This is a genomic window from Variovorax sp. GW821-FHT09B01 (assembly GCF_059418345.1).
Genome location: NZ_JBWKPQ010000038.1, coordinates 1 through 55806, shown reverse-complemented (window position 1 = coordinate 55806; position 55806 = coordinate 1). Strand labels below are relative to the sequence as shown.

At 71.1% G+C, this 55806-nt stretch carries 55 protein-coding genes and 1 tRNA gene (1 of these 56 only partly in view); 39 read left to right on the top strand and 17 right to left on the bottom strand.

All coding sequences use genetic code 11. From position 1 onward, the window contains the following. Positions 1-85, top strand: the final stretch of a protein-coding gene (locus tag AC07RV_RS44155) for a YqaA family protein (RefSeq protein WP_093347931.1). The gene continues 386 nt to the left of window position 1, outside the view; only the last 85 of its 471 coding nucleotides appear in the window; the start codon falls outside the window, past its left edge; its stop codon occupies positions 83-85. Between the two features lie 9 nt (positions 86-94). On the opposite strand, the gene AC07RV_RS44150 is transcribed toward AC07RV_RS44155, so the two are convergent. After that, the gene (locus AC07RV_RS44150; protein WP_296782915.1) at positions 95-769 is read right to left on the bottom strand and encodes a glutathione S-transferase family protein; all 675 of its coding nucleotides are present in this window, start codon (positions 767-769) and stop codon (positions 95-97) included. Between the two features lie 123 nt (positions 770-892). Here AC07RV_RS44150 and AC07RV_RS44145 point away from each other — a divergent pair, with 123 nt between their 5' ends. Then, positions 893-1915: a trypsin-like peptidase domain-containing protein gene (locus AC07RV_RS44145; protein ID WP_296782917.1), complete on the top strand. Its 1023-nt coding sequence runs from the start codon at positions 893-895 to the stop codon at positions 1913-1915. Between the two features lie 21 nt (positions 1916-1936). On the opposite strand, the gene AC07RV_RS44140 is transcribed toward AC07RV_RS44145, so the two are convergent. The 3 genes from AC07RV_RS44140 to ychF form a co-directional block, all read right to left on the bottom strand. Continuing rightward, positions 1937-2356, bottom strand: coding sequence for a hypothetical protein (locus AC07RV_RS44140; RefSeq protein WP_296782919.1), 420 nt, complete (start codon positions 2354-2356; stop codon positions 1937-1939). 26 nt (positions 2357-2382) lie between these two features. Beyond that, positions 2383-3291, bottom strand: coding sequence for a DUF4019 domain-containing protein (locus tag AC07RV_RS44135; protein WP_296782921.1), 909 nt, complete (start codon positions 3289-3291; stop codon positions 2383-2385). A 397-nt stretch (positions 3292-3688) separates the two neighbouring features. Continuing rightward, on the bottom strand, positions 3689-4780 hold the full coding sequence (gene ychF / locus AC07RV_RS44130) for a redox-regulated ATPase YchF (RefSeq protein WP_296782923.1): 1092 nt from the start codon (positions 4778-4780) through the stop codon (positions 3689-3691). 209 nt (positions 4781-4989) lie between these two features. Here ychF and AC07RV_RS44125 point away from each other — a divergent pair, with 209 nt between their 5' ends. Genes AC07RV_RS44125 through rbsD form a run of 6 tightly spaced genes read left to right on the top strand, consistent with a single transcriptional unit; the run spans position 4990 to position 11065 of the window. Continuing rightward, positions 4990-5946 (top strand): sugar ABC transporter substrate-binding protein, encoded by a 957-nt coding sequence (locus tag AC07RV_RS44125; RefSeq protein WP_208513906.1) that lies wholly within the window; start codon positions 4990-4992, stop codon positions 5944-5946. 50 nt (positions 5947-5996) lie between these two features. Further along, the gene (locus AC07RV_RS44120; protein WP_296782925.1) at positions 5997-7565 is read left to right on the top strand and encodes a sugar ABC transporter ATP-binding protein; all 1569 of its coding nucleotides are present in this window, start codon (positions 5997-5999) and stop codon (positions 7563-7565) included. A gap of 20 nt (positions 7566-7585) precedes the next feature. Next, positions 7586-8578: an ABC transporter permease gene (locus tag AC07RV_RS44115; RefSeq protein ID WP_093347945.1), complete on the top strand. Its 993-nt coding sequence runs from the start codon at positions 7586-7588 to the stop codon at positions 8576-8578. 50 nt (positions 8579-8628) lie between these two features. Beyond that, positions 8629-9714 (top strand): LacI family DNA-binding transcriptional regulator, encoded by a 1086-nt coding sequence (locus AC07RV_RS44110; protein WP_093347947.1) that lies wholly within the window; start codon positions 8629-8631, stop codon positions 9712-9714. Continuing rightward, positions 9711-10670: a ribokinase gene (gene rbsK / locus AC07RV_RS44105; protein ID WP_296782928.1), complete on the top strand. Its 960-nt coding sequence runs from the start codon at positions 9711-9713 to the stop codon at positions 10668-10670. The genes AC07RV_RS44110 and rbsK overlap by 4 nt, the downstream gene beginning before the upstream one ends. Continuing rightward, entirely contained in the window at positions 10667-11065 is a 399-nt protein-coding gene (rbsD, locus tag AC07RV_RS44100) for a D-ribose pyranase (protein ID WP_209543692.1), read from the top strand. Before rbsK ends, rbsD begins: the two co-directional genes overlap by 4 nt. 27 nt (positions 11066-11092) lie before the next feature. Here the strand turns inward: rbsD and AC07RV_RS44095 are convergent, their stop codons facing one another. Beyond that, positions 11093-11980 (bottom strand): MOSC domain-containing protein, encoded by an 888-nt coding sequence (locus AC07RV_RS44095; protein WP_296782931.1) that lies wholly within the window; start codon positions 11978-11980, stop codon positions 11093-11095. Positions 11981-12085: 105 nt separating this feature from the next. Here AC07RV_RS44095 and AC07RV_RS44090 point away from each other — a divergent pair, with 105 nt between their 5' ends. Genes AC07RV_RS44090 through AC07RV_RS44080 form a run of 3 tightly spaced genes read left to right on the top strand, consistent with a single transcriptional unit; the run spans position 12086 to position 15875 of the window. Next, positions 12086-13231, top strand: a complete 1146-nt coding sequence (locus AC07RV_RS44090) for an FAD-dependent monooxygenase (protein WP_296782933.1) — start codon at positions 12086-12088, stop codon at positions 13229-13231. A gap of 35 nt (positions 13232-13266) precedes the next feature. Further along, positions 13267-14001, top strand: a complete 735-nt coding sequence (locus tag AC07RV_RS44085) for a DsbC family protein (RefSeq protein WP_093347960.1) — start codon at positions 13267-13269, stop codon at positions 13999-14001. After that, positions 14001-15875, top strand: coding sequence for a M61 family metallopeptidase (locus AC07RV_RS44080; RefSeq protein ID WP_296782936.1), 1875 nt, complete (start codon positions 14001-14003; stop codon positions 15873-15875). Before AC07RV_RS44085 ends, AC07RV_RS44080 begins: the two co-directional genes overlap by 1 nt. Positions 15876-15933: 58 nt before the next feature. Here the strand turns inward: AC07RV_RS44080 and AC07RV_RS44075 are convergent, their stop codons facing one another. Next, positions 15934-16545, bottom strand: coding sequence for a DUF2325 domain-containing protein (locus tag AC07RV_RS44075; protein WP_296782938.1), 612 nt, complete (start codon positions 16543-16545; stop codon positions 15934-15936). Positions 16546-16702: 157 nt separating this feature from the next. Between AC07RV_RS44075 and AC07RV_RS44070 the strand changes: the two genes are divergently transcribed. After that, entirely contained in the window at positions 16703-17482 is a 780-nt protein-coding gene (locus AC07RV_RS44070; RefSeq protein WP_203202937.1) for an enoyl-CoA hydratase, read from the top strand. Positions 17483-17533: 51 nt separating this feature from the next. Here AC07RV_RS44070 and AC07RV_RS44065 read toward each other — a convergent pair whose 3' ends face one another. Together AC07RV_RS44065 and AC07RV_RS44060 are read right to left on the bottom strand one after the other, a co-directional pair. Beyond that, a complete protein-coding gene (locus AC07RV_RS44065; protein ID WP_296782940.1) occupies positions 17534-18946 on the bottom strand; it encodes a hypothetical protein in 1413 nt (470 codons plus the stop codon). After that, complete coding sequence (locus AC07RV_RS44060; protein ID WP_296782942.1) at positions 18943-19629, bottom strand: sigma-70 family RNA polymerase sigma factor; 687 nt, start codon at positions 19627-19629, stop codon at positions 18943-18945. The genes AC07RV_RS44065 and AC07RV_RS44060 overlap by 4 nt, the downstream gene beginning before the upstream one ends. A gap of 141 nt (positions 19630-19770) precedes the next feature. Between AC07RV_RS44060 and AC07RV_RS44055 the strand changes: the two genes are divergently transcribed. Together AC07RV_RS44055 and AC07RV_RS44050 are read left to right on the top strand one after the other, a co-directional pair. Beyond that, a complete protein-coding gene (locus tag AC07RV_RS44055) occupies positions 19771-21390 on the top strand; it encodes a vWA domain-containing protein (protein ID WP_296782944.1) in 1620 nt (539 codons plus the stop codon). 35 nt (positions 21391-21425) lie between these two features. Further along, a tRNA-Met gene (locus tag AC07RV_RS44050) sits at positions 21426-21502 on the top strand. Between the two features lie 85 nt (positions 21503-21587). Here the strand turns inward: AC07RV_RS44050 and AC07RV_RS44045 are convergent. Further along, positions 21588-21818, bottom strand: a complete 231-nt coding sequence (locus AC07RV_RS44045) for a hypothetical protein (protein WP_296782946.1) — start codon at positions 21816-21818, stop codon at positions 21588-21590. Between the two features lie 199 nt (positions 21819-22017). On the opposite strand from AC07RV_RS44045, the gene AC07RV_RS44040 reads away from it, so the two are divergent. Continuing rightward, the gene (locus AC07RV_RS44040; RefSeq protein ID WP_296798419.1) at positions 22018-22233 is read left to right on the top strand and encodes a hypothetical protein; all 216 of its coding nucleotides are present in this window, start codon (positions 22018-22020) and stop codon (positions 22231-22233) included. 16 nt (positions 22234-22249) lie between these two features. Here AC07RV_RS44040 and AC07RV_RS44035 read toward each other — a convergent pair whose 3' ends face one another. After that, positions 22250-22951 carry an SDR family NAD(P)-dependent oxidoreductase gene (locus tag AC07RV_RS44035; protein ID WP_296782950.1) on the bottom strand — a complete coding sequence of 234 codons (702 nt, stop codon included), beginning with the start codon at positions 22949-22951 and terminating at the stop codon, positions 22250-22252. A 136-nt stretch (positions 22952-23087) separates the two neighbouring features. Here AC07RV_RS44035 and AC07RV_RS44030 point away from each other — a divergent pair, with 136 nt between their 5' ends. Beyond that, complete coding sequence (locus tag AC07RV_RS44030) at positions 23088-24011, top strand: LysR family transcriptional regulator (RefSeq protein ID WP_296782951.1); 924 nt, start codon at positions 23088-23090, stop codon at positions 24009-24011. Positions 24012-24023: 12 nt separating this feature from the next. Here AC07RV_RS44030 and AC07RV_RS44025 read toward each other — a convergent pair whose 3' ends face one another. Further along, complete coding sequence (locus AC07RV_RS44025; RefSeq protein WP_093347983.1) at positions 24024-24893, bottom strand: UDP-2,3-diacylglucosamine diphosphatase; 870 nt, start codon at positions 24891-24893, stop codon at positions 24024-24026. Between the two features lie 94 nt (positions 24894-24987). Between AC07RV_RS44025 and AC07RV_RS44020 the strand changes: the two genes are divergently transcribed. Further along, on the top strand, positions 24988-26730 hold the full coding sequence (locus AC07RV_RS44020) for a lysoplasmalogenase family protein (RefSeq protein ID WP_296782953.1): 1743 nt from the start codon (positions 24988-24990) through the stop codon (positions 26728-26730). Positions 26731-26751: 21 nt separating this feature from the next. Here AC07RV_RS44020 and dmeF read toward each other — a convergent pair whose 3' ends face one another. After that, positions 26752-27720, bottom strand: coding sequence for a CDF family Co(II)/Ni(II) efflux transporter DmeF (gene dmeF / locus AC07RV_RS44015; RefSeq protein WP_296782955.1), 969 nt, complete (start codon positions 27718-27720; stop codon positions 26752-26754). 13 nt (positions 27721-27733) lie between these two features. Next, a complete protein-coding gene (ruvB, locus tag AC07RV_RS44010) occupies positions 27734-28798 on the bottom strand; it encodes a Holliday junction branch migration DNA helicase RuvB (RefSeq protein ID WP_093347991.1) in 1065 nt (354 codons plus the stop codon). Between the two features lie 180 nt (positions 28799-28978). On the opposite strand from ruvB, the gene AC07RV_RS44005 reads away from it, so the two are divergent. The 7 genes from AC07RV_RS44005 to AC07RV_RS43975 are packed head-to-tail and all read left to right on the top strand — an operon-like array spanning position 28979 to position 35531. Next, on the top strand, positions 28979-29623 hold the full coding sequence (locus tag AC07RV_RS44005) for a CDP-alcohol phosphatidyltransferase family protein (RefSeq protein WP_296782958.1): 645 nt from the start codon (positions 28979-28981) through the stop codon (positions 29621-29623). After that, positions 29620-31419, top strand: coding sequence for a bifunctional alpha/beta hydrolase/class I SAM-dependent methyltransferase (locus AC07RV_RS44000; RefSeq protein ID WP_296782960.1), 1800 nt, complete (start codon positions 29620-29622; stop codon positions 31417-31419). Before AC07RV_RS44005 ends, AC07RV_RS44000 begins: the two co-directional genes overlap by 4 nt. A 16-nt stretch (positions 31420-31435) precedes the next feature. Continuing rightward, a complete protein-coding gene (locus tag AC07RV_RS43995; RefSeq protein WP_296782962.1) occupies positions 31436-32800 on the top strand; it encodes a phosphatase PAP2/dual specificity phosphatase family protein in 1365 nt (454 codons plus the stop codon). Then, positions 32793-33233, top strand: a complete 441-nt coding sequence (locus AC07RV_RS43990; protein WP_296782964.1) for a hypothetical protein — start codon at positions 32793-32795, stop codon at positions 33231-33233. Before AC07RV_RS43995 ends, AC07RV_RS43990 begins: the two co-directional genes overlap by 8 nt. A 44-nt stretch (positions 33234-33277) precedes the next feature. Next, a complete protein-coding gene (locus AC07RV_RS43985; protein ID WP_296782987.1) occupies positions 33278-33955 on the top strand; it encodes a lysophospholipid acyltransferase family protein in 678 nt (225 codons plus the stop codon). Further along, positions 33952-34908: a phosphatidate cytidylyltransferase gene (locus tag AC07RV_RS43980; RefSeq protein WP_093348006.1), complete on the top strand. Its 957-nt coding sequence runs from the start codon at positions 33952-33954 to the stop codon at positions 34906-34908. Before AC07RV_RS43985 ends, AC07RV_RS43980 begins: the two co-directional genes overlap by 4 nt. After that, complete coding sequence (locus AC07RV_RS43975; protein ID WP_296782966.1) at positions 34905-35531, top strand: YdeI/OmpD-associated family protein; 627 nt, start codon at positions 34905-34907, stop codon at positions 35529-35531. The genes AC07RV_RS43980 and AC07RV_RS43975 overlap by 4 nt, the downstream gene beginning before the upstream one ends. 1 nt (position 35532) lies before the next feature. Here AC07RV_RS43975 and AC07RV_RS43970 read toward each other — a convergent pair whose 3' ends face one another. Further along, a complete protein-coding gene (locus AC07RV_RS43970; RefSeq protein WP_296782968.1) occupies positions 35533-36147 on the bottom strand; it encodes a Crp/Fnr family transcriptional regulator in 615 nt (204 codons plus the stop codon). A 270-nt stretch (positions 36148-36417) separates the two neighbouring features. Between AC07RV_RS43970 and AC07RV_RS43965 the strand changes: the two genes are divergently transcribed. The 10 genes from AC07RV_RS43965 (at position 36418) to AC07RV_RS43920 (ending at position 50288) form a co-directional block, all read left to right on the top strand. Further along, entirely contained in the window at positions 36418-37482 is a 1065-nt protein-coding gene (locus AC07RV_RS43965) for a porin (protein ID WP_296782969.1), read from the top strand. Positions 37483-37502: 20 nt separating this feature from the next. Further along, positions 37503-39638, top strand: coding sequence for an acetate--CoA ligase family protein (locus tag AC07RV_RS43960; protein WP_296782970.1), 2136 nt, complete (start codon positions 37503-37505; stop codon positions 39636-39638). Beyond that, the gene (locus AC07RV_RS43955; RefSeq protein ID WP_296782971.1) at positions 39635-40609 is read left to right on the top strand and encodes a Bug family tripartite tricarboxylate transporter substrate binding protein; all 975 of its coding nucleotides are present in this window, start codon (positions 39635-39637) and stop codon (positions 40607-40609) included. The genes AC07RV_RS43960 and AC07RV_RS43955 overlap by 4 nt, the downstream gene beginning before the upstream one ends. Positions 40610-40656: 47 nt before the next feature. Continuing rightward, a complete protein-coding gene (locus AC07RV_RS43950; protein WP_296782972.1) occupies positions 40657-42045 on the top strand; it encodes a DUF1254 domain-containing protein in 1389 nt (462 codons plus the stop codon). A gap of 4 nt (positions 42046-42049) precedes the next feature. Next, positions 42050-43387 carry a DUF1254 domain-containing protein gene (locus AC07RV_RS43945; RefSeq protein ID WP_296782974.1) on the top strand — a complete coding sequence of 446 codons (1338 nt, stop codon included), beginning with the start codon at positions 42050-42052 and terminating at the stop codon, positions 43385-43387. Continuing rightward, positions 43384-44640 (top strand): alkyl sulfatase dimerization domain-containing protein, encoded by a 1257-nt coding sequence (locus tag AC07RV_RS43940; RefSeq protein WP_296782975.1) that lies wholly within the window; start codon positions 43384-43386, stop codon positions 44638-44640. Before AC07RV_RS43945 ends, AC07RV_RS43940 begins: the two co-directional genes overlap by 4 nt. Positions 44641-44660: 20 nt before the next feature. Further along, positions 44661-45644, top strand: a complete 984-nt coding sequence (locus AC07RV_RS43935; RefSeq protein WP_296782976.1) for a Bug family tripartite tricarboxylate transporter substrate binding protein — start codon at positions 44661-44663, stop codon at positions 45642-45644. Between the two features lie 127 nt (positions 45645-45771). Then, the gene (locus AC07RV_RS43930; RefSeq protein WP_057590771.1) at positions 45772-46734 is read left to right on the top strand and encodes a helix-turn-helix domain-containing protein; all 963 of its coding nucleotides are present in this window, start codon (positions 45772-45774) and stop codon (positions 46732-46734) included. A gap of 72 nt (positions 46735-46806) precedes the next feature. Next, positions 46807-49110: a primary-amine oxidase gene (tynA, locus tag AC07RV_RS43925; protein ID WP_296782977.1), complete on the top strand. Its 2304-nt coding sequence runs from the start codon at positions 46807-46809 to the stop codon at positions 49108-49110. Positions 49111-49121: 11 nt separating this feature from the next. Further along, a complete protein-coding gene (locus tag AC07RV_RS43920; protein WP_296782978.1) occupies positions 49122-50288 on the top strand; it encodes a serine hydrolase domain-containing protein in 1167 nt (388 codons plus the stop codon). A 2-nt stretch (positions 50289-50290) separates the two neighbouring features. Here AC07RV_RS43920 and ruvA read toward each other — a convergent pair whose 3' ends face one another. Further along, a complete protein-coding gene (gene ruvA, locus AC07RV_RS43915) occupies positions 50291-50863 on the bottom strand; it encodes a Holliday junction branch migration protein RuvA (RefSeq protein ID WP_093348037.1) in 573 nt (190 codons plus the stop codon). Positions 50864-50966: 103 nt separating this feature from the next. Between ruvA and AC07RV_RS43910 the strand changes: the two genes are divergently transcribed. From AC07RV_RS43910 to AC07RV_RS43900, 3 genes are read left to right on the top strand one after another with little or no spacing between them, the layout of a single operon-like run. Beyond that, entirely contained in the window at positions 50967-51920 is a 954-nt protein-coding gene (locus tag AC07RV_RS43910) for a PhoH family protein (RefSeq protein ID WP_296782979.1), read from the top strand. Position 51921: 1 nt separating this feature from the next. Further along, positions 51922-52380 carry an rRNA maturation RNase YbeY gene (gene ybeY / locus AC07RV_RS43905; RefSeq protein WP_093348042.1) on the top strand — a complete coding sequence of 153 codons (459 nt, stop codon included), beginning with the start codon at positions 51922-51924 and terminating at the stop codon, positions 52378-52380. Positions 52381-52399: 19 nt separating this feature from the next. Then, positions 52400-52987, top strand: a complete 588-nt coding sequence (locus AC07RV_RS43900) for a class I SAM-dependent methyltransferase (RefSeq protein ID WP_296782981.1) — start codon at positions 52400-52402, stop codon at positions 52985-52987. Between the two features lie 17 nt (positions 52988-53004). On the opposite strand, the gene dtd is transcribed toward AC07RV_RS43900, so the two are convergent. Continuing rightward, positions 53005-53445, bottom strand: a complete 441-nt coding sequence (gene dtd, locus AC07RV_RS43895) for a D-aminoacyl-tRNA deacylase (protein ID WP_296782983.1) — start codon at positions 53443-53445, stop codon at positions 53005-53007. Then, the gene (locus AC07RV_RS43890) at positions 53442-54371 is read right to left on the bottom strand and encodes a cation diffusion facilitator family transporter (protein ID WP_296782985.1); all 930 of its coding nucleotides are present in this window, start codon (positions 54369-54371) and stop codon (positions 53442-53444) included. Before AC07RV_RS43890 ends, dtd begins: the two co-directional genes overlap by 4 nt. A 150-nt stretch (positions 54372-54521) precedes the next feature. On the opposite strand from AC07RV_RS43890, the gene AC07RV_RS43885 reads away from it, so the two are divergent. Together AC07RV_RS43885 and AC07RV_RS43880 are read left to right on the top strand one after the other, a co-directional pair. After that, positions 54522-55046 (top strand): FecR family protein, encoded by a 525-nt coding sequence (locus tag AC07RV_RS43885; protein ID WP_444814426.1) that lies wholly within the window; start codon positions 54522-54524, stop codon positions 55044-55046. Beyond that, a complete protein-coding gene (locus AC07RV_RS43880; protein ID WP_256222743.1) occupies positions 55043-55675 on the top strand; it encodes an OmpA family protein in 633 nt (210 codons plus the stop codon). The genes AC07RV_RS43885 and AC07RV_RS43880 overlap by 4 nt, the downstream gene beginning before the upstream one ends. The last annotated feature ends 131 nt before the right edge of the window (positions 55676-55806 follow it).

The following is a 55806-nucleotide window of genomic DNA, read 5'->3' as shown; positions in this document are numbered from 1 at the left end:
GCCCTGCCTGGCCTACATGGCGATCGGCAAGTTCCTGCGCTACGTCACGATGACGGTGGCGCTGCTCTACATCTTTCCGTCCTGAGCGAGGGACTCAGTTCAGCAGTTCGTACGGGCCACCGCGCTCGAGGGCCTGCTGGTAGGCGGGGCGCGCGTGGATGCGCGCGAGCCAGTCCATGAGCTTCGGGCGTTTCGCATCGAGCCCGCCGCGCGCATGCGCGGCCTCGACCACGAAGCTCATCTGGATGTCGGCGCCGCTGAACGCATCGCCCGCGAACCATTCGCTCTTGCCGAGTTCGGTTTCCATGTAGTTGAGGTGGCTCGCGATGTTCGGCAGGATGAACGCCGACTTGGCCTTGGCGGCGATGGCCTTGGCCACCGGCTTGGCGAAGAAGGGCATCTTGCTGCTCTCGATGCGGTCGAACACCAGCTTGAGCAACAGCGGCGACATCGCCGTGCCCTCGGCGAAGTGCAGCCAGTAGCGATAGCGCAGCGCCTCGGGCGTGAGCGGCGCGGGCGCGAGGCGGCCCTGGCCGTAGCGCTCGATCACGGTCTCGATGATCGCGCCCGATTCCGCGAGCACCAGTCCATCGTCGGTGGTCACCACCGGCGACTTGCCCAGCGGATGCACCGCGCGCAGCGAAGCGGGCGCCAACATGGTGTTCGGATCGCGCTGGTAGTGGACGATCTCGTAGGGCAGGCCCAGTTCTTCGAGCAGCCAGAGCACGCGCTGCGAGCGCGAGTTGTTGAGATGGTGGACGGTGAGCATGGCGGGGTTGGAATGAAGCGAGGGCGACGGGGCGCGGCAGCCTAGCGTGACGCGCGGCAAAGCGCAGCCCTGTCAGCGCGGTCGCCTACAGGCGCGGGCGAAGCCGTTTCCTACACTGGCCGCATGACACCGACCACCACGCCGACCCCGCCGCGCCGCATGCACGGGGGCTGGCGCGGCGCGATGTTCGCGCTGTTCTTCACGGCGGCCGCCGTGGCCCACCGTCCCGCGCAGGCCGCGCTCGATCCCGAGGCGCTCTACCAGCATGCCTCGCCCGCGGTCTGGACCGTCAAGGGCGATCGCGGCGACAACCAGGTGACCGTGGGCAGCGCCGTGGCGGTCACGCCCACCGCGCTGGCCACCGCCTGCCACGTGGTCGACGGTGCCGCGGCCGTGACCGTGATGCAGGGACAGACCACGATCAAGATCGGCAGCATCCTGCGCGACCCCGATGCGACGCGCGACCTCTGCGTGCTGATGACCGAGACACCGTTGCAATTGCACGCCGTCGAGATCGCGCCGGCCGACAGCCTGCGCGTGGGCCAGCGCGTGTTCGCCATCGGCAGCCCGCACGGCCTCGAGCGCACGCTCAGCGAGGGCCTGATCTCGGCGCTGCGGCCACGCGCGCCGGGGCAGTTGCCGATCGTCCAGACCTCGGCGCCCGTGTCCTCGGGCTCGAGCGGCGGCGGCCTCTTCGACACCGACGGCCGGCTGATCGGCGTCACCGACCGCATCTCGCCCGGCGGCTCGAACCTGGGCTTCGCCTATCCGGCGCAATGGGTGATGGAACTGCCGCAGCGCGTGATGGCCGAGCGCGAGACCTGGCGCGAGCTGCTCAAGACCATGGGCGTGGTGCTGCAGTCGAACGGCGAGCCCACGCCCTCGGGCCATGCCGACATCGCCGACGAATCCGCGCTGCCGGTGGTCGGCGCCGATCCGCAGCAGATCCGCGTCGCCTACCGCCAGTTCCTGCTGCAGGCGCGGCCGCGCGCCTTCCTGATCACCAGCGACAGCCGCTTCGGCACCGCCACCAGCTCGGCCGCGCTGACCGAGCATCTCAAGGGCTGCACGCAACGCAAGGTGGTGTGCGCGGCCTACGCGGTGGACAACACGGTGGTGTGGGGCAAGCAGCAGGCGGCGCGCTGAACCGCCCGCCCTCGACTCAGCTCAGCGCGCGAAGAGGGGGGCCGCGATCAGGCGGTGGAACGACTCCCAGCTGTCCGAGACGGTCCGCACGCCATTGACCCGCGCCACGGCAAAGACCAGCGGCTGCATCACCGCTTCGGGCAGTTCGACCTGGACATAGATCCGTCCTCGTCCCCGCTGGTACAGGACGGTCGACACGGCGACCACATCGTCGCGCTGCCCGACGATGGCGCGAAGACGCTCGTGCACCCGCTCCTGGAGCCGCTCGCCATCGAGGTTCTTCGCCCGGTCTTCTTCCTGCGGATTGACCAGCAGGAAATCGGCGCCCTCGCGCAGGAACGCGAGACCCAGTGGAGGAAGCGCCCCGTCCCTGCGCATGAGCTTCTCGCCCGCCTGGGTCGAGGCGAACACGGCCTGGGCGAAAAGTTCGTCGTTCGACATCGAGGCCATGGCCGTTCGCGACGAGCTCAGCCGCCGCTGCTTTCCCTGCGGATCAGCCACTGGCCGCCCGAGCGCTGCAACTCCAGCGTCTTGCGGCTCACCTCCCTCAAGGTGTCCGCGCGGTAGTTCTGCCGGAACCGGGCGCTCGCGTTCTCGCCATCGACGCTGATCACCAGGTCCTCGAGGGTGACGCCGATGCTCGACTTGCTCGTGATGCGGGCCCGGCGCTCTTCTTCCCACCTGAAGCGGCTCTGGCCGCGGGCGGGCGTGAAGTCCGGCGCGTAGGCCGCCAGGTAGCGATCCACGTCCCGCGCCGACCAGGCCTGGGCCCAGGCGCGCACCGCGGCCTCGACCTCGGCGGCGCCGGCTTGGCGCACCGCAGGCGCCGCCGGTTGGGTTGCGGGCTGGGTTGCCGGCTGAGTTGCGGGCTGGGTTGCGGGCTTGGCGGGCGCCGCCGACGTGTCCTGCGTCGCGGAGGTATCCGGTGCCTCCCGCGCTATCGCATAGCCCGTGAAGATCCAGCGGTTGTTCTCCCGCGCGAAGCTGATTCTTTCGGAGGCTTTCCTGCCGCTGTCCAGTTGGGTGGAGAACACGACATTGGCGTAAAGGCCCGCGGGAAAACCGGACTCGTTGTCGGCCTGGTATTTGAGGCGCGTCACGCTCGACCACTCGCGATCCGTGACGGGCCCCATCGACAGCCGCGCCTTTCGCGTGGCCCGCACGAAGGCGGTCTTGCCCATGCGGCTCTTCAGCACGCTCGAGCCCGAATCCCAAAGCTCGCTCACCTGGTCGGCGTCGGCCTTGCGAAGGATGTCGGTCGCGGCGCGCAGCAATTCGTCGGACGCCGCATCCGACACCGGTGGCGCCGCGGCGGCGATCTGCAGGCCCGCGGCCATGAGACAGGCGGCAAGCAGGCGCGTGAATATCCGGTTCATTGAATTCCCTCCCCTTTTTTATTCCTGGATGTTTGAGCATCCCTCGAGAATTCCGAATCGAGCCCGACTCAAATCAATGGAATGATTTGGCTTGGATTTCAATCAGGATTCGTCGGATTCCAAAGAGAATTCACCCCGCAGGAACCCAAAAACGCCCGGGATAATACACACGCAGGATTTCATCAATTGCCACTCAATTCGGAGACATCCGAATTTCCGAGAAGCAAATCACGCTCTCCAGTCGAACCGGCTTTGAAATGAACAGGAATGGGCCAGATGCGCCGGCGCGAGCAGAAGGCTGCGCCGCTGGCAAGCGTGAAGCGGGAGGGGGTGGAGACGGCGCCGGACCCGTGACGCTGCGGATCACGGCGCTTTCATCGCGCAGGGCGCGAAAGGTTCAGGAGCTGAACAGGAAGTTCATCACGTCGCCATCCTTGACGACGTATTCCTTGCCTTCCGAGCGCATCTTCCCCGCGTCCTTCGCGCCCTGTTCGCCCTTCAGGGCAATGTAGTCGTCGAAGCCGATGGTCTGGGCGCGGATGTAGCCCTTCTCGAAATCGGTGTGGATCACGCCGGCCGCCTGCGGGCCGGTGTCGCCGACGTGGATGGTCCAGGCGCGCACTTCCTTCACGCCGGCGGTGAAGTAGGTCTGCAGGCCCAGCAGCTTGAAGGCGGCGCGGATCAGGCGGTTGAGGCCCGGCTCGTCCTGGCCGATCTCGGCCAGGAACATCTTCTTGTCCTCGTCGTCCATCTCGGACAGGTCGGCCTCGATCTTGGCGCAGATCGCCACCACGGGCGCGTTCTGCTTGGCGGCGTACTCGCGCAGGCGGTCGAGGTAGGGGTTGTTCTCGAAGCCGTCCTCCGCCACGTTGCCCACGAACATCGCGGGCTTGGCGGTGATCAGCGTGAAGCTCTTGACCAGCGGCAGCTCTTCCTTGGTGAACTCGAGCGCGCGCACGGGCTTGTTCTCGTTGAGCGCGGCCTGGCAGCGCTCGAGCAGGCCGACCAGCTTCTGCGCGTCCTTGTCGCCCGAGCGGGCCACCTTGGTGTGGCGCTGCAGTGCCTTCTCGACCGTCGACAGGTCGGCCAGGCACAGCTCGGTCTGGATCACCTCGATGTCGGAGATCGGGTCGACCTTGCCCGCCACGTGGATCACGTTGTCGTCGTCGAAGCAGCGCACCACGTTCACCGTGGCGTCGGTTTCGCGGATGTGGGCCAGGAACTTGTTGCCCAGGCCTTCGCCGGTGCTGGCGCCGGCCACCAGGCCCGCGATGTCCACGAACTCGACGATGGCGGGCACCACGCGCTCCGGCTTGACGATGTCGGCGAGCTGGGCGAGCCGCGGATCGGGCACCTCGACGATGCCCACGTTGGGCTCGATGGTGCAGAAGGGATAGTTTTCCGCTGCGATGCCGGCCTTGGTCAGCGCATTGAAAAGGGTGGATTTACCGACGTTGGGCAGGCCGACGATGCCGCACTTCAAGCTCATGGGGGGTCCTCAGGTGAACCGGCGATTTTAGGCGAGGCGCCCCGCCCGGCGGTTCGGGCAGGCCGCTAAACAGGGCCGGCGGGTCAGGGTAAAACCCGATGAAAACCCGATAAGCAAACGTTTGCGCAAACGTTTTCGTCCATTACCATCGGCGCCGGGCCGCCAGATCGGTCATCGTTCGTTCCAACACACCTCAGGAGACACGCACCATGAAGTTCACCCGCCGCACCGTGCAGACCGCCGCCGCTCTCGCCCTGCTGGGCACCTTCGCCGCCACGCCGGCGCTCGCGCAGGACAAGCCCAAGGTCGCGCTGGTGATGAAGTCGCTGGCCAACGAGTTCTTCCGCACCATGGAAGACGGGGCCAAGGCGCACCAGAAGGCGAATTCGGGCAAGTACACGCTGGTGACCAACGGCATCAAGGACGAGACCGACACCGCCGCGCAGATCAAGATGGTCGAGCAGATGGTGGCGCAGAAGGTCAATGCGCTGGTGATCGCGCCGGCCGATTCGAAGGCGCTGGTGCCGGTGGTCAAGGCCGCCATCGACAAGGGCATCCTGGTGGTCAACATCGACAACCGCCTCGACGCGGCCGCGCTGAAGGAGAAGAACATCCAGGTGCCCTTCGTCGGCCCCGACAACCGCGCCGGCGCCAAGCTGGTGGGCGACTACCTGGCCAAGAGCCTGAAGTCGGGCGACAAGGTCGGGATCATCGAAGGCGTGTCGACCACCTTCAATGCACAGCAGCGCACCCTCGGCTACCAGGACGCGATGAAGGCCGCCGGCATCAACGTCGCGGGCGTGCAGTCGGGCCAGTGGGAAATCGACAAGGGCAACACGGTGGCCGCCGGCATGATGCGCGAGAACCCCGACCTCAAGGCGCTGCTGGCCGGCAACGACAGCATGGCGCTGGGCGCGGTGGCGGCGGTGAAGGCCGCGGGCAAGGCCGGCAAGGTGCAGGTGGTGGGCTACGACAACATCGGTGCCATCAAGCCGATGCTGGCCGACGGCCGCGTGCTCGCCACGGCCGACCAGTTCGCCGACAAGCAGGCCGTGTTCGGCATCGAGACCGCGCTGAAGGCGATCGCCGACAAGAAGAGCCAGGCCGACATGCCGGCCGAGATCAAGACCGACGTTGTGCTGGTGACCAAGGATTCGAAGAAGTAAGCACCGCGCCTCCTTCACCGCTGTCACACACCTCGAGAAATTCGGCGCCCATGTCCGCAACTTCCGCCACGCCGCTCTTCGCGCTCCACGACATCGGCAAGGACTACGCCGCGCCGGTGCTCGACGGCGTGAACCTCACGCTGGAGGCCGGCGAGGTGCTCGCGCTGACCGGAGAGAACGGTGCCGGCAAGAGCACCCTCTCCAAGATCGTCTGCGGCCTGGTCACGCCGACGCGCGGCACGATGCTGCTGGGCGGCGCGCCGTTCCAGCCGGGCTCGCGCCGCGACGCCGAAGCGCACGGCGTGCGCATGGTGATGCAGGAGCTGGGGCTGGTGCCCACGCTCACGGTGGCCGAGAACCTGCTGCTCGACCGGCTGCCGCAGCGCATGGGCTGGCTGCAGCGCGGCGAGCTGCACGCGGCCGCGCGGCTGCAGCTCGCGAAGATCGGCCTCTCGCACATCGACCCGGCCGTGCCGGTTTCGCGCCTGGGCATCGGCCAGCAGCAGATGGTGGAGATCGCGCGCAACCTGCTCGACGACACCCGCGTGCTGATCCTCGACGAGCCGACCGCGATGCTGACGCCGCGCGAGACCGAGCACCTGTTCGAGCAGATCGCGCTGCTGAAGGCGCGCGGCGTGGGCATCGTCTACGTCTCGCACCGGCTCGAGGAACTGCAGCGCATCGCCGACCGCGTGGCGGTGCTGCGCGACGGCCGGCTGGTCGACGTGCGGCCGATGGCCGGCGTGCGCGAATCCGAACTGGTGGAGCGCATGGTCGGCCGCGCGGTGCACGAGCACGACGGCCGCCCGCGCCGCGTGGCCGGCGCGCCGATGCTGAGCGCGCACGGCATCGGCCGCAGCAGCGCGGTGCGCGACGTCGACCTGCAATTGCGCGCGGGCGAGGTGATGGGCATCGCCGGGCTCGTGGGCTCGGGCCGCACCGAGCTCGTGCGGCTGCTGTTCGGCGCCGACAAGGCCGAGCGCGGCACGATCGAACTCCACTGGCCCGGCGCGCAGCAACCGGCCGCGGGCCGCTGGCGCTCGCCGATGCAGGCGATCCGCGCCGGCATCGGCCTGGTCACCGAGGACCGCAAGTCGCAGGGCCTGCTGATGACGCAATCGATCCGCGTCAACGCCACGCTCAGCGACCTCGGCGCGGTCTCGCGCCTGGGCTGGCTGCGCGCGGCCGCCGAACGCGGCATCGCGCGCCGGCTGGTGCAGACGCTGCGCATCCGCTCGCGCAGCGAGGAGCAGAGCGTGGCCACGCTCAGCGGCGGCAACCAGCAGAAGGTGGTGTTCGCGCGCTGGCTGCACCGCGAATGCAAGGTGCTGCTGCTCGACGAGCCGACGCGCGGCGTCGACGTGGGCGCGCGCGCCGACCTCTATGCCGAGCTCGACCGCATGGCCGAAGCCGGCAAGGCGCTGCTGATGGTGTCGAGCGACCTGCGCGAACTCATGGCCATGTGCGACCGCATCGGCGTGATGCACGCCGGCCGCCTGGTGGCGGTGTTCGAGCGCGGCGCCTGGGACCAGCAGTCGATCCTGGCCGCGGCCTTCGGCGACACCGGCCGCGCCACCTCCGCAGCCCCCACCGCTCACGCTCTCGCGGCCGCCGCCTGAGCCTCATCCTCCTTCGCCCCATGACGACCACCACCGCTTCCGCTCCCCCCGCCTCCGGCGCCGGCTCCCTCAAGGGCCAGCTCGGCACCTACATCGGCCTGGCCGTGGTGCTGCTCGGCATGATCGCGCTGTTCGGCAGCCTCAGCGAATACTTCCTCACGGTGGAGACCTTCGTCACCATCGCCAACGAGATCCCCGCGCTGGCCGTGATGGCCGTGGGCATGACCTTCGTGCTGATCATCGCGGGCATCGACCTCTCGGTGGGCTCGGTGCTGGCGCTCAGCGCGGCGGTGGCCGCCGCCGCCATCCTGCAATGGCACCTGCCGGTGCCGCTGGCCGCGCTGCTGGGCCTGGCCACGGGCCTGATCTGCGGCGCGATCACCGGCGCCGTGTCGGTGGCCTGGCGGCTGCCGAGCTTCATCGTCTCGCTCGGCATGCTCGAGGCCGTGCGCGGCGGCGCCTACCTCGTGACCGACTCGCGCACCCAATATGTGGGCGATGCCATCTCGGGCCTGGCGGCGCCGTGGATCGGCGGCATCTCGGCGGCCTTCGTGCTCGCGGTGGTGCTGGTGATCGTGGGCCAGCTGGTGCTGTCGCGCACCGTGTTCGGCCGCTACGTGGTGGGCATCGGCACCAACGAGGAGGCGATGCGGCTCGCGGGCATCGACCCGCGGCCGATCCGCATCGTGGTGTTCGCGGTCACGGGCCTGCTGGCCGGCCTGGCGGGGCTGATGCAGTCGGCGCGCCTCGAGGCGGCCGATCCGAACTCGGGCGTGGGCATCGAGCTGCAGGTGATCGCCGCGGTGGTGATCGGCGGCACCAGCCTGATGGGCGGGCGCGGCTCGGTGGTCAACACCTTCTTCGGCGTGCTGATCATCGCGGTGCTCGAGGCCGGCCTGGCGCAGGTCGGCGCCAGCGAGCCGAGCAAGCGCATCATCACCGGCGCGGTGATCGTGGTTGCGGTGATCATCGACACCCTGCGCCAGCGCCGCGCCGACCGCCGGCTGGCCTGACGCTCGCCCCTCCCCACGAAGCAGCACCCCGCAACAGGAACACCCAGGCCATGGCCACCATCAAGGACGTCGCACTGCGCGCGGGCGTGTCGGTCACCACCGTCTCGCACGTGGTCAACGACACGCGCCACGTCAGCGCCAAGGGACGCGAGCGCGTCGAGCTCGCGATCCGCGAACTCGGCTACGTGCCCAACGCGATGGCGCGCAGCCTCAAGAGCAACACCACCTCGACGCTCGGGATGCTGATCCCGAACAGCTCGAACCCCTACTTCGCCGAGATCGTGCGCATCATCGAGGACCGCTGCTTCGGCGCCGGCTACACGCTGATCCTGTGCAACACCGACGACGAGCCGCACCGCCAGAGCGTGTACCTGCAGGTGCTGGCCGAGCGCCGCATCGACGGGCTGATCGTGGTGTCGACCGGCGACGACGACTCGCTGGCCAGGCAGCTCAACGGCCTCAAGGTGCCGACCGTGCTGCTCGACCGCGAGATCGCCGACCCGCACTGCGACCTGGTCGAGACCGCCCACATGCAGGGCGGCCTGCTCGCGGTGCGCCACCTGCTGTCGCTGGGCCATCGCCGCATCGCCTGCATCGGCGGGCCGCAGGGCGTGTCGCCGAGCGAGCAGCGCATCGCGGGCTGGCGCATGGCGCTGGCCGAGAGCGGCAACAGCACGGGCGCGGCCGACGCCGACGCGCTGCTGTGGCGCGGCGGCTTCACCAGCCAGGGCGGCTACGAGGCGATGCACGCCATCCTGCGCGCCGGCACCAACGACATTCCCTCGGCGGTCTTCGTCTGCAACGACCTGATGGCGATCGGCGCGCTGCGCGCCGCGCACGAGAGCGGCGTGCGGGTGCCCGACGAGCTCTCGATCGTCGGCTTCGACGACATCGAACTCTCGGCCTACACCAGCCCCGCGCTCACCACCGTGGCCCAGCCCAAGGAGCGCATCGGCGCGCTGGCCGTCGACATGCTGCTCGAGCGCGTGGGCGGCCGCCGCCGCGATGCGCGCAAGGTGGTGCTGCAGCCCGAGCTGCACGTGCGTGCCTCGACCGCGCGCTATTCGGGAGCGCCCGCGGCCGCACCCGTCTGCGCCCCTTCTTCCGCCGACACCCGAAAGTCCCGCACCCCGTGAGCCCGACGTCTTCCTCCCGCCCCGCGGCACCGCGCATCGTGGTGCTCGGCAGCCTCAACATGGACCTGGTGCTGCGCGTGCCGCACGCGCCCGCCGCGGGCGAGACCCTGCTGGGCCGCTCCTTCGCCACCATCCCCGGCGGCAAGGGCGCCAACCAGGCCGTGAGCTGCGCGCGCGAAGGCGCGCAGGTGCGGATGATCGGCTGCGTGGGCGACGACGACCACGGCCGCGCGCTGCGCGCTGCGCTCGAACGCGACGGCATCGACACCGAGGCGCTGCGCACCGATGCCGCCGAACCCACGGGCACCGCGCTGATCATGGTCGAGGACAGCGGCCAGAACCGCATCGTGATGATCGCGGGTGCGAATGCCGGCGTCGACCTCGACGCGGCGGACCTGCGCACCCGGCTCGAGGGCGCGGCCTTCCTCGTGACCCAGTTCGAGACCCCGATGGCGCAGGTCGAGCGCGCGATCGCCCTCGCGCACGAGGCCGGCTGCAAGGTGCTGCTCAATCCCTCGCCGGTGCAGGCCATCGCCGAGCCCCTGTGGCCGAAGATCGACACGCTGGTGGTCAACGAGATCGAGGCGCGCACGCTCAGCGGCCTGGGCGCCGACAGCCCGCAGGAGGCCGCGGCCGCCGGGCAGGCGATGCGCGCGCGCGGCATCGCGCGCGTGGTGGTCACGCTCGGCGCGCGCGGCGCGGTGGCGGTCGATGCCGACGGCGCGCGCCACCATCCAGCGCTGGTGGTGCAGGCGGTCGACACCACGGCCGCCGGCGACACCTTCCTCGGCGCGCTCGCCACCGCACTCGGCGAGGGCCAGTCCTTCGACGAGGCCGTGCGCCTGGGCATCCGCGCCGCCGCGCTGTGCATCCAGCAGCCCGGCGCCCAGCCTTCCATCCCGCAGCGCGAAGCCGTGCTGCGCAGCCCCCTGCCTCCCGACTGGATTCCGCTGTGAAACGTACCGCCCTGCTGCACTCCGAACTGTCCCAGGTCATCGCCACCATGGGCCATGGCGACATGCTCGTGATCGGCGACGCCGGCCTGCCGATTCCCGACGGCCCGCGCCGCATCGACCTCGCGCTCACGCCCGGCGTGCCGCGCGTGGCCGAGGTGCTGAAGGCGGTGCTCAGCGAACTGCAGGTCGAGCGCGCGCTGCTCGCGCGCGAGGCGGTCGAGGGCCGCGCCACGGGCGAACTGCCTGAATGGTGCGCGGGGCAGCTCGCGGTCGTGCCCGAGACGGTGTCGCACGAGGAACTCAAACGCCTGAGCGCGCGTGCCAAGGCGGTGGTGCGCACGGGCGAATGCACGCCCTACGCGAACATCATCCTGTGCGCGGGCGTGACCTTCTAGGGCCTGTTGTGAACAGGCCCTAGCCGTTCATTCGAACTTGTAGTTCGCTCCCACCGGCTGCCCAACCCGGAGCATCTGCTCGATGCCCTGGATCACGATGCAGTTCATGCCGAAGGTGATGCCGCCGTCGACACGCGGATCGGCGCGGTAGGTGCGCAGCGTGTCGTTGACCTCGGGGCTGCTGAGCGCGGTGGCCGGGTCGATGTCGGGAATGGGGCAGCGGGTGCAGGGCTTGACCGGCTGCAGCTGCGCGCCGTCCTCCGAGCCCTCGGCGCCGCTGGCCACGTGCAGCATCTCGACGCGGTCCTCGTCGTGCGACTCGATGCCGGCCAGCACGATGTTGGGCCGGAAGCGCTCGATGCCCACCGGGCCATGGCCGTCGCGCGCCAGCCGCTCGTTGAGCTCGGCCAGCGAGCCCTCGCTGGCCACCAGCAGCGCGAAGCCGTCAGCGAACTGGGTCTGGGCCTCGATGCCGCCGGTCCACTTGAGGCTCGACAGCCGCTTGACCTCGGGATCGAAGCGCGCCAGGCGCAGCTTCTGCGGCTTGCCGGGCTCGGAGAGGAAGTCGCTGAACCACTGGGCCGCGATGTCGCCCATGTCGTAGGCGTCGACCTCGTCCTTCCAGACCCGCACCCGCATCGGCTGCTCGACCCGGTCGAAGGCCAGGTGCAGCGCCAGCATGCCGGGTGCGCGCAGCACCACCTCGGTGTGCTTCATCTGCGGCTTGATCAGCGCCATGCGCGGCAGCTGCCGCTGCGTGACGAACTCGCCCTGTGCGTCGACCACCATCCAGGCCCGGTCGAACTCGAGGCCGGTCTCGGTCAGCAGCGCTTCGGGCAGCTCGACGCCGGCGCACGACTTGACGGGGTACACGAACAGGCGCGCGATGGTGGCCTGGAGGTCGAAATCTGTCACGGGGGCTCCTCGGATGGGGGCTCGATTGTCCTCGCTCCCGGCATACCCCCAATGGCCGGTTTCCCCACGGGGTCGGCCACAAGAACGTCCTCCTACAATGCCGCGATGGCCCTCCCCCCCGAAGTCTGTATCCGCGGCGCCGGCATCGTCGGCCGCACGCTGGCCCTGCTGCTCGCGCGCGAACGCGTGCGCGTGGCGCTGGTGGCGCCGCCCGCCGCCGCCGAGCGGGAAGACGTCCGCGCCTATGCGCTCAATGCCGCCTCGCGCGAACTGCTGGCCTCGCTGCGCGCCTGGCCCGAGGGCATCAGCGCCACGCCGGTGCGCGAGATGGTGGTCGACGGCGACGAGGGCGGCCGCGTGCAGTTCAGCGCCGCGCGCCAGAAGGTCGAGGCGCTGGCCTGGATCGTCGACGTGCCGGCACTCGAGAAGCAACTGGTCGACGCGGTGCGCTTCCAGCCCCAGATCGAGGTGGTGAGCGAACCGGTCGCCGCGCCGCTCACCGTGGTCTGCGAAGGCAAAGCCAGCGCCACGCGCGAGGCGCTCGGCGTGAGCTACGCGGTCACGCGCTATCCGCAGCATGCGATCGCGGCACGGCTCGAGGCCGAGCAATCGCACGACGGCACGGCGCGCCAGTGGTTCAACGACAAGGGCGAGGTGTTCGCGCTGCTGCCGCTCGACGGCGTGCACGGCCGCCGGCTGGCGCTGGTGTGGTCGGTCGACCAGTTGCGCGCGCCGGCGCTGCTCGCGCAATCGGCCGAGGAATTCAATGCCGCCGTGACCGAGGCCAGCCACCAAGCCTTCGGCGCGCTGCGGCTGGTGAGCGAGCGCGCCGCCTGGCCGCTCGCGCGCGCCATCGCCGACCGCTGGACCGGCACCCTGCCCGCCACCGAGCAGACCGCCGGCCAGGCGCCGCGCACCTGGGCCTTGGCCGGCGATGCGGCCCACACCGTGCATCCGCTCGCGGGCCAGGGCCTGAACCTCGGCCTGGCCGACGCGGCCGCGCTGGCCGCCGTCATCAAGGAACGCGACTACTGGCGCAGCGTGGGCGATCCGCGCCTGCTGCGCCGCTACGAACGCGCGCGCCGCACCGAGGTGCTGCAGATGAGCCTCGCCACCGACGGGCTGCAGCAACTCTTCTCCCACAGCCTGGGTCCGCTGCCCGCGCTGCGCAACTGGGGCATGCGCGGTTTCGACCGCACGCGCCTGGTCAAGCACTGGGTCACGCGGCAGGCCATGGGCCTGAAGACCTGATCCCGGACGAACCGAAACACGACTCCCTCGAACCCATGAAGACACTCGCACGCCACCTGCTTCCCGCCGCCTTCGCGTCGCTCGCGCTCTTCGCGGCCTTCGGCGCCCATGCCGGCGAAGCCGAGATCCGCAAGAACCTCAAGGAACGCATCCCGCAGTTCCCGACCATCGACGAAGTCAGCAAGTCGCCGATGCCCGGCCTCTACGAGGTGCGCGTCAACGGCGCGCAGATCTACTACACCGACGAGCAGGGCAACTACCTGCTCGAGGGCAACATGATCGACGTGAACGCGCGCCGCAACCTCACCGAGGAACGCGTGGCGAAGCTGTCGGAGGTGGCCTTCGACAAGCTGCCCGTGAAGGACGCGATCAAGATCGTGCGCGGCAACGGCAAGCGCAAGCTCGCGGTCTTCGAGGACCCGAACTGCGGCTACTGCAAGCGCTTCGAGAAGGACATGAAGTCGGTCGACAACGTCACCGTCTACCTGTTCCTCTACCCGGTGCTGGGACCCGATTCGACCGTCAAGTCGCGCGACATCTGGTGCAGCAAGGACAAGGGCAAGGCCTGGAGCGACTGGATGGAAGCGGGCACCCGCCCGGCCACCGCGCCCGGCAGCTGCGACGTGACCGCGCTGCAGCGCAACGTCGAGTTCGGCCGCCGCTACAACATCACCGGCACGCCCACCCTGATCTACAGCAACGGCACCCGCACCCCGGGCGCCGTGCCCGCCGAGCAGGTCGAGAAGCAACTCGCCGCCTCCGCCAGCTGATGGCGACGAAGTCCCCCTCGCGGCGCGCGGCCGCGACGCCCGCGGCCGTGGCCGCGCCCGGCGTGCACTACCGCGTGGAATGCGCCGACCTGCATGCGCGCCTGTTCGAGGTCACGCTCACCATCGATCGCCCCGCGGCCGAGCAGCAGCTGACGCTGCCGGTGTGGATCCCGGGCAGCTACCTGGTGCGCGAGTTCGCCAAGAACCTGCAGGGGCTGCAGGCCTCGCAGGGCCGGCGCAAGGCACCGGTGCTGACGCAGCTCGACAAGTGCAGCTGGCGCGTCGAATGCACGGCCGGCCAGCCGCTGGTGCTGCGCTACAAGGTCTGCGCCTACGACAACTCGGTGCGCACCGCCTGGCTCGACGCCGAGCGCGGCTTCTTCAACGGCACCAGCCTGTGCCTGCGGGTCGAGGGCCAGACCGATGCGCCGCATGCGCTCGAGATCGTTGCGCCCGCCGCCTCGGCGCTGCCCGAGGGCGCCGCGCCCTGGTCCTGCGCCACCGCGCTGCCGCCGCTGAAGACCGACCGCCATGGCTTCGGCCGCTACCTCGCGGCCGACTACGACGAACTGGCCGACAGCCCGGTCGAGCTCGGCGCCTTCTGGAGCGGCGAGTTCGAGGCCGGCGGCGTGCCGCACCGCTTCGTGGTCGCGGGTGCCGCGGCCTCGTTCGACGGCGATCGGCTGCTGGCCGACACGAAGGCCATCTGCGAAGCCGAGATGCGCTTCTGGCACGGCGACAAGGTCGGCAAGCGCGGCGGCCCGAAGCCGCCGATCGACCGCTATGTGTTCATGCTCAACGCGGTCGACGACGGCTACGGCGGCCTCGAGCACCGCCATTCGACGGCGCTGATCTGCAACCGGCGCGACCTGCCGCAGCTCGGCATGAAGAAGTCCGCAGACGGCTACGTCACGCTGCTGGGCCTGATCAGCCACGAGTACTTCCACACCTGGAACGTGAAGCGGCTGCGGCCGGCCGAGTTCGCGCGCTACGACTACGGCCGCGAGAACTACACGCGGCTGCTGTGGTTCTTCGAGGGCTTCACCAGCTACTACGACGACCTGCTGCTGCGCCGCGCCGAGCTGATCGACGACGCGGCCTACCTGCGGCTGGTCAACAAGACCATCAACCAGGTGCAGCAGACGCCGGGCCGGCAGGTGCAGTCGGTGGCCGACGCGAGCTTCGACGCCTGGGTCAAGTACTACCGGCAGGACGAGCAGACGCCCAACGGCACCGTCAGCTACTACACCAAGGGCGCGCTGGTCGCGCTATGCCTCGACCTCAAGCTGCGCGCCGAGGGCCGCGGCACGCTCGACGACGCGATGCGCCACCTGTGGAACGCGAGCGGCGGCGGGCCGGTGAGCGAGGCCGACATCGCGGCCGCGCTCGAAGCCGCCGGCGGCCGCTCGTACGCGGCCGAGCTCGCGGCCTGGGTGCATGCTACCGCCGAGCTGCCGCTGTCGGAGCTGCTGCGCCTGCACGGCGTGGCCACGCTCGACGATCCCTCGCAGCCCGCGCAGACGCTGGGCCTGCGCGTGGCGGAGAGCGGCGGCAGCGTGCAGGTCAAGGTGGTGCTGCGCGGCGGCGCGGCCGAAAAGGCTGGCTTCGCGGCCGGCGACGAATGGATCGGCATCGAGCTGCCGGCCGCCGGGCGCAAGCCCGCGCAGGGCTGGCGCATCGGCCGGCTCGACGACCTCGCGCTCTACCTCGGCGCGGGCAAGCGCTGCACCGCGCTGGTCGCGCGCGACCGCAAGCTGGTGAAGCTGCCGCTGGTGCTGCCCACGGGCGTCACGACCTGGCGCCTGCTGGCGCAGGACATGGGCCGGGTCTCGAAGTGGCTGGCGCCGGTGGCGATCGCGGCGGCGAAGGCTTAAGGCCGGACACGCACCATGAAAAACGGGCCGTCGTCGGCCCGTTTTCTTTTTTGGCGCTTCAGTCCGCGGGCAAGGCCCGTTCGGCCGCGGCCTCCTCGGCCGTCTCGCGCCGCACGAAATGAATCGGCTGCGGCTCGCCCACCATCACGCAGGGCTTGCCGGTGCGGCGGCAATGGTCCTGCACGCGCCAACAGGCGTCGTGGCTCAGGCAGCCGGTCTGGCAGATGACGAGGTCGGCCGCGCGCAGGCTGGCCTCGAACGCGGGATCGTCGGCGCCGTCCGCGCCTTCGAGGTGCAGGAAGCGGCCGCCCGCGATCTCGACCAGTTGGCGCGCGAGCGAGGGCGTGCGCTCGTCGCCGCCCACGCAGAGCACGGCCTTCTCGCGCAGGTCGGCGGGCACCGGCGCCGGCACCGGCATGGCCAGGCGGCGCGCGGTGCCCGGCGCGAGCAGCGCATGCAGCCGCTTGGGCAGCGCCGCGCCGACGGCCGCGCGCGCGGCCAGCTCCTCGCGCACCATCGCCATCGCCGAATCGCGCGCCACCAGCGCGCCACGCAGGCGCACGATCTGCGCCTCCAGCCGCTCCACCAGCGCGGCCTGCTCGGCCAGCAGCTGCGAGCAGCGCTCCTGCACGCGGGCATAGGCCCGCAGCAACACGGCATGTTCTTGCATCGGGAACTCCATGGCCGCGGATTCTAGTTGAGAACAATTCTCAACAAAGCCATGCAGCGGGAAGGGCGAAGGCACCGGCCAGCAGCCCCGTGCCACGGTGGCGCACGGCACCGTGGGTATAGTGAAGCGCGTTTTTCTTCCCTTCCCCGGAGACACCATGAGCTACGAGAACATCGAAGTGCGGACCGAAGCTGGCAAGGTCGGCATCATCACCCTCAACCGACCGAAGGCGCTCAATGCGCTCAACGACGCGCTGATGACCGAGCTGGGCCAGGCCCTGAAGGCCTTCGACGCCGACGACGCCATCGGCTGCATCATCCTCACCGGCAGCGAGCGCGCCTTCGCAGCCGGCGCCGACATCGCGGCGATGGCCAAGTACAGCTTCATCGACACCTACCGGGGCGACTACATCACGCGCAACTGGGAGACCATCCGCTCGATCCGCAAGCCGGTGATCGGCGCGGTGGCCGGCTTCGCGCTCGGCGGCGGCTGCGAGCTCGCGATGATGTGCGACTTCATCATCGCGGCCGACAACGCCAAGTTCGGCCAGCCCGAGATCAAGATCGGCGTGATCCCCGGCGCCGGCGGCACGCAGCGCCTGCCGCGCGCGGTGGGCAAGAGCAAGGCCATGGACATGGTGCTGACCGCCCGCATGATGGACGCCGCCGAAGCCGAGCGCGCGGGCCTCGTGAGCCGCGTGGTGCCATTCGAGAAGCTGGCCGACGAGGCGCTGGGCGCCGCGCTGGTGATCTGCGGCTTCTCGCAGATCTCGGTGATCGCGGCCAAGGAGTCGGTCAACCGCGCCTTCGAGAGCGGCCTGAGCGACGGCGTGATGTTCGAGCGCCGGCTGTTCCATGCGCTGTTCGCGACGCAGGACCAGAAGGAAGGCATGGACGCCTTCCTGACCAAGCGCCAGCCGGACTTCAAGAACGCCTGATGGCGGGCGGGCCGGACGGCCCGCTTTTTTTTGCCCTGGAACTTGATGCCTTCAGCGCTGCGGCGTCGAAGGCGTTGCGCGTGCGCGCTCGAGCGCGGCGCGCAGCGAGGCCAGCGCCTGCGCGGGCGGCGTGCCGATGAAGGCCGAAGCACCGGGCTGCGGCGACCAGCGCACCTGCTCGCCCGCGATCTCGAGCACGGCGACCACGGTGCGGCCGCGGTAGAGCGCGATGCGCGCTTCGACCGGCACGGCCAGCGCCGCATCGGGCTGGGTGGCCGAGCGCGCCACCGCGCCCAGCAATGCGGGGAAGGCTTCGATGTCGGCGCGGCCATGGCGCGGTGCCGCGTCGCCCGCGGCCGACCAGGCGGTCCAGCGATCGAGCGCGGCGAAGGACGGCGCGCGCTCGACGGCGGGCGCCGCTGCGCCGGCCAGCCGGGCACGCGATGGCGGCGGGAGCGCGGCGGACTCGGCCTGCGAGAGCTGCGCGGACGGCGCGGCGGCCGATGGCTGCGGCGGTGCGTACGAGAGTGCCGGCGGGACGGACTGCAGGGCGGAGGCGGCACCACGGACCGGGGCCCGTTCGCTTTCGCTCTTCTTGTACGACTGTTCGACCGCCAGCGGTGCCGCGCCGGGTGCGGCATCGGCGACGGGCGACGCTGCGCCGGGTGCGGGTGGTGCAGCGGCGATCACGGGCGCTGGGGTCGAAGGCGGTGGTGCCACGGCTGCGGGCGCGGGCGCTGGAGCCGATGGTGCCTGTGCAGCCGCGAGGGCAGGCGGCGGAGGCGCTGGCGCCACGGGTGCTGCGGCGACTTCGGGCGGTGGCGGCGCGACGGCCGCGGCCGGTGGCGGTGTCGCGGGCACCGGCGCGGCCCGCTCCAGCGAGGCCGACTCGCGCGACTTGGCAACCGGCTCGGCCGGGGCCTGCCGCCGCTCGGCTTGCGGTGCCGGCGCGCGTTGCGCAGCCGCGGCGGGCGCGGACGGTCGACGCACCGTGTCGGCATTGCCGGCCGCATCGGCCGCCGCACCAGAAGGCGTAGCGGGCGCAACGGGCGCGGCAGCTTCGGGCCGTGCTTCGGGCACCACCGCGGGCGCCTCGCGCGGTGCCGGCGGCGCTTTCGCCACCGCGCCCCCCACGCGCGCCTCGCCATCGAGCCGCGCATCGGGCACCGGCTCCTGCCGCCACAGCACGGTGACGAAGCCGACCACCAGCAGGGTCGCGAAGGCCGCGTTCCACGGCATGCGGGCGCGCGCTTCGCCGCCGCCGAACAGGCGCCGCCACCACGGCTGCGCGGCCGGCACAGTGGCGGCGGCCGGCGGCGTGGCGGCCGCGAGGTTGTGCGCCATCTTGCGGATCGCCTCGCGCGTGCGTGCCTCGGGCAGCGCCTCGTTGTCGGGCGCGTGCTCGAGCGCGCGACGCAGGCGCGCGTCGCGCAGGTCGTCGTCCTCGTCGAATCCGGCGCTCATCGCGCGCCCTCTAGCACCGCGAGGTAGCGTTCCATGCAGCCGCGCAGCTTCTGCAGCCCGTAGCGCAGCCGGCTGCGCACCGTCTCGAAACCGATCTGCAGGCTGGTTGCCAGCGCCTCGACCGTCAGGCCGTCCTCGTGGTGCAGCAGGAAGGCCGCGCGCTGCTCGGTGGGCAGCTCGTCGAGGCAGGCCAGCAGGCGCCGGCCCGCGGCGCGCCAGAACGCGAGTTCCTCGGCCGAGGGATGGGTGGCAACGTCGTCGGAGGCGCCGTGCACGCCGCGCTCGAGCGCGGGAATGGCCTCGTCGTCCTCGCCCGCGTGGCCGTCGAGCGCCACTTCGCGCCCGCTCACGCGCAGCCGGTCCATCGCGAGGTTGTGCGCGATCGTGAAGGCCCAGGTGCGCCAGGCCGCGCCCTGTGGCGAGAAGCTCTCGCGCGCCGTGATGATCCGCACCCAGGTGTCCTGGAACACCTCGTCGGCCTGCGACGCGAGCCGCGCGCCCAGCAGCCGCCGCACGAAGCGGAACAGCCCGCCCTCGTGGCGCGCATAGAGCACGTCGAAGGCGGCGGCGTCGCCGCGCGCGTAGGCCAGCATCAGCTGATCGTCGGGCATGGCGTCGCGGCCGGTCGCTTCGGGCGCGGCCGGGCTGGCAGTGGCGGAACGGGCGCGGGGCAGCGCGGACATCGGTGGATTCTCACCTCAGCTGGTACGCGGGACGGCGCCGGTCGGGGTTGGCGCGGCGCAAAAAAAAGACGCATCGGCTTAACCCCGTTGGCGGCGGTGGGCCGTAACAGCCTGCACCGATTCACTTCACGGAGCCGTTCCATGATCCCGTCACCGGCCTTTCGCCCTCGCCGTCCGCTCGTCGCGCTGCTGTGCGCCTCCCTGGTCCTGAGCGCCTGCGGCGCCACCGAGCCGCAAGCGGCGGGCCGCACCGATGCCGCCGTCGCCGCCCCGGCCACGCGCTGGCCCGCGCCGGCGCTGCAGGCCACCGACGCCGCCACGCCCGCGCGCAGGATCGAGCCGGCGATGCCGAACTTCGAGGCGCCGTCGGCCAAGCATTGCGCGCGGCCGATCCGGACCAGCGAGACCCCGGGCAGCGGCGGGAGCGCGCGGCACCGGTCCGCCCTGGGCGCCGTCGGCGCGCCCGGCGCGATGCCCGCGCCCATCGCGCCGGGCATAGCACCGCCCGCCATGGCCGTGCCGCCCCTCGCGTCGATGGCGGCGCCGGTAGCCCCGGCACCCAGCGCCGCCCCCATGGCCGAAGCCCGTTCCAGCGCGAAGATGGCGCGCTCGGCCATCGTGGAGTCGGCCCCGGCGGCCGTCCCGGCCCCCCTCGCGGCAGCCGCGCCGCGCGACGCCCGCGCGGCCGCCGTCGCGCAGCGCCCGGCCCACGAGCCCGTCACCGCCGGCATGGTCGACGACAACGCCGACTTCGGCGAATACCTGGCCTTCCGCAACCGCACCCAGGTCGCGCACCGCGAGCGCGACATCAGCGAGCGCTACCTGCTGCAGGTGCGCGATGCGCAGGGCAGCGTCGTGCCCGATGCCGAGGTCGCCGTGCAGGCCGCGAACGGCGCCGCGATGTGGGCCCGCACCGACGCGGGCGGACGCGTCTGGCTGCATCCCAAGGCCTTCGATGCCGAGCCGAGCCCGGTCTATGAAGTGACGGTGCGCAAGAACGGCCGCCAGTCGACCTCGTTCCTGCGCCGCGGCCAGAAGAACGCGGTCGACGTGGTGCTCGAGCGCCCCGGCGCCCGGCCCGCGCGCGCGCAGCTCGACCTCGTGTTCCTGATCGACGCCACCGGCTCGATGGGCGACGAGATCGCCCGGCTGCGCAGCACGCTGCGCGACATCGCCGACCAGGTCGCGCGCCTGCCGAGCCGTCCCGACACCTGCTTCGGCCTCGTCGCCTACCGCGACCTCAGCGACGAGTTCGTGGTGCGCCGGCACGACTTCACCAACGACCTCGATGCCTTCCAGGGCGTGCTCGACGCGCTGCAGGCCGCGGGCGGCGGCGACTATCCCGAGGCGATGAACGAGGCCCTGCACGAGACGGTGCAGCGCCTGAGCTGGCGCGGCGACGACACCACGCGGCTCGTCATGCTGCTGGCCGACGCGCCGCCGCACCTGGACTACCCCGGTCCGCAGTACGACGACAGCATGGCCGCCGCGCTCGGCAAGGGCATCAAGGTGCTGAGCGTGGGCGCCTCGGGCCTCGACAAGCAGGGCGAATACATCCAGCGCCAGATCGCGCAATACACCGGCGGGCGCTTCGTGTTCCTGACCTACCGGAACGCCGCCGATCCCGCGAGCGGCCCGGGCACGCAGACCGTGCACGACGTGGGCAACTACTCGGTGCAGACGCTCGACAAGCTGGTGGTGCGGCTGGTGTCCGAGGAACTCGGCAAGCTGCCCGGCGCGCAAGCTTCGCGCGGTGGTTGAACTGTGCCAAAAGCCTGGGCTATAATCGCGGGCTCGGCTCTTTAGCTCAGTCGGTTAGAGCGATGGAATCATAATCCACAGGTCCGCGGTTCGAGTCCGTGAAGAGCCACCACACAAAAGAGAAGCCCGCTGTCCATCGGACAGCGGGCTTTTTCTTTGGTCCTGCCGCCAGCTTGCACCAGCGACTGGTCTGCACATCAGTTCACATCGGGACTGCGCTTGGGCACATCGTTGAGCACGGGAGCCTTCCGCTCGCCCGGCCGAGTCCCCGGATGACGCGCGGCCCTCGACGCATGGGCCGCCAGCGCCTCATTGACCGCGCGCGGCGACAGCAGCTGCACCTTGCGGCAGTTGCTGCACTGGTAGGCGCGCAGCCAGGGAAAGAAGCGCATCCAGGTGCTGCGCTCGACCCGGTTCAGATGGGTCACGCTGCATTGACAGCAGGTAAAAACCGACATTGTGTTGATACCTGAGTATTAATGGTGAACCCTTATTATTGCGCTCCAATGTGACAAAAGTCACGGTGTGAATGCCATCAAGACGTAAAGTCTGTTTCGTGACGCTCGAGTCTCTTTTCGGGCGTCCAGTCTGCGCGGCAGGTGCGCGCAGCAGCCTTGGAGACGTGAAATGCCCATGGACTTTCTTCGCCGCATCGAAGACGCCTCGTTCCCGCTGGTCATCGCCGACGAAAAAGACGTCCGCAGCGCAATCGTTCTGGAAGCCGCCGGGATGATCAAGGCGCAGTTGCCGAACCCGGAGCGGCCGGACGCCCGCCCAGCGGTGATCTTCGCCATCACGCCGCTGGGCCGTCGACGCCTCAACGAGGGCGCCGCCCCACCCTGAGCGCGGCGCACCCGCCTCACCACGCCACCGTGCGCCCCCGGTAGTCCAGGTACTCGAGCCCGGGCCGCCCGCGCTTCGCGAGCATCACTTCGACCAGGCTCGGCACGCTCTGCTCGATCGTCAGCCGGCCCTCGGGTCCGCCCAGCTCGGTGCGCACCCAGCCGGGCGCCATCGCCAGCAAGGCGCGCGACGTTCCGGCCTGGCGCGCGGCGAAACTGCGCAGCAACTGGTTCAGCGCCGCCTTGCTGCCGCGATAGACCTCGCGCTGGCCCGTCTCGTTGTCGGCGATGCTGCCCTGTCCCGACGACATGACGCCGATCAGGCCGTCCGACGGGACATTGCCCGCGAGGCTTTCCACCACCCGCATCGGGCTCAGCGCATTGGCGACCATGAGGTTCACGAAATCCTCGGTCGAGACCTCGCCGATGGTCTGGGTCGGATCGGGGTTGGTGGTGCCGGCATTGACGAACAGGATGTCGAACAGGCGGCCCGCCAGCCGCTCGCGCAGGGCCTGGATCTGCCCGGGGTGCGTGATGTCGAGCGACTCGATCTCGACGCGGCCGGGATGCGCGTCGGCCAGGTCGTGCAGCAGGGTGCGGGCCGTTCCGCGGACCGTGCCCATGACCTTCCAGTCCTTGTTCAGGAATTCGGCCGCGATGGCATGGCCGAGGCCGCGCGAGGCGCCGACGACGAGGATGCTGTGTTGCGGGTGGGACATGAGGCGTGCTCCTTTTCTTGGGGACTGCGATGCCACGAATTCTGGGCACGCCCTCTTCCTTGCACCAGCCGCCTGGCCTGCAACCAACGATTGCATCGAACGCCATGCCTGGCCGCTCCTGCCCTATGCTGGCGCCATGCCCCGCGTCGACCTCAACCTGCTGCCCGCCCTCGATGCCCTGCTGACCGAGGGCAGCGTGACCGGCGCCGCGCGGCGGCTCGGGCTCAGCGTGTCCGCCATGAGCCGCACGCTCACGCGCCTGCGCGAGGCCACGGGCGACCGGCTGCTGCTGCAGGCCGGCCGCGGCCTGGTGCTCACGCCCTATGCGATGCAATTGCGCGAACGCATCCCGGCACTCGCGCGCGAGGCGCAGGCCGCGCTGGCACCGGCCGACCATGCGCTGCAGATCGCCACGCTCGACCAGTGCTTCACGCTGCGCGCCGGCGAGGGCTTCATCGACCTGCTCGCCGCGCCCCTGCTGGCGCGGATCCGCCAGGCCGCGCCACAGGTGCGGCTACGCTTCGCGCCCAAGCCCGACTGGGACGCCCGGCCGCTGCGCGAGGGCGGGATCGACCTGGAGATCGGCACCCTCAGGACCACGGCGCCCGAACTGCGCACGCGCCGGCTGTTCCGCGACCGCTACGTGGGCGTGTGCCGCAGCGGCCATCCGCTGCTCGACGAGACGGAGATCGCCGCCGAACGCTATGCGGCCTGCGGCCACGTGGTGGCCTCGCGCGCCGGCGAGATGGACCACCCGGTCGACGAAGCGCTGGCCGCGCGGGGCCTGTCACGGCAGGTGGCGATGGTGGTGCCGGCCTACACCCACGCGATGCAGGTCGCGCGGCAGTCGGACCTGCTGGCCGTCATCCCGCACTCCTGCCTCGGCAATTCCTTCACGCCCGGCCATGCCGCGGGCCTGGGCCTGCGGCACTTCGAGCTGCCCGTGCCGACACCGCCCTTCAACGTCTCGGCGATCTGGCATCCGCGGCTCGACCAGGATGCCTCGCACCGCTGGCTGCGCGGCGAGGTGCTGGCGCTGTGCGAAGCCGCCTATCCCTGAACGGGACGGGTCTCAGGCCGCCACGGCCTCGCGTGCCGGCGCGACCTTCGACGGCACCGGCATGTGCGCCGACCACTCGATGATCTCGAGCCGTCCGTCCGCATGCTCGGCCAGCGCCGTGAGGCTCTCGACCCAGTCGCCGTCGTTGCAGTAGAGGATGCCGTCGATGTCGCGCATCTCGGCATGGTGGATGTGGCCGCAGACCACGCCCTGCGCGCCGCGGTTGCGGGCCTCGCGCGCCACGGCGTTCTCGAAGTCGCCGACATAGCTCACGGCGCGCTTGACCTTGCCCTTGAGGTACTTCGACAGCGACCAGTACGGCAGCCCCAGCCGCGCGCGCAGCGAGTTGAGGTGGCGGTTGAGCTTGAGCGTGAATTCGTAGAGCGAGTCGCCCACGTAGGCCAGCCACTTGGCGCACTGGATCACGCCGTCGAACAGGTCGCCGTGGATGATCCAGAGCTTGCGGCCGTCGGCGGTCTCGTGGATCCATTCCTCGGCGACGTCGATGCCGCCGAAGTTGTGGTTCAGGTACTTGCGCGCGAACTCGTCGTGGTTGCCCGGGATGAAGATCACGCGCGTGCCCTTGCGCGCCTTGCGCAGCAGCTTCTGGATCACGTCGTTGTGCGCCTGCGGCCAGTACCAGTGCCGCTTGAGCTGCCAACCGTCGATGATGTCGCCGACCAGGAACAGGGTCTCGCACTCGGTGTGCTTGAGGAAGTCGAGCAACGCCCGCGCCTGGCAGCCTGGCGTTCCGAGGTGCAGGTCGGAGATCCACAGCGTTCGAAAACGCTGCATCGGCCGCGAAACGTCCTCGTCCTCCGCCTCGGGGGGGCGGGCATCGGTGTCGCGCCATGCGCGCAGAAAAGCATCGTCGCGTTGCATGGACCGATAGGTTGGCTGTCTTGCGTGACCTGGCCATGGCAAGTGCGTGACATCCCGATGACGTCCCCACGCGCGCGCGGCCCACAATCGCGCGATGCGCCCTGGCCAGATCATCGTCCTCGCGACCCCCGTCTTCTTCCTGCTGATCGCGATCGAGTTCGCGGTCGGCCGCGTGCGCGCGCGCCGCGGCACGGGGCAGGACACCTACCGCCTCGCCGACGCGGTCAACAGCATCGGCCTGGGCATGCTGAGCCAGATCAGCGCGGTGCTCACCGGCCTGCTGCGCATCGGCATCTACACCGCGGTGTACTCGGCCGTGGCGCTGTTCCCCGACACCGACTTCTGGACCACCTGGTACGGCTGGCTGCTGGCGCTGGTGTTCTACGACTTCTGCTACTACTGGCTGCACCGCATGGGCCACGAGTCGGCCGTGCTGTGGGCCGCGCACGTGGTGCACCACCAGAGCCAGCACTACAACCTCTCGACCGCGCTGCGCCAGACCTCGAGCGGCGCGCTGCTGGGCTGGATCTTCTACCTGCCGATGGCGGCCGCGGGCGTGCCGCCGCTGGTGTTCGCCGTGGTGTCGCTGGTCGACCTGCTCTACCAGTTCTGGGTCCACACCGAGCAGGTCGGCAAGCTCGGCTGGTTCGACCGCTGGTTCTGCTCGCCCTCGAACCACCGCGTGCACCACGCGGTCAACGACCGCTACCTCGACCGCAACTACGGCGGCATCCTGATCGTCTGGGACCGGCTGTTCGGCAGCTTCAAGGAAGAGGACGAGCGCTGCGTCTACGGCACGCGCAGCCCGCTCGCGAGCTGGGACCCGCTGTGGGCCAACGCCGAGGTCTACTGGGGCCTGGCCAAGGATTCGTGGCACGCGCGCCGCTGGGGCGACAAGCTGCGCGTGTGGCTCAAGCCGCCGGGCTGGCGGCCGGCCGACGTGGCGGCGCGCTTTCCGAAGCCGGCCTTCGACATCGCGCAGGTGCGGCGCTACGAGCCCGAAGTGGGGCGCGGCGCGCAGTGGTTCGCGGGCGTGCAATTCCTGCTGCTGCTCACGGCCGTGGCGGTGTTCCTCTGGTTCTCCGACGGCATGCCGCTCTCGCGCTCGAGCGTGTGGCTGGCCGCGCTCACCGCCGCGCTGTGGGCCATCGGCGGCGTGCTGCAGGGGCGGCTCTCGATCGCCGAGGCCCTGCTGGTGGAAGCCGCCGCGCTGGCGACCGCGAGCGCCGCGCTCGGCCTGCCCTGGCTGCACCACGCGACCAAGCCGCTGGCGCTCGCGATCGCGGTCTTCATCGCCGCGCGGCGCGCGCTGGCGCGGCCCGGCGGCATGACGCGCTTCGACCTGCTGCTGGTCGCGGGCCTGGTCGGCTCGCTCGCGGGCGACGTGCTGCTGATGGGCCCGGCCTCGCTGTTCGTGCCCGGCCTCGTGTGCTTCCTGCTCGCGCACCTGGCCTACATCGGCGTGTTCCGCATCGGCGTGGGCTTCTTCCCGCGGCCCGCGGCGCTGGCGCTCACGCTGGCGATCGGCGCGGCGATGTACGCCTTCCTGTGGCAGGGCGGGCTGCCGGCGGCGCTGCGCATCCCGGTCGCGCTCTACGTGCTGGTGATCGCCTGCATGGCGGCCCAGGCGCTGGGCCGGGCCTTCGTGCTGCGCGACACAACGGCTGGATGGGCCGCGGGCTGGGTGGCGGCGGGCGCCTGCTGCTTCATGCTGAGCGACGCGCTGCTCGCGACCAACCGCTTCGTGGCGCCGCTGCCGCTGGCGCAGCTGTGGGTGCTCGCGACCTACTACGTGGCGCAGACGCTGATCGTGCGGCACGCGCGGCCGCCGGGCTGACGCCGTGCGCCAGCGGTCGCGTCAGTCGTGGCAGCGCTGGATCTCGACCGTCGAGTGCCGGATCTCCTCGTGCATCGAGAAGCAGGCGCGCACCTGGTCGGCCGTCAGCGTGGCCGAATGGGTGACCACCGTCAGCGCGCAGGCATAGGCCTCGCGGCCCACGCGCCACACGTGCAGATCGACCACGCGCGTGAGCGAATCGGCCAGGCCGGCCTCGATGCCCTCGCGGATCTCCTCGGCCACCGGGTGGTCCATCTCGCGGTCGAGCAGCACCTTGCCGGTTTCCTTCAGCAGCCCCTTGGCCCAGACCGCGACCAGCACCGCGCCGACGATGCCCATCGCCGGGTCGAGCCAGGCCCAGCCGTAGAACCAGCCGCCGAGCAGCGCCGCGATCGCGAGCACCGAAGTCGCGGCATCGGCCACGACATGGATGTAGGCCGAGCGCAGGTTCAGGTCGTGGCCGTGCTCGCCGTGCGCGTGGTGATGACCGTGATCGTGATCGTGGTCGTGCGCATGCCCGTGGCCATGGTGGTGGTGCGCCCCGCCCAGCAGCCGCGCGCAGACCAGGTTGACCACCAGCCCCAGCACCGCCACCGAGATCGCCTCGGGATAGTGGATCGCCGACGGCGACCACAACCGCTCGAGCGAGCCCACCACCATCAGCGCCGCGATGCCCAGCAGCACCAGCGCGCTCGCGAAGCCGCCGAGCACCTCGATCTTCCAGGTGCCGAAGGCGAAGCGCGGGTCGCGCGCATAGCGCCGCGCGGCCGCATAGGCGAAGGCGCTGAGGCCGATGGCCAGCGCGTGCGAGCTCATGTGCCACCCGTCGGCCAGCAGCGCCATCGAGTTGAACCACCAGCCGGCGCCGATCTCGATCGCCATCATCGCGGCGGTGATCCACATCACGAGCCGCGTGCTGCGCTCGGCGCGTTCGTTGTCGCTGCCGAAGTGGTGCTCGTGCTGCCAGGCGCTCAGGTCATGGGTGTGCATGGTGAAAAGCTCCTCAGCTGCCGAACAGGTCCTGGCCCTCGGCGCGGCTGGCCGGCGGCGTCACGCCGAGGTGGCGGTAGGCGGCCAGCGTGGCGATGCGCCCGCGCGGCGTGCGCTGCAGGTAGCCCTGCTGGATCAGGTAGGGCTCGATCACGTCCTCGATGGTGTCGCGCTCCTCGCCGATGCTGGCCGCGACGTTGTCAAGCCCCACCGGGCCGCCGTCGAAGCGGTGCACCACGGCCTCGAGCAGCTTGCGGTCCATCAGGTCGAAGCCCTGCGGGTCGACGTCGAGCATGGCCAGCGCCTTGTGCGCGATCTCCTCGGTGATGCGGCCGTCGCCCTTGACCTCGGCGTAGTCGCGCACGCGGCGCAGCAGCCGGTTGGCGATGCGCGGCGTGCCGCGCGAGCGGCGCGCGATCTCGAAGCCGCCGGTCTCGTCGGTCTCGACCTTGAGCAGGCCGGCGCTGCGGCGCACGATCAGCGCCAGCTCCTCGGGCGTGTAGAACTCCAGCCGCGCGACGATGCCGAAGCGGTCGCGCAGCGGGTTGGTGAGCATGCCCGCGCGCGTGGTGGCGCCCACCAGCGTGAAGGGCTGCAGGTCGAGCTTGATGCTGCGCGCGGCCGGGCCCTCGCCGATCATGATGTCGATCTGATAGTCCTCGAGCGCCGGGTAGAGGATTTCCTCGACCACCGGACTGAGCCGGTGGATCTCGTCGATGAACAGCACGTCGTTGGGCTCGAGGTTGGTCAGCAGCGCCGCCAGGTCCTTGGGCTTCTCGAGCACCGGGCCCGAGGTCTGGCGCAGGTTCACGCCGAGCTCGGCCGCGATGATGTGCGACAGCGTGGTCTTGCCCAGGCCCGGCGGGCCGAACAGCAGCACGTGGTCGAGCGCCTCGCGGCGCTTGCGCGCGGCGCCGATGAAGATCTCGAGCTGCTCGCGCACCTTGGCCTGGCCGACGTACTCGTCGAGCAGCTTGGGGCGCAGGGCCCGCTCGATCGCCTCCTCGTTGGGCGAGGCGGGCGCGGCGGACACCACGCGTTGCGGGGCGGGGGCGAAGTCGTCGGTCTGGATGGTCATGGGCGCGGGGGGTGCGGCGAGTTTAGTGGCTGCATCGCCGCCGCGGACGGCCCGCGGCCCCGGCGCCACGAGGGCCTTTCGCGGGTTTTCGCGGGCTTTTGCAGGCGGGACCTGCGCCTACAGGAGCGCTCGCCTGCACTGGCAGAATGCCCCGACCAGAATGAAGAGGGGATCACGACAGTGTCGATCTACGAACTGAAGCCGCGTTTCCAGGCCCTGCTTCGGCCGCTCGTGGTCGGACTGCATGCACGGGGCGTCACCGCCAACCAGGTCACGCTGAGCGCCTGCGTGGTCTCGGTGGCCATCGGGCTGTGGCTCTACCTGGCCGCGCCCTCGCTCGCGGCCTTCGGGCTGATCCCGGCCTGGATGTTCCTGCGCATGGCCTTCAATGCCATCGACGGCATGCTGGCGCGCGAGCACCACCAGCAAAGCCGGCTCGGCGCCTTCCTCAACGAACTCACCGACGTGGTCTCCGATGCCGCGCTGTACCTGCCCTTCGTGCTGGTGCAGCCCTTCAGCCCGTTCTGGGTCGGCACCGTGATCGTGCTGGCCGGCCTCAGCGAATTCGCCGGCGCGCTCGGCCCCACGGTCGGTGCCTCGCGCCGCTACGATGGGCCGCTCGGCAAGAGCGATCGCGCCTTCGTGTTCGGCGCGCTCGGCCTCTACGTGGCGCTCGGCGGCCCGCTGCCGGGCTGGACCGCGCTGCTGATGCCGCTGCTGGCGCTGCTGGTGGCCTGGACCGTGGTCAACCGCGTGCGCCGCGCACTCGCCGAAGCCGAGGCCGCGGACGGCGCCACACCAAAACAAACAACAGGGATTCAATGAACGACAACACCACCGACACCGGCGCCTCGCCGTCTCCCCTCACGCAACGGCCGCTGGCCGAGCGCCAGTTCCGCACCCACGACGGCGAATCGCTGTTCTACCGCCACTGGCCGGCCACCGGCCCCGCGCGGCGCGGCGCCATCGTGCTGTTCCACCGCGGCCACGAGCACGGCGCGCGCATGGCGCACCTGGTCGACGAGCTCGACCTGCCCGATTTCGACGTCTTCGCCTGGGACGCGCGCGGCCACGGCCGCTCGCCGGGCCAGCGCGGCTACAGCCCCAGCTTCGGCACCTCGGTGCGCGACGTGCAGACCTTCGTGCAGCACATCGTCGGCGCGCATGGCGTGGCCGAGCACGACATCCACGTGATCGCGCAGAGCGTGGGCGCGGTGCTGGTCGCGACCTGGGCCCACGACTACGCGCCCAAGGTGCGCGGCCTCACGCTGGCCTCGCCGGCCTTCAAGGTCAAGCTCTACGTGCCGTTCGCGCGGCCGGGCCTGGCGCTGATGCACAAGCTGCGCGGCCTGTTCTTCGTCAACAGCTACGTGAAGGCCAAGTTCCTCACGCACGACCCCGCGCGCATCGCGAGCTACGAGAGCGACCCGCTGATCACGCGGCCGATCGCGGTCAACATCCTGCTGGGCCTGTACGAGGCGGCCGACCGCGTGGTGGCCGACGCCAACGCGATCACGCTGCCGGTGCAGCTCCTGATCTCGGGCGCCGACTGGGTGGTGCACCACAAACCGCAGCACCAGTTCTTCGAACGGCTGGGCAGCGCGGTCAAGACCAAGACGGTGCTACCGGGCTTCTTCCACGACACGCTGGGCGAAAAGGACCGCGCGCCCGCGGTGCAGGCCATCCGCGAATTCGTGCTGCGCCTGTTCGACGAGGCGCCCGCGCCGGTCGACCGCCGCGGCGCCCACCTCGAGGGAGAGACTGCCGAGGAATCGCGCGCGCTGGCCGCGCCGCTGCCGGCGCTGTCGCCGCGCGGCCTCTACTGGTCGCTCACGCGCGCCGGGTTGCGCTTCGGCGGCGGCCTGTCCGAGGGCGTGAAGCTGGGCCACGACACCGGCTTCGACTCGGGCAGCACGCTCGACTACGTCTACCGCAACGTCGCGCAGGGCAAGGGCGCGCTGGGCCGCGCGATCGACCGCAACTACCTCGATGCCATCGGCTGGCGCGGCATCCGGCAGCGCAAGATCCACGTCGAGGAGCTGCTGCGCATCGCGATGGAGCGGCTGGCCGAGATGCACCGCGAGGTGCGGCTGATGGACATCGCGGCCGGCCATGGCCGCTACGTGCTCGACGCGGTGCTCGCGAGCCCGGTCAAGGCCAGCTCGATCCTGCTGCGCGACTACAGCGAGATCAACGTGCGCGACGGCCGCGCGCTGATCGCCGAGAAGGGCCTGGAGGACGTCGCCCAGTTCGTGCAGGCCGACGCCTTCGACCGCATGAGCCTCGCGAGCGTCACGCCGCGGCCCACGCTGGCGGTGGTGTCGGGGCTGTACGAGCTGTTCCCCGACAACGAGATGGTGCGGCGCTCGCTCGCGGGCGTGGGCGACGCGGTGGAGGACGGCGGCTACCTGGTCTACACCGGCCAGCCCTGGCATCCGCAGCTCGAGATGATCGCGCGCGCGCTCACCAGCCACCGCCAGGGCGAGGCCTGGGTGATGCGGCGCCGCACGCAGGTCGAGATGGACCAGCTGGTGGAGGAGGCGGGTTTCCGCAAGATCGACCAGCGCAGCGACGAGTGGGGCATCTTCACCGTCTCGCTGGCCCGGCGCACCGAGCACTGAGCGGGCCCGCAACGCCATGCGCGCCTGGTTCGCGGCAAGACCCTGGAAGCGTGCCGCCGGCTGGCTGGCGGTGCTGGGGCCGCTGTTCTACCTGACCTACGGCCTCGCCAACTGGTGGGCCACCACGCGCGCGCAGGTGCCCTCGATGGCCTTCGCGTGGGAACGCCAGGTGCCGTTCTGGCCCTGGACCATCTTTCCCTACTGGACCATCAACGTCTTCTACGCGCTGTCGCTGTTCCTCGCGCGCGACCGCCACACGCTCGACCGCCACGGCGCGCGGCTGGTCAGCGCCACGCTGATCGCCTGCAGCTGCTTCGTGATCTGGCCGCTGCACTTCAGCTTCGGCCAGCCCGCGGTCGAGGGCGCGCCGGCCTTCCTGTTCGCGGCGCTGCGCGGCTTCGACCAGCCCTACAACCAGGCGCCCTCGCTGCACATCGCGCTGGCGGTGATCCTGTGGGACTGGTATCGGCAGTTCATCCGGCCGCGCTGGGCGCGCCTCGTGCTGCACCTGTGGGCCTTCGCGATCTGCGCCTCGGTGCTGACTACTTGGCAGCACCATTTCATCGACATCCCGACCGGCGCGCTGTTGGGCCTGGTCTGCATCTGGCTGTGGCCGCTGCAGCGCACGGTCTCGCTGCCGCGCGCCTGGCGGCTCGCGCGCAATCCGCGGCGCTGGAAGCTCGCGGCCTGCTATGCACTGGGCGCGCTGGCCTGCCTCGCGCTCGCGCTGTGGGGCGGCGGCTGGGCGCTGTGGCTGGCCTGGCCCGCGGCCTCGCTGGCGCTGGTGGCGCTCAACTACGCGGGCTTCGGCGCGCGCGGCTTCCAGATGGACGGCCAGGGCCGCATGGGCTGGGCCGCGCGCTGGCTGTTCGCGCCCTACCGCCTCGGCGCGGCGCTCAACGCACGGCTGTGGACGCGCGGACTGCCGCCCGCGGCCGAGGTGGTGCCCGGGCTCTGGCTCGGCCGCCTGCCCACGCCGGCCGAATGGCAGGCCGCGGGCCGGCCGCGGCTGGTGAGCTTGTGTGCCGAACTGCAGGTGCCAAGCGATGCCGCCGGCGCGCGCTGCGTGCCGCTGCTCGACCTCGTGGTGCCGCCCTCGCAGCGGCTGCGGCGCGCGGCCGCGGTGATCGAGGGCCAGCGGCGCGCCGCGCGCGGCGGCCCGGTCTGGGTCTGCTGCGCGCTCGGCTTCTCGCGCAGCGCGGCCGCGACCATCGCCTGGCTCGGCACGCACGGCGTGGCCAGCGCCGCCGACGGGCTGGCGACGGCCGAGGCCGCGGTGCGCCGCGCGCGGCCGCAGATCGTGCTGCGGCCGGCCTGGTTCGCCGCGCTCGCGCCGCTCGGCGCCCCCAGCGTCACCACCGGAGCAGCGCCCCATGAATGACACCGACCGCGCCACCTGCGCCGTGCTCGCCGGCCTGCTGCGCGCGGCCGGCGTGCTGGCCCTCTGGGGTTTCGCGCTCAGCGCGATCGCGGCACTCGTGCTCGCGCTCACCTTGCGCTCGCTGCCCACCACGCCGAGCATGGCCTTCGGCGCCGTCGCCATCCTCGGCGTGCTCGAGCGCTACTTCGCGTTCCGGCTGCGGCTCGACCAGGCGCTGTTCGACGACCTCGCGCGCGGCACCATCGCCTCGCTCGAAGCGCTCGACCAGGCGCTGGCGCGGCTCGGGCTGCGCGCCGACGACGCTTCTTCCGCCGCGCGGCCGCTGGCCGACCGCGCGCAGGGCACCCGCCAGCTGCTGCAGCGCCACGCCATCGTGGTCGCCTGCCAGAGCGCGATGTTCCTGCTCGCCCTCATGACACAGGACCTCACTTGAACGACGCCTCTCCCCCACAAGCAGAAAAACGGCCCGACAGCAGCATCGTGCGCCGCGCGCTCGCCGTGGTCGCGGGCAAGCTGATCATCGGCGCCGCGGGCCTTTTGACCGGCGTGCGCGCCATCTGGTCGGGCACCAGCCCCAAGGCCGAGCAGACGCTCTACTTCGCCAACCACACCAGCCATGGCGACTTCGTGCTGCTGTGGGCCACGCTGCCACCCGACCTGCGCGCGCTCACGCGGCCGGTGGCGGGGCTGGACTACTGGATGGCCTCGAAGCTGCGCCAGTTCATCGGCGCCGACGTGTTCAACGCGCTGATGATCCGGCGCGACGGCTCGGGCCAGGGCGACAACCCGGTCGAGCAGATGAAGGCCGCGCTCGAGGCCGGCGACTCGCTGATCATGTTCCCCGAGGGCACGCGCAACACCGGCGACGAGATCCTGCTGCCGCTCAAGAGCGGGCTGTTCCACCTCGCGCGCGCCTGCCCCAACGTGCGGCTGGTGCCGGTGTGGATCGAGAACCTCAAGCGCGTGCTGCCCAAGGGCACGCTGGTGCCGATCCCGCTGGCCTGCACGGTGCGCTTCGGCACGCCGATCGTGCTGGCCGAGGGCGAGGACAAGCTGAGCTTCCTGGCGCGTGCGCGCACCGCCATGCTCGACCTGCGGCCCGAGTACGACCGCCTCGACGAGAAGCCGAAGCCGGCCTCCGGGAGCGCCGCATGATCGAACTCTCGCCCTTCGCGCAGACCACCCTGCAGCTGTTCGGCGGCGTGCTCGGCGTGCTGCTGCTGGCCTCGGGCATCGGCGCCGTGCTCAAGTGGCGCGTGGCGCACGGCCAGCCGCATTCGGTGATCGACAACCTCAACGCACGCGTCAATGCCTGGTGGGTGATGGTGGCGGCGATCGGGCTCGCCTTCGCCTTCGGCAAGGGCGGCGTGATCGTGCTGTTCTACCTGATCTCGTTCTACGCGCTGCGCGAATTCATCAGCCTGGCCTACACCCGGCGCGGTGACCACCACGCGATCGCGGCCGCCTTCTACATCGGCCTGCCGGTGCAGTACTTCCTGGTCTGGATCGACTGGTACGGCCTCTATTCGATCTTCATCCCGGTCTATGCCTTCCTGGTGCTGCCGATCCTCGCGGCCGTGGGCGGCGACACGCAGCGCTTCCTCGAGCGCACCTCGAAGATCCAGTGGGGCCTGATGATCTGCGTGTTCTGCATCAGCCACGTGCCGGCGCTGCTCACCCTGCAGATCCCGGGCTTCGAAGGCCGCAACCTGCTGCTGATCGCCTTCCTCGTGATCGTGGTGCAGGGCAGCGACGTGCTGCAGTACATCTGGGGCAAGCTGTTCGGCAAGCGCAAGGTGGCGCCCGAGCTCTCGCCCTCGAAGACCTGGGAGGGCCTGATCGGCGGCATCGCGAGCGCCACCGCGCTGGGCGCCGCGCTGTCGTGGGCCACGCCCTTCAACCCGTGGCAGGCCGCGCTGATGTCGCTGACCATCTGCCTGATGGGCTTCTTCGGCGGCCTCGTGATGTCGGCCATCAAGCGCGACCGCGGCGTGAAGGACTGGGGGTCGATGATCGAGGGCCATGGCGGCATGCTCGACCGGCTCGACTCGGTGATCTTCGCGGCGCCGATCTTCTTCCACGCGCTGCGCTACTGGTGGGTGCCGTGACGGCGGCGAAGAAGGCCCCGGCGAAGAAGGCCGCCGCCACGGCCGAGCGCATCGTCGACGACACGCCGGTCGAATGCGCCGACGCCGCCGCGCTCGCGCGCTGGTACGAGCGCCACCACGCGAGCCATGCCGGCGTCTGGCTGCGGCTCGCGAAGAAGGCCAGCGGCATCGCCTCGGTCGATACCGCGCAGGCCCTCGATCTCGCGCTGTGCCATGGCTGGATCGACGGCCAGCGCAAGAACGACAGCGACACGCATTTCCTGCAGCGCTACACGCCGCGCACCAAGCGCAGCACCTGGTCGCAGATCAACCGCGCCAAGGCGCTGCAGCTGATCGAGGAAGGCCGCATGCAGCCGGGCGGCCTGGCCGAGGTCGAACGCGCCAAGGCCGACGGCCGCTGGGAGGCCGCCTACGAGGCCTCGCGCGTGGCGACCGTGCCGCCCGACCTGCGAGCCGCGCTCGATGCCAACAGGAAGGCCGCGAAGTTCTTCGCCGCGCTCGATGCGCGCAACCGCTTCGCGGTGCTGTTCCGCACCCAGAGCGCGAAGAAGCCCGAGACCCGCGCGCGGCGCATCGCGCAGTTCGTCGAGATGCTCGCCAAGGGCGAGAAGATCCACCCCTGACTCAGGTGCCGGCCGCGATGCGCGCGAGCCGTTCGGCGTCGACGATGCGGATGCGCTTGTAGCGCATGTCGATCGCGCCTTCCTCCACCAGCCGCCCCAGCTCCTTGTTGACGGTCTGGCGCGACAGCCCGAGCATGGCCGCGAGGTCGGTCTGCGACAGCCGCACCAGCGGCGGCGCGCCGTCCTCGCCCTGCCCGCTGTAGAAGTGCACCAGGTTCATCAGCGCGGCCGCCACCCGGCCATGGATCGAGTTGAGCATCTGGTTCTGCAGCAGCACGATGCTCAGCCGCTGGCGCTGCAGGCCGAGCTTGGCCACGTCGCGCCACAGCAGCGGCTCGGCATCGAGCACGGCCAGCACCGCGTCGCTCGGCAGGTGCACGATCACCGAGTCCTCGTGCGCGTGATAGTCGTAGGCCAGCGGCACCTCCTCGAGCAGGCGCACCAGCGGCGCCACCTGTCCCGGGCCGAGCAGCGCGTTCACGTACTTGCGGCCGTTCGGGCTCATGCTGCTGATCTCGAGGCAGCCCGACACCACCACCAGCAGCTCGCGCCGATGGCGGTCGTGCGCCAGCACCTGCGTGCGGCGGCCGTAGCGCTCGAGCCGCGCCGACCTCATGAGCTCGGCGCGGCGCGCATCGGGCCAGCGCGAGAACAGCTCGTTCCAGCGCAGCGCGCGCTCGAGCAGCGCGGCGTTCTCCTCGGCCTCTCGTTCGGTGGTCTTGCGCGGTCGGGTCAGCGGGTTCTCCCTGCGGCGATGTTCGGGAATCTGTCAACGCTTTGACAGATTCGGGGGGCGGTCGTTTCTATCGTAAGCACCGGACACCGACAAGCACGCAAGCGGCAGCCGCCCTCGAGGGGCGGCGAGCCCCACCGGAGACAACACGACATGAAGAAGACAGCCGCCGCGGGCCTCGCGCTCGCGGCCTCCTCCTCGCTCGCGCTCGCACAGGGCAGCGTGACGATCTTCGGCACCGCCGACCTCTACCTGGCCCATGCGAAGTCGGGACCGAACTCCTCGACGCGGCTCGAGGATGGCGGCCAGACCGCGTCGCGCCTCGGCTTTCGCGGCGCGGAGGACCTGGGCGGCGGGTTCGATGCGCACTTCACGCTCGAAGCCGGCTTCGCACCCGACACCGGCAAGGGCACGCTGGCCGGTCCCGAGATCGCGTTCACGCGCCAGTCCTTCGTCGGCCTGTCGACGCCCTGGGGCCAGGTCGACGCGGGCCGCATGTACACGCCGATGTTCTACACGCTGTTCAAGGCCGATCCCTATGGCGTGAACTCGGTGTTCTCGCCGATCAACCTGGTGGCCGCCAACGACGCGCAGCCCGGCCTGCTGCCCTTCGCGGCGCGCGCCAGCAACATGGTGCGCTACCGCACGCCGGCCATCGCCGACTTCTACGCCGACATCGCCTATGCGCCCGGCGAGGCCAGCGCCGCGAACCACCGCAGCGGCACGCTCTACGGCGGCAGCCTCAGCTGGGGGCGCAAGCCCTACTACGTGGGCTATGCCTTCCAGCGCGCGCGCTCGGGTTCGGCCGCCGCGCCCGTGGCCGAGCCGAGCACCAGCACCTACCAGGCGCTGAGCGCGGCCTACGACTGGGAGGCGATCGGGCTGCAGCTCTACGCCAACTACGTGCGCAACAGCTCGAACCTGCCCGGCGTGCCGAGCGCGAAGCTCGCGAGCCTCGGCCTCACCTACAACATCACGCCGGCCTCGAACCTGATGTTCGAGGCCATGCAGCGCAAGGTGGACGCGAGCGAGCGTTCGCAGCTGGCCTGGACCCTGGGCTACGACTACTACCTGAGCAAGCGCACCGTGCTCTACGCGCGCTGGCTGCGGCTGCTCAACCGGCATGGCGCCTCGGCCACGCTCGCCACGGTCGCTGTCGCGCCCGACAGCGGCAACGGCGTGCGCGTGCTCGCGACCGGCATCCGCCACAACTTCTGAAACCCCTCGTCGCCTCTTCCATGGATTTCTTCAGCTCCCAGACCGAATCCCTGTCGGCCCTGTTCGCGCCGCGTTCCATCGCGGTGGTCGGCGCCTCCTCCAACCCGCAGAAGATCGGCGGCATCCCGGTCGACTACCAGCGCCGCTTCGGCTTCGACGGCGCGCTCTACCCGGTCAACCCGAACGCCGAGCGCATCCAGGACCTGCGGGCCTGGCCCAGCCTGCGCGCCATCGGCCAGCCGGTGGACCTCGCGATCCTCTCGGTGCCGGCCGCGCTGGTCGACGCGGCGCTCGACGACGCGATCGAAGCGAAGGTCAAGGGCGTGGTGCTGTTCTCCTCGGGCTTCGCCGAGATCGGCGCCGAAGGCACGGCCGCGCAGGCGCGGCTCGGCGCCAAGGCCCGCGCGGCCGGCCTGCGGCTCATCGGGCCCAACTGCCTGGGCTTCATGAACATCGCGCACAAGGTCTACGCCACCTTCTCGCCCGCGCCCGGCGTGGGCCGCGTGGCGCCGGGGCGCATCGGGCTGGTGAGCCAGTCGGGCGCCTTCGGTGCCTATGCCTACGCGATGGCGCGCGAGCGCGGCGTCGGCCTGTCGCTGTGGGCCACCACCGGCAACGAGGCCGATCTGCAGTTCGCCGACTGCCTGGCCTGGCTCGCGCAGGACCCGGCCACCGACGTGATCATGGGCTACATGGAAGGCTGCCGCGACGGCCCGCGGCTGCGCGCCGCGCTGGCGCTCGCGCAGGCCGCGGGCAAGCCGGTGGTGATGGTCAAGGTCGGCCGCACCGCGCTGGGCGCGCAGGCGGCGGCCTCGCACACCGCGGCGCTCGCGGGCGACGACGCGGTGTACGACGCGGTGTTCCGCCGCTACGGCGTGCTGCGCGCGCGCAGCCTCGGCGAGTTCTTCGACCTGGCGCACAGCGCCGCCGTGGCCGGCCGGCCGCGCGACCGCTCGATCGGGCTGTTCACGCTGTCGGGCGGCGTGGGCGCGCTGATGGCCGACGACGCCTCGGCGCAGGGCCTCGACGTGCAGCCGCTCGGCGAGGCCGCGCAGGCCACGCTGCGCGAGTGGGTGCCGTTCGCGGCGCCGCGCAACCCGGTCGACATCACGGGCCAGGTGACCAACGACATGAGCCTGCTCGAACGCAGCGCGCGCCTCATGCTCGACGACCGCGGCTTCGCCTCGTGGATGGGCTTCCTCGCGGCCGCGGGCGCGTCGGATGCGTTCTGGCCCACGCTGCGCGCGCTGGTGGCGTCGCTGCGCGCGGCCTATCCCGACACGCTGCTCGCGATCAGCACGCTGCTCTCGCCCGAACGCCGCGCCGAGCTCGAAGGCCTGCGCTGCCTGGTGTTCGCCGATCCGTCGGACGGCATCCGCACCATCGCCGCGCTCGCGGGATTGAAGACCGGCGCCCTGCCCGGGTCCGATGCACGGCCCGTCGGCGATCCGATCGTGCTCGTGCCCGGCGCGATGGCCGAGCCCGCGGCGCTCGCGCTGCTCGCCGCGGCCGGCGTGCCGGTGGTCGCGCACCGCGTGGCGCACAGCGCCGACGAGGCCGCGACGGCGGCCGAGGCCTTCGGCGGTGCCGTGGCGCTGAAGATCGTGAGCGCCGACATCCCGCACAAGTCGGACGTCGGCGGCGTGGCGCTCGACCTGCGGGGCGCGGCGCAGGCGCGCGCGGCCTTCGAGCGCACGCGCGACCATGCGCTGAGCGCGCGGCCCGAGGCACGACTCGAGGGCGCGCTGGTGGCGCGCATGGCGAGCGGCGGCGTCGAATGCATCGCGGGCGTGCACCGCGACCCGGTGTTCGGGCCGGTGCTGATGTTCGGCCTCGGCGGCATCCACGTCGAGACCCTGCGCGACGTGGCGCTGCGCGTGCTGCCGGTCACGCGCAAGGACACGCTGGCGATGGTGCGCGAGCTGCGTGCCTTCGCGATCCTCGACGGCGCGCGCGGCAAGGCGCCGGTCGACCTCGCGTCGATCGCCGATGCGCTGTGCGCGCTCGCCGACTTCGCGCTGCGCGCCGGCGACTCGCTGGCGAGCGCCGAGATCAATCCGCTGATCGCGCGGCCGAATACCGAGGGCGGCTGCGTGGCGGTCGATGCGCTGATCGTGGGCCGCGACCCATCGCCGTCGGAAGGAGCCATCGCATGACGCCATCGAAGCGACGCCTGCTGCTGTGCGCGCTCGCGGTCTTCGCGGCCACCAGCGCCCGCGCCGAATTCCCGTCGAAGCCGCTGCGCATCGTCGTGCAGTACCAGGCCGGCGGCTCCTCCGACATCCTCGCGCGCCTGGTCGCCGAGGGCCTGTCGAAACGGCTGGGCCAGCCCGTGGTGGTCGAGAACCGCAGCGGCGCGGGCGGGATCATCGGCACCGACTACGTCGCCAAGAGCGCGCCCGACGGCCACACGCTGCTGCTGACGGTGCCGGGCCCGGTCACGGCCAACATCGTGCTCTACGGCAAGCTGCCCTACGACCCGCGCACCGACCTGCGCATGGTCTCGGACATCGCCACCACGCGCACCGTGCTCGCGGTGCATCCCTCGGTGCCGGCGAAGGATGTCGCCGGCCTGATCGCGGTGCTGAAGGCCGCACCCGGCAAGTACGCGATGGGCTCCTGGGGCCCGGGCACGCAGCCGCACCAGATCCAGGTCTACATGGACCGCGCCTACGGCCTGCGCACGTTGCACGTGCCCTACAAGGGCGAGAGCCCGATGGCGATCGACCTGATCGGCGGCGTGATCCAGCTGACCGTGGGCTCGATCGCCACGCTGCAGCCCTACATCGCGGCCGGCAAGCTGCGCGCGCTCGCGGTCGCCGGGCCGCGCCGCGCCAAGGCGCTGCCCGAGGTGCCCACCTTCGCCGAGCAGGGCTTCGCCGACGAGGTCTACGCGCTGACCGGGCCGACCTCGCTGATGGCGCCCGCGAAGACGCCCGACGCGGTGGTCGAGCGGCTCGGGCGCGAGGTCGCGGCGGTGGTGCACCAGCCCGAGGTCGCGCGCCGCATCGAGGAACTCGGCGCCGAACCCGTGGGCAACCTGCCGGCCGAGGCCAGCGCCGCCTACCGCGCCTTCCTGCCCGTGACGCTGCGGCTCACGCAGGCCACGGGCGTGAAGCTCGATTGATTCCTTTCCCCTTCCTTCATCGCCACCAGCCAAGAGGTCCCGTCCCCATGAATGCTCCCGCCTCCCAGGCCACCGTCGACGCCGCGCGCCAGGCGCTCGCGCGCTCGATCGGCCTCGCCGCCTTCGTCTACGGCTATCCGCTGACCGAGACGTATCGCACCTGCGCGCTGCAGACCGCGCCGCGCGCCGAACGCCGGATCGGCACCTCGGCCGGCTCGGACGTGCGCGCGCCGATCAACACGCTGCACCATGCGCCGCGCCCCTCGACCCACGAGGACCGCGACGTGGTGACGCCGGCCAACGACCTGCTCTACACCATCGCCTGGATCCACCTGGCCGACGGCCCGATGCTGCTGAGCGTGCCCGCGGCCGCGCGACATCCGGGGCGCTACTTCGTGCTGCCGCTGTACGACGCCTACACCGAGAACTTCGAGAACCTCGGGCCGCGTAACTGCGATCCCGCGGGCGAGACCGTGGTGCTCGTGGGCCCGGCCGGCACGGTGCCCGAGGCGCTGGCCGCGCACCGCGTGGTGCGCTGCCCGACCGACCTGGTGTGGCTGATCGGCCGCATCCTGGTCGGCGACGAGGCCGACTGGCCCGCGGCGCGCGCGCTGCAGGCCGAGATCCGGCTCGCGCCCGCGCCCGGCACGGTGCCGCGCGGCCGCCCGGCGGCGATCGAGCGCTGGGTCGGCGAACCGGTCGATGCCATGGCGGCCGCCTTCGAGAACGGCGAGCCGGCCGCGCAGGTCGCGCCGCGCTTCTTCGCCAACCTCTGCCAGGCGCTCGCCGAAGCGCCGGGCCGCGTCGAGGACCGCGCGCTGGTGGCCTGGTTCGGCCAGGCCGGGCTGCGGCCCGATGCGGCCTTCGCGTGGGACACGCTCGACGCGCCGCTGCGCGAGGGCCTGGTCGAAGGTTTCACCGAGGGCGTGCGGGTGGTCGGCGCGGTGGGCCGGCACCACCGGCCCAAGGCCTGGGCCATGACGCCCGCCACCGGCCGCTACGGCAGCGAGTTCCTCGGCCGCGCGCGCACCGCCTACCTGGGCCTGGGCGCGCTGGCCACCAGCGAGGCCGTGTACGCCGCCTCGCACCACGACGCGACGCTGGAGCCGCTCGATGGCCGGCGCCGCTATGCGATGCGCTTCGAGGCCGACGACATGCCGCCGGCCGACGCCTTCTGGTCGGTGACGCTCTACGACAGCGACCGCTTCCTCTATCCCAACGCGATCGGCCGCCATGCGATCGGCGACCGCACGCAGGGCCTGCGACGCAGCGCCGACGGCAGCCTGGAACTGGTGCTGGGCCATGCACGGCCCGCCGATGCCGCCAACTGGCTGCCCGCGCCGGCCGGCCGCTTCTACCTGATCCTGCGCATGTACCACCCGCGCGAAGGCGTGCGCGCCTGGCGCATTCCGGCCCTGCAGCCGCAGGAGGACTGACGCCATGGCCACAACGATCGACGCCGGGCTCGACACCCTGGCCGAGGAGGCCGTGGTCTACGCCTGGCCGCTGTACGAGATGTGCCGCATGCGCGCGGCCACCTCGCCGCAACGCTGCGAGACCGCCGGCGAGGCACCGGCACCGCAACGCTGGTGCAACGTGTTCACCCATGCGCGCAAGCTGCTGGGCCCGGGCAAGAGCCGCGTCGTGACGCCGAACAACGACACGCTCTACACCAACGCCTGGCTCGACCTCGGCGCGGGCCCGCTGGTGATCGACGTGCCCGACACCGCGGGGCGCTACTACGTGCTGGGCCTGCTCGACTTCTATACCAACCCCTTCGCCCACATCGGCCAGCGGCTCACGGGCACGGCGGCGCGTTCCTTCGTGCTCGTGCCGCCCGGCTGGCGCGGCGAAGTGCCGGCCGCCTTCGACGCGCCCGGCGCGCGCATCGAGGCGCCCACGCGCTGGCTCTGGGTCATCGGCCGCATCCTGGTCGACGGGCCGCACGACCTGCCCGCCCTGCATGCGCTGCAGGATGGCTTCGTGGTGCGCACGCTGGCCGACTGGCAGGCCGGTGCGGCGCCCCGGCCGATGGCCTTCGATCCGGCCTGCGATCCGAAGGCGCCGCCGGACGCCGGGCATTTCGCGGCCCAGGTGCAGCGCGCGCTGCGCGAGAACCCGCCGCCCGCGCGCGATGCCGACCGGCTCGCGCGTTACGCGGCGCTCGGCCTGCACCCCGATGCCGGCGCGCTCGACGACACGCAGCGCGACCGGCTGCAGGACGCGCTGGCCCGCGTGCTGCCGCGGCTGCGTGCCACGGAAGCCGGCCGCGCGGCCGCCAGCGGCTGGGTCGCCATGCCCCCGGTCGAGGCCAACTTCGGCGACGACCACCGGATGCGCGCGCTGGTCGCGCTCAAGTACATCGGCATGCTCGAGAGCCGCGAGGCCACCTACCCGCTCGCCTGGCACGACGCCGCGGGCCGCGCGCTGCACGGCAACCACCGCTACACCTTGCGCTTCGGGCCCGGCGAGCTGCCGCCGGTCGAGGCCTTCTGGTCACTCACCATGTACGACAGCCGCGACTGCATGCTGGTCGACAACCCGATCGACCGCTACGCCATCGGCGACCGCACGCCGGCGCTGCGCCACGACGCCGACGGCGGCCTCACGCTGCGCATCCAGCATGCGGCGCCCGCGGACGAGGCCGCGCGCGCGAACTGGCTGCCCGCGCCCGCGGGCGCCTTCTACCTCTGCCTGCGCGCCTACGTGCCGCGCGCGGAGATGCTCGACGGCCGCTATGCGCTGCCGCCGCTTCAACGACTGGGAGACGACGCATGAGCAGCACACAGGAACAGGAGAAGCCCTTCCTCATCGTCGGCAGCGGCACCGAGACGGTGGCGCCGGGCCTGCACATCCTGCGCGGGCAGGGACAGTCCTTCGTGGCCGAGACCGATGTGGGCCTGGTGGTGATCGACGCCGGCCCGGGCGGCGCGGTGACGCAGGGCATGATCGACGCGGTGCGCGAACTCAGCGACGCGCCGCTGCATGCGCTGTGCTACAGCCACGGCCATGTGGGCTACAACGCCGGCGTGCCGATGTGGCTCGCGCATGCGGCGCAGCGCGGCGACGCGCCGCCGCGCGTGATCGCGCACCGCAACGTGCCGCGGCGCCTCGCGCGCTACCGCGAGACCGAGGCGCTGCAGCACCGCATGGCCGAGATCCAGTTCAACCGGCCCGCGGGCTTCTTCGCGCAGCGGCTGTCGATGCATGCGCCGACCGAGACCTTCGACGAGCGGCTGGCCATCGGCCACGGCGAGCGCGCCATCGAGCTGCGCTGGGCGCCCTCGGAGACCGACGACGCGATCGCGCTGTGGAGCCCCGCGCAGCGCGTGCTCTACGGCGGCGCGGCGCTGATCGATTCGATTCCCAACATCGGCACGCCCTTTCGCACCCTGCGCGACACGGTGCGCTGGGCCGACACGCTCGAGGCGCTGGCCGCGCTCGGCGCGCGCAAGGCGGTGCGCGAGTTCGGCGCCACGCTCGAGGGCGAGGACCAGGTGCGGCACGTGCTCACGCACACGGCGCGCGCCCTGCGCTGGCTGCGCGCCGAGGTGGTGCGGCTGATGAACGAGGGCCTCAACGAGCGCGAGCTGCTGGCGCGCATCCGCTGCCCCGACGAGCTGTTCGCGGTCGACTGGATGAAGCCCACCTACGGCGACCCGGCCTACATCGTGCGCGACATCTACCGCTCGGAGAACGGCTGGTGGGACCGCAACCCGACCAGCCTGCACCCCGAGCCGCCCGAGGCCGTCGGCCAGGCCGTGGCCGAGGCCATCACCGACAAGGCCGGCCTGATCGCGCGGGCGCGCGCGCTCGCGCAGCAGGGGCAATGGCAGCTCGCGCTGCACGTGATCGACCTGCTGGCCACCGCGCGCGGCGACGCGCCCGAGCTCGCCGAGGCACGCGCGCTCAAGGCCGAGTGGCTGCGCCAGCGCGCGCGGCAGGTGCCCAGCTACGTGTCGCGCAACCTCTACCGCGTGAGCGCCGACATGATCGAGCAGGGCACGCAGGCGCGCTTCGGTATCCAATGACTTCCCGAGGACCCGCATCCATGACCGCTTCTTTTCTCCGCACCGGCCTGTTCCTTGCCGGCCTCGCCGGCCTGCTGGCCACGGCCACCGCGCAGGGCGCCGAGGCCTATCCAGACAAACCCGTCACGCTGGTCGTGCCCACGGCCGCCGCGGGCGGCACCGACACCATCGCGCGCTTGATCGCCGATGCATTGGGCAAGTCGCTCAAGCAGCCCTTCGTGGTCGACAACCGGCCCGGCGCCAACGGCATCCTCGGCACCGAGCAGGTGGCGCGCGCGGCGCCCGACGGCTACCGGCTGCTGTTCACCTATGCCGCCGCGATGGTGGTGAACCCCAGCCTCTACCGCAAGCTGCCCTACGACCCGGTGAAGGACTTCGCGCCGGTGGCACAGATCGGCCGCGGCGGCAACCTGCTGCTGGTGCGCAACGACCTGCCCGTGAAGACGCTGGCCGACTTCGTCGCCTATGCCAAGGCGCGGCCCGACAAGCTCAGCTATTGCTCGTGGGGCAACGGCTCGGGCGGCCACCTGGCGATGGAAAGCCTCAAGAAGCAGGCCGGCCTGGTGATCGAGCACGTGCCCTACAAGGGCAGCGGCCCCTGCGTGCAAGACCTGATGGGCGGCCAGGTCGAGGCGGCCTTCGCCGACATGTCCTCGACGGTGGAGCTGGTGCGCGCCGGCCGGCTCCGGGCGCTGGCCAACAGCGGGCCCTCGCGCATCCCGATGCTGCCCGAGGTGCCGACGATGACCGAGTCCGGCTACCCGTTCACCACCTATGCCTGGTACGGCGTGCTGGCGCCCGCGAAGACGCCGCCGGCCATCGTGAAGAAGCTCAACGAGGCGGTGAACCGCGCGCTGCGGGACCCGGCCGTGGTGCAGCGCCTGCGCGAGCTCAACTTCACCGACCTGCCGCAGAACACGCCCGAGCAGTTCGCCGCGACCCTGCGCCAGGACCTGCGCGACTGGGGCGCGCTGGTCAAGGACATCGGGCTCCAGCCCGAATGAGGCGGCGGCCGGACCGAGGGTAAGCAAGATGGTCAAGCGCCCGCGCTTCTTGCAGACTGCGCGCTGATCGGCACGGTTCCTGCTCGTCGGCTCGACGACGGCCGCCGTGCCAGCGTCCGCGCCGACCATGACCGAGCTTCACTTCTCCCGCCACCTGAACGCCGAGGCCCAGGCACAGGCCTCGAGCCTGGACCACTGGGACCAGCACTACGAGCAGCTCTCGAACGGCCGCTTCGAGGGCCTGTCCGAGGACCTGCACCTGGGCTTCGTCCAGGTCTTCCACGAGCATGCGAACCAGACCCTGCTGCAGAACGGCCAGGGCCGCCCGGGCACGGTCTCGTTCGCCGTCACCGAGGTCGCGGGCAGCGGCAGCTGGTACTGCGGCCACGAGATCGAGGGCCGGCGCCTGATCGCGCTGTCGCCGCAGCGCGAATTCGAACTGCTGGCCGGCGCCGGCATGGACCTGATGGCGGTGTGCATCGACACCGCGCCGCTGGCCGAGCTCGCGGCCACGCTGTTCGGCGCCGACTTCGAGCTGCGCCTGCCCGAGCCGGCGCCGGTGCGCCAGCCGGGCTTCGACGAGAGCGAGCTGTCGAAGCTGCTGGGCGCGGCGCTGTCGCTGGCGCGCGGCAACCTCGCGCAGCTCGAGCAGCCGGCCGCGCGCCACATGCTGTCGCTCTCGCTGGCCGACGCGGTGCTGCACTGCATCGGCTGCGACGCCTTCGAAACCCGGCTGCCGCCCGGCACGGTGGCACGGCGCCACATCGTGGCGCTGGCGCGCGAGTACATGCGGGCCCATGCCGACGAGGCCATCAGCGTGCCCGACCTCTGCGCGGCCACCGGCGTGTCGCGCCGCGCGCTGCAGTACGCCTTCGAGGACGTGGTGCACCTGAGTCCCGTGACCTATCTGCGCGTGATGCGCCTGAACCGGGTGCGGCGCGAGCTGCAGACGCACCGGCGCGACAGCATCGGCGACGTGGCGGCGCGCTGGGGCTTCTGGCACCTGTCGCGCTTCGCGGCCGATTACAGCCGGCTGTTCGGCGAGCTGCCTTCCGCCACGCGCGCGCGCTGGCTTGCCGAATCCGGCTAACCGCCGCGCGGGCCGCGCCCTTAACTTCGCTGTCGCTCGTCACAACATGCGAAGAAAAGGGAACAGTCGTCCATGCGCAGCAGCCACCATCGAACGCCGGTCCGCGGCACCACCCGCACCCTTCTTGCCACCGCGCTCGCGCTGGCCCTCGGCCCGCTCGCGGCCGGCGGCGCCCAGGCCCATGGCGGCGCGGCCCACATGGTGCCGCTCAAGAAGACGGTCGAGGATTTCGGCGCCACCGTGCGCTTCGACAGCTTCGCCAACGTCTACACGGTGGCGCGCAACGGCACGCTGGTGCGCATCAAGCCCGGCTCGAAGACCGCGCTGATCAACGGCCAGCCGCTGCAGCTCGACGTGCCGGTGGTGCTGCGCAAGGGCGCGGCCTGGGTGCCGCACGACTTCATCAACCAGGTGTTCCAGTCCAGCCTGGACCGCACCTTCGTGGTCGAGCGCACGCCGAATCCGCTCAATCCGCTGTCGGCCGAGGAGATCCAGGTCGCGCTCGAGACCATCAAGGCCTCGGGCAACTACAGGCCCGGCCTGCGCTTCACCGAGATCAGCCTCAAGCGCCCGCCCAAGGACCAGGTCTGGGCCTTCGCGCTCTCGGGCCAGCCGGTGCGCGCCGCGCGGCAGGCCAGCTTCGTCGCGCTCGACGGCAAGAAGGTGATCGAGGGCAGCATCGACCTTGCGGCACGCAAGCTGCTCGAGTGGAAGCCGGTGGAAGGCGCGCACGGCATGGTGCTGCTCGACGACTTCGCCACCGTGCAGAGCGCGATCGAGGCCAGCGCCGACTACGCGAAGGCGCTCGCCACGCGCGGCATCGACGACGTGAAGAAGGTGGTGGCCACGCCGCTGACCGTGGGCTACTTCGACGGCAAGGATTCGCTGCGCCAGGAGGACCGCCTGCTCAAGGTGGTGAGCTACCTCGACGTGGGCGACGGCAACTACTGGGCGCACCCGATCGAGGGCCTGGTGGCGGTGGTCGACCTCGAGCAGAAGAAGGTGCTGAAGATCGAGGACGGCGGCCTGGTGCCGGTGCCGCTCAAGCCCACGCCCTACGACGGCCGCGACCGTGCCGGCACGCCCGCGCCCAAGCCGCTGGAGATCACCGAGCCCGAGGGCAAGAACTACACCATCGCCGGCAACATGCTGCACTGGCGCAACTGGGACTTCCATCTGCGGCTCGACTCGCGCGTGGGCCTGGTGCTCTCGACCGTGACCTACAACGACAAGGGCACCAAGCGCAAGGTGATGTACGAGGGCTCGCTGGGCGGGATGATCGTGCCCTACGGCGACCCCGACACCGGCTGGTACTTCAAGGCCTACCTCGACTCGGGCGAGTACGGCATGGGCACGCTGACCTCGCCGATCGAGCCCGAGAAGGACGCGCCGCAGAACGCGGTGCTGCTCGACGCCACGCTGGCCGACTACACCGGCGCGCCCGTGAAGGTGCCGCGCGCGATCGCGGTCTTCGAGCGCTATGCCGATCCCGAGTTCAAGCACCAGGAGATGGGCAAGCCCAACGTGAGCACCGAGCGGCGCGAACTGGTGGTGCGCTGGATCAGCACGGTGGGCAACTACGACTACCTGTTCGACTGGGTGTTCGCCGAGAACGGCACCATCGGCATCAACGCGGGCGCCACCGGCATCGAGGCCGTGAAGGGCGTGAAGTCGCGCACCATGCAGGACGCGACCGCCGCCGAGGACACGCGCTACGGCACCCTGCTCGACCACCACATCGTCGGCACCACGCACCAGCACATCTACAACTTCCGGCTCGACCTCGACGTGGACGGCGAGAACAACTCGCTGACCGAGGTCGACCCGGTGGTGCTGCCCAACACCCGCGGCGGCCCGCGCACCAGCACCATGCAGACGGTGCAGCGCACGGTGGCGACCGAGCGGCAGGCGGCGCAGAAGTTCGACCCGTCGACGATCCGGCTGCTGAGCAATCCGGCGAAGAACAACAAGGTCGGCAACCCGGTCTCGTACCAGCTCATTCCCTACGCGGGCGGCACGCACCCGATCGCCAAGGGCGCCAACTTCGCGCAGGACGAGTGGATCAACCACCGCCTGAGCTTCATGGACCGCCAGCTCTGGGTGACGCGCTACGACCCCGAGGAGCAGTTCCCCGAGGGCAAGTACCCGAACCGCTCGAACAAGGACACCGGCCTGGGCCAGTTCACCGCCGACGACCAGGCGATCGTGAACACCGACAACGTGGTCTGGCTCACCACCGGCACCACCCACGTCGCACGCGCCGAGGAATGGCCGATCATGCCCACCGAGTGGGTGCATGCGCTGCTCAAGCCCTGGAACTTCTTCGACGAGACGCCGACGCTGGGGCTGAACCGGCCGGCGAAGCCGGCCAAGTAAGGAGCTGCTGCATGGCGGACACCGAGGCCATCGGCCGGCTCGAGGACCTGATGACGCTGGCGCCCGAGCTGCAGGCGCCCACCTACCGCCACATGGACCGGCTCTATGCGACGCGCACGATCCGGCGCGGCGCGCACGTTCACCCGCTGCCCGCGGGCCGCGCGGTCGACGTGCGCTACCGCGCGGGCGACGCAGAGTTCGGCATCGATGCGTTCATGGCGCGCAACCGCACGGCCGGCCTGCTGGTGCTCAAGAACGGCCAGGTGGTGCTCGAGCGCCATGCGATGGGCAACGACGCGGCCACGCGCTGGATGTCGTTCTCGGTCGCGAAGTCGATCGCCTCCACGCTCGTGGGCGCGGCGCTGCACGACGGCCTGATCGCGAGCCTGGACGACGCGGTGGTCGCCTACGTGCCCGCGCTGCGCGGCTCGGCCTACGACGGCGTCACGCTGCGGCAGGTGCTGCAGATGAGCTCGGGCGTGGCCTGGAACGAGGACTACCTCGACCCGGCCTCCGACCGCCGCCGCATGCTGCGCGCGCAGCTCGACCAGGACGCGGGCGCGGTGCTGGCCTTCATGGCGACGCTGCCGCGCGTGGCGCCGGCCGGCACGCGCTTCAACTACAGCACCGGCGAGACCTACCTGGTCGGCAGGATCCTGGCCGGCGCGCTGAGCGAGCCGATCGGCGACTACCTGTCGCGCAAGATCTGGGCGCCCTTCGGCATGGAGGCCGATGCCTATTGGCAGCTCGATGCGCCGGGTGGCCAGGAGTTCGCGGGCAGCGGCGTCAACGCGACCCTGCGCGATTTCGGCCGCTTCGGCCTGTTCATCCTCGGCGGCGGCATGGCCGGCGGACAGCGCGTGCTGCCCGAGGGCTGGCTGCGCGACGCCACGCGCGCCGACCCCGCGCAGCGGCTCGCGCCCGGCACGCTCGAGGGCTACGAGCCGATGGGATACGGCTACCAGTGGTGGACCTTCCCGCTCGGCGCGCAGGCGTTGCCCGAACTCGACGGCGGCCTGTTCGCCGCGCTCGGCATCTTCGGGCAGCAGCTCTACATCCATCCGAAGGAGCAGCTCGTGGTCGCGATCCACAGCGCCTGGCCGCAGCCGGTGCACGGGCCGAGCCTGGTCGAGACGCATGCGCTGCTGGGCGCGCTGGCGGGCGCGCTGCGCGCCTAGGCCTACTTCGCCAGCGCCTTCAGCGCCAGCTTGATGCCGTCGCTCACGCTCACGTCCTTCGGCAGTGCCTTGAGCGCGGCGGCCGCTTCCTTGTCGCTGTAGCCCAGCGCCACCAGCGCCTGCAGGATGTCGGCCTGGGCATCGGAGGCCGCATGCGCGGGCAGGCCGATGTCGGCGCCGAGCTTGCCCTTGAGCTCGAGCAGGAGGCGTTCGGCGATCTTCTTGCCGATGCCGGGCACCTTCACCAGCCGGCCGGCCTCCTGCAGGGTGACGGCCTGCGAGAGCTCGCCCACGCTCATGCCCGAGAGCACGCCCAGCGCGGTGCGCGGGCCCACGCCCGAGATCTTGATGAGCTGGCGGAAGGCGGCGCGCTCCTCGGCGCTGCCGAAGCCGTAGAGAATCTGCGCGTCCTCGCGCACGATGAAGTGCGTGAGCAACGAGATCTTGGCGCCGACGCCGGGCAGGTTGTAGAAGGTGCTCATCGGCACGTCGACCTCGTAGCCGACGCCGTTGCAGTCGATCACCACCTGCGGCGGATTGCGTTCGGCGAGTATCCCGGTGAGTTTGCCTATCATTGGCGCCCCCCCGACGCTTGCGGCGCTTCCCGCCTTGGGTTGCATTTTCTGGAGCAGGGCCGGTCTTGCATGGGCTACCAATAAAGATGGAAATGGAAACCGCGTGATTCTGCGACACACCTTCGCTCCGCCCAACAACACGCGCCTGGGCCACCTGTGCGGCCCGCTCGACGCCCACCTGCGCCGCATCGAGGAGGCGCTCGCGGTGAAGATCGCGCACCGCCACGAGCAGTTCAAGATCGACGGCCCCAAGGTCAACGCCCAGCGCGCGATGGACGTGCTGCAGGCGCTCTACGAGATCGCCCAGCGACCGATCGACGCGGCGGTGGTGCAGCTCACGCTGGCCGGCGACGGCTCGATGGACGAGGACGTGGACGGCGCGGTCACGCTCGCCACCCGGCGCGCCGACCTGCGCGCGCGCACGCCCACGCAGAGCCTGTACCTCGACAACATCGCCAAGCACGACATCACCTTCGGCATCGGCCCGGCCGGCACCGGCAAGACCTACCTCGCGGTGGCCTGCGCGGTCGATGCGCTCGAGCGCAGCGCGGTGCAGCGCATCGTGCTCACGCGCCCGGCGGTCGAGGCCGGTGAACGCCTGGGCTTCCTGCCCGGCGACCTGACGCAGAAGGTCGACCCCTACCTGCGGCCGCTGTACGACGCGCTCTACGACCTGATGGGCTTCGAGAAGGTGCAGAAGGCCTTCGAGCGCAACGCGCTGGAGATCGCGCCGCTGGCCTTCATGCGCGGGCGCACGCTCAACAACGCCTTCGTGATCCTCGACGAGGCGCAGAACACCACGCCCGAGCAGATGAAGATGTTCCTCACGCGCATCGGCTTCGGCGCCAAGGCGGTGGTGACGGGCGACGTGAGCCAGATCGACCTGCCCAAGCAGCAGCTCAGCGGACTGATCGACGCCGAGCGCGTGCTGCGGCGCGTGAACGGCATCGCGATCACGCATTTCACGAGCGCCGACGTGGTGCGCCATCCGCTGGTGGCGCGCATCGTCGACGCCTACGACGGCCAGCGCAAGCGCGCCGGCGCGGGCGGGCACTGAGATGGCGCTGGCCGCACTCACCCTGTCGCTGCAGTTCGGACGCTTCAAGGGCGTGGAACGGCACCGCGCCGCGCTGCCGCGCCACGGCGTGACGCGCTGGATCCGCCATGCGCTCGATGCCGACGCCGAGATCACGGTGCGCATCGTCGATGCCGACGAGGGCCAGCAGCTGAACCGCGAATTCCGCGGCAAGGACTACGCGACCAACGTGCTGACCTTCGACTATGCGCAGGCGCCCGTGGTCATGGCCGACCTGGTGCTGTGCGCGCCGGTGGTGGCGCGCGAGGCGAAGGAGCAGCGCAAGACGCTGGCCGCGCACTATGCGCACCTGCTGGTGCACGGCACGCTGCATGCGCAGGGCTGGGACCACGAGACCGGCGAGGAAGACGCCGAGGCGATGGAGGCGCGCGAGATCGAGATCCTCGCGGGGCTGGGCATCCGCGATCCCTACAACCGCTGAGACCCGCGCGCCGATGACCATGGATGACACCGACCCGTGGCTCGTGCGCTGGCTGCCGCTGCTGGCCGAATGCGCGGGCGCCGACCCGGTGCTCGAACTGGGCTGCGGCGACGGCCGCGACAGCGCCACGCTGGCGGCCGCGGGGCTGCGCGTGGAGGCGATCGAGCTGTCGGCACGCGCGGCGGATGCCGCGCGCGAGCGGCGCCTGGCGGGCGTGCGCGTGCACAACCAGGATTTCCGCGCGCCCTTTCCGCTGGCCGAGGGACAGCGCATCGGCGTCGTGCTCGCGAGCCTGTCGCTGCACTACTTCGAATGGGCGCAGACGCTGGAACTGGTCGAGCGCATCCATGCGCTGCTGCGGCCCGGCGGCGTGCTGCTGTGCCGGCTCAACTCGGTCAACGACCGGCACTACGGCGGGCGCGGCCCGGGGCGCGCGGACGAGGACAACCTCTACCTCGTCGATGGCGCGCCGAAGCGCTTCTTCGAGCGCGGCACGGTGCAGCGGCTGTTCGCGCGCGGCTGGCGCATCGCGCAGCTCGAGGAACTGAGCTTCGACCGCTACGAGCACCCGAAGGTGGCGTGGGAAGCGCTGCTGCGGCGCGACTGAACCAGGGGGCGCCGCCCTCAGCTCATCTGCAGCGGAATCGTGACCGGCCCGTCGTTGAGCAGGTGCACCTGCATGTCGGCGCCGAACTCGCCCGTGGCCACCACGGGATGCGCGGCGCGCGCTTGGGCGACGAAGTAGTCGTAGAGCCGGCGGCCCTCGTCGGGCGGCGCCGCGAGCGTGAAGCTCGGACGGTTGCCGCCGTTCACGTCGGCCGCGAGCGTGAACTGGCTCACCACCAGCAGGCCGCCGCCGATGTCCTGCACGCTGCGGTTCATCTTGCCGGCCTCGTCGGAGAAGATGCGCAGCTTGAGCATCTTGGCGAGCATGCGGTCGGCCGCGGCATCGGTGTCGCCGCGCTCGGCGCACAGCAGCACCAGCAGGCCGGCGCCGATCTCGCCGACGGTGCGGCCCGCGATGTCGACGCGCGCCTGCGCCACGCGCTGGAGCACTGCTTTCATGGATGGGATTCCTCGGGGGTATCTGACGGAAGCCGGGTGGCGCGGGCTTCCATGCCCAGCGGCAGCAGCTGGATGGTCACGCGCAGGCCGGGCACCGCGTCCATCAGGGCCTGCTCGAGCGCGTCGCGCAGGGCGGCGGCGCGCTCCAGGGTCCAGTCGCCGGGCACGTGCATGTGCAGGTCGGCGAAGCGGCGCTGGCCGGCACTGCGCGTGAAGATGTCGTCGAAGCGCAGCCGGCCGCCCTCGGGCACGCCGGCGGCGAAGCGCTCGAGCGTGGCGCGCAGCAGCGCCTGGGTCTCGGGCTCGAGCGCCTGGTCCATCAGGCCCTGCGAGGAGCGCCAGACCAGCTTCGCGCCCTCGCGCGCGATGTTCAGTGCCACGCCGATGGCCAGCAACGGGTCGAGCCAGAGCCAGCCGGTGAAATGCACGGCGACGATGCCCACCAGCACCGCGGCCGAGGTCCAGACGTCGGCCATCAGGTGGCGCGCGTCGGCCTCGAGCGCGATCGAGCGGCGGGCCTGGGCGGCGCGGAACAGCAGCCACGCGAGCCCGGCGTTCAGGCCCGAGCTGACGATCGACAGCGCGAGGCCCCAGCCGAGCTGCTCGAGCGGCTGCGGCGCCAGCAGCCGCTGCACCGAGACCCAGAAAATGGCGACGGCCGCGCCCACGATGAGGATGCCCTCGAAGCCCGAGGAGAAGTACTCGGCCTTGTGGTGGCCGTAGGGGTGGCCTTCGTCGGCCGGGCGTTCGGCGATCGTCACCATGGCCAGCGCGAAGGTGGCGCTCGCCAGGTTGACGAAGGACTCCATGGCGTCCGAGATCAGGCCCATCGAATGGGTGATGTAGCCCGCGAGGCCCTTGAGCACAATCGTGACCAGGGCCACCGCGATGGAGGCCCTCAGCAATGTCTTGGGTGTGAGATTCATGCGTGCCCGAACGGCGATGACGGCGACAGGCGACAGGAAAAACGGTAAAAGGCCGCAGTTAGCCACCGAATTATCATGTTCGTGTCCAGGTGTAACGCCTTCGCATTAATAATTGTGTCCGCCCCGAAACAGTTCGCGGAAAACCCGATGATGCACAAGAAATTCCTCCTGCCCCTGCTGGGCTGCGCGCTGCTTGGCGCCGCGGCGATCTCGCAGGCGCAGACCGCCCCGAGCACTCCGGCCGCCGCGCCGGCCCCCACCACTGCCGCTCCCGCCGCGGCCGCCCCCGAGCGCCAAGCCGGCTTCGTGAAGTCGGTGCGTGGCGACGTCAAGCTGCTGAGCGCCGCCGCCACCGCCCGCAACGCCGTGCCCGGCGACGCCCTGGCCTCGGTCGACCGGATCGTGACCGGCCCCGACTCCTCGGCCGCGGTCGTGCTGCGCGACGACACCACGCTGGTGGTTGGCCCCTCCTCGCGGCTCGATCTCAAGCAGTTCCACTTCGACGCCACCACCCACGAAGGCGGGCTGCTGGTTTCGCTGCTGCGCGGCTCGATGCGCATGATCACCGGCCTGATCGGCAAGACCAACCCCGACGCGGTGCGTGTGGAGACGCAGACGGCGACCATCGGCATCCGCGGCACCGACTTCATCGTCCAGACCGACGGCCAGCCATGATGCGTTCCGGTTCCAGTTCCCTCGTTTCCTCCCGCCTGCGCTTCCTCGGTGCCGCGTTGCTGGTCGCGCTGCTCGCGGCCTGTTCCTCGCCCGCCACCCGCGTGGTGCTGCTGCCGCAGGCCGACGGCTCCGCCTCGGCGGTGGTGGTGCGCGCCAAGAACGGCGAGGAGGTGCTCTCGCAACCCTACCAGCGCGCCACGGCCAAGCAGGGCGCCTCGGGCGCGCCGGTGGTCGACGCCGCCGATGCGGCCAAGGTGCAGGCCGAGAACAAGCCGCTGTTCGACATGCGTCCGCCGCCGTCGCAGCGCTACACGGTGTACTTCGAGCTCGGCACCATCACGCTGACGGCCGCCTCGCAGAAGATCATGGAGGAGGCGCTGGCCGCCGCGCAGGCGCGCCCGGGCGGCGACATCGTCGTGGTCGGCCACACCGACACCAAGGGCACGCTGCAGAACAACGACGCGCTCTCGCGCCGCCGCGCGCAGGAAGTGGCCCAGCTCTTCATCGAGCGCCGCTTCCCGGCCAACCGCATCGAGGCCGCAGGCCGCGGCGAACGCGAACTGGCGGTGCCGACGGCCGACGAGGTCGACGAGCCGCGCAACCGGCGCGTGACGATCGAAGTGCGCTGAGGCGCGCCCCTCGCGCAAAAAAGGCCGGGATCGACCCGGCCTTTTTGCTTTGGGTGACCCGTCCTGCCCAGGGTTGACACCTTTTCCTTCGAGAAAAGGCGAGTCAATGGAATCAGGCGTCAAACGCACAC

Coding starts and splice junctions, on each gene's coding strand:
- AC07RV_RS44150 (WP_296782915.1), bottom strand. CDS start 769: ATGCTCACCGTCCACCATCTCAACAACTCGCGCTCGCAGCGCGTGCTC.
- AC07RV_RS44145 (WP_296782917.1), top strand. CDS start 893: ATGACACCGACCACCACGCCGACCCCGCCGCGCCGCATGCACGGGGGC.
- AC07RV_RS44140 (WP_296782919.1), bottom strand. CDS start 2,356: ATGTCGAACGACGAACTTTTCGCCCAGGCCGTGTTCGCCTCGACCCAG.
- AC07RV_RS44135 (WP_296782921.1), bottom strand. CDS start 3,291: ATGAACCGGATATTCACGCGCCTGCTTGCCGCCTGTCTCATGGCCGCG.
- ychF (WP_296782923.1), bottom strand. CDS start 4,780: ATGAGCTTGAAGTGCGGCATCGTCGGCCTGCCCAACGTCGGTAAATCC.
- AC07RV_RS44125 (WP_208513906.1), top strand. CDS start 4,990: ATGAAGTTCACCCGCCGCACCGTGCAGACCGCCGCCGCTCTCGCCCTG.
- AC07RV_RS44120 (WP_296782925.1), top strand. CDS start 5,997: ATGTCCGCAACTTCCGCCACGCCGCTCTTCGCGCTCCACGACATCGGC.
- AC07RV_RS44115 (WP_093347945.1), top strand. CDS start 7,586: ATGACGACCACCACCGCTTCCGCTCCCCCCGCCTCCGGCGCCGGCTCC.
- AC07RV_RS44110 (WP_093347947.1), top strand. CDS start 8,629: ATGGCCACCATCAAGGACGTCGCACTGCGCGCGGGCGTGTCGGTCACC.
- AC07RV_RS44090 (WP_296782933.1), top strand. CDS start 12,086: ATGGCCCTCCCCCCCGAAGTCTGTATCCGCGGCGCCGGCATCGTCGGC.
- AC07RV_RS44085 (WP_093347960.1), top strand. CDS start 13,267: ATGAAGACACTCGCACGCCACCTGCTTCCCGCCGCCTTCGCGTCGCTC.
- AC07RV_RS44080 (WP_296782936.1), top strand. CDS start 14,001: ATGGCGACGAAGTCCCCCTCGCGGCGCGCGGCCGCGACGCCCGCGGCC.
- AC07RV_RS44075 (WP_296782938.1), bottom strand. CDS start 16,545: ATGCAAGAACATGCCGTGTTGCTGCGGGCCTATGCCCGCGTGCAGGAG.
- AC07RV_RS44070 (WP_203202937.1), top strand. CDS start 16,703: ATGAGCTACGAGAACATCGAAGTGCGGACCGAAGCTGGCAAGGTCGGC.
- AC07RV_RS44065 (WP_296782940.1), bottom strand. CDS start 18,946: ATGAGCGCCGGATTCGACGAGGACGACGACCTGCGCGACGCGCGCCTG.
- AC07RV_RS44060 (WP_296782942.1), bottom strand. CDS start 19,629: ATGTCCGCGCTGCCCCGCGCCCGTTCCGCCACTGCCAGCCCGGCCGCG.
- AC07RV_RS44055 (WP_296782944.1), top strand. CDS start 19,771: ATGATCCCGTCACCGGCCTTTCGCCCTCGCCGTCCGCTCGTCGCGCTG.
- AC07RV_RS44040 (WP_296798419.1), top strand. CDS start 22,018: ATGCCCATGGACTTTCTTCGCCGCATCGAAGACGCCTCGTTCCCGCTG.
- AC07RV_RS44035 (WP_296782950.1), bottom strand. CDS start 22,951: ATGTCCCACCCGCAACACAGCATCCTCGTCGTCGGCGCCTCGCGCGGC.
- AC07RV_RS44030 (WP_296782951.1), top strand. CDS start 23,088: ATGCCCCGCGTCGACCTCAACCTGCTGCCCGCCCTCGATGCCCTGCTG.
- AC07RV_RS44025 (WP_093347983.1), bottom strand. CDS start 24,893: ATGCAACGCGACGATGCTTTTCTGCGCGCATGGCGCGACACCGATGCC.
- AC07RV_RS44020 (WP_296782953.1), top strand. CDS start 24,988: ATGCGCCCTGGCCAGATCATCGTCCTCGCGACCCCCGTCTTCTTCCTG.
- dmeF (WP_296782955.1), bottom strand. CDS start 27,720: ATGCACACCCATGACCTGAGCGCCTGGCAGCACGAGCACCACTTCGGC.
- ruvB (WP_093347991.1), bottom strand. CDS start 28,798: ATGACCATCCAGACCGACGACTTCGCCCCCGCCCCGCAACGCGTGGTG.
- AC07RV_RS44000 (WP_296782960.1), top strand. CDS start 29,620: ATGAACGACAACACCACCGACACCGGCGCCTCGCCGTCTCCCCTCACG.
- AC07RV_RS43995 (WP_296782962.1), top strand. CDS start 31,436: ATGCGCGCCTGGTTCGCGGCAAGACCCTGGAAGCGTGCCGCCGGCTGG.
- AC07RV_RS43990 (WP_296782964.1), top strand. CDS start 32,793: ATGAATGACACCGACCGCGCCACCTGCGCCGTGCTCGCCGGCCTGCTG.
- AC07RV_RS43980 (WP_093348006.1), top strand. CDS start 33,952: ATGATCGAACTCTCGCCCTTCGCGCAGACCACCCTGCAGCTGTTCGGC.
- AC07RV_RS43970 (WP_296782968.1), bottom strand. CDS start 36,147: ATGAGGTCGGCGCGGCTCGAGCGCTACGGCCGCCGCACGCAGGTGCTG.
- AC07RV_RS43965 (WP_296782969.1), top strand. CDS start 36,418: ATGAAGAAGACAGCCGCCGCGGGCCTCGCGCTCGCGGCCTCCTCCTCG.
- AC07RV_RS43960 (WP_296782970.1), top strand. CDS start 37,503: ATGGATTTCTTCAGCTCCCAGACCGAATCCCTGTCGGCCCTGTTCGCG.
- AC07RV_RS43955 (WP_296782971.1), top strand. CDS start 39,635: ATGACGCCATCGAAGCGACGCCTGCTGCTGTGCGCGCTCGCGGTCTTC.
- AC07RV_RS43950 (WP_296782972.1), top strand. CDS start 40,657: ATGAATGCTCCCGCCTCCCAGGCCACCGTCGACGCCGCGCGCCAGGCG.
- AC07RV_RS43945 (WP_296782974.1), top strand. CDS start 42,050: ATGGCCACAACGATCGACGCCGGGCTCGACACCCTGGCCGAGGAGGCC.
- AC07RV_RS43940 (WP_296782975.1), top strand. CDS start 43,384: ATGAGCAGCACACAGGAACAGGAGAAGCCCTTCCTCATCGTCGGCAGC.
- AC07RV_RS43935 (WP_296782976.1), top strand. CDS start 44,661: ATGACCGCTTCTTTTCTCCGCACCGGCCTGTTCCTTGCCGGCCTCGCC.
- AC07RV_RS43930 (WP_057590771.1), top strand. CDS start 45,772: ATGACCGAGCTTCACTTCTCCCGCCACCTGAACGCCGAGGCCCAGGCA.
- tynA (WP_296782977.1), top strand. CDS start 46,807: ATGCGCAGCAGCCACCATCGAACGCCGGTCCGCGGCACCACCCGCACC.
- AC07RV_RS43920 (WP_296782978.1), top strand. CDS start 49,122: ATGGCGGACACCGAGGCCATCGGCCGGCTCGAGGACCTGATGACGCTG.
- ruvA (WP_093348037.1), bottom strand. CDS start 50,863: ATGATAGGCAAACTCACCGGGATACTCGCCGAACGCAATCCGCCGCAG.
- ybeY (WP_093348042.1), top strand. CDS start 51,922: ATGGCGCTGGCCGCACTCACCCTGTCGCTGCAGTTCGGACGCTTCAAG.
- AC07RV_RS43900 (WP_296782981.1), top strand. CDS start 52,400: ATGGATGACACCGACCCGTGGCTCGTGCGCTGGCTGCCGCTGCTGGCC.
- dtd (WP_296782983.1), bottom strand. CDS start 53,445: ATGAAAGCAGTGCTCCAGCGCGTGGCGCAGGCGCGCGTCGACATCGCG.
- AC07RV_RS43890 (WP_296782985.1), bottom strand. CDS start 54,371: ATGAATCTCACACCCAAGACATTGCTGAGGGCCTCCATCGCGGTGGCC.
- AC07RV_RS43885 (WP_444814426.1), top strand. CDS start 54,522: ATGCACAAGAAATTCCTCCTGCCCCTGCTGGGCTGCGCGCTGCTTGGC.
- AC07RV_RS43880 (WP_256222743.1), top strand. CDS start 55,043: ATGATGCGTTCCGGTTCCAGTTCCCTCGTTTCCTCCCGCCTGCGCTTC.